Below are 40909 nucleotides of genomic sequence, written 5' to 3' on the forward strand. Positions count from 1 at the left end.
CCCGCACACCTGACGCGGCCGCCATGACGGGGTCGGCCGAAGCATAGAGCATCGGCCGCCACAGCACCGCCACCGCGACAACGACGAACACGGTCGTGGCGGCCAGGATCACGAGGTTCTGCCCCGACACGCCCACAATCTGCCCCGTCAGAAGCGACAACGCTCGGTTGGAGTTGCCGGGGTAAAGGTGGATGAACAGGACGGATAAGCCCATGCCGAAGCTCATCACCACGCCGACGGCGGAGTCCTGCTGGCCCTTAAACCCCAGCGCCGCCAGCACGATCGCGGCGACAACCGCGCCAGCGACCGCCCCGACGCCGACGTTCAGGCCGAACAGCAGCGCGGCTGAGGCGCCCATGAGCGCTAGTTCGGACGTCGCGTGGACGGAAAACGACATCTGGCGCAGCACGATCAGCGGCGCCATGACGCCGGAGAGCACGCCGAGCAGCGCGCAGGCGACGAGCGTGGCTTGAACGAAGTCGAGGGCGAGCAGGTCCCGGGTAGTCTCAAAGAATTCGGCCATCACAGCACCACCATTCGGCCGTTGGCTTCGACGACGTCGACATGCGTGCCGTAGAGCTCGCTGAGCACATCCGAGCGCATGACCTCGCCGACAGCGCCGACGACGTGGCCTTCCGGCCCCAAATACAGCACCCGGTCGACGACGCCCAGAAACGGGTTGATGGAGTGCGTCACGCACAGCACGGCGGCGTCGAGGCTGGCCAGGCGGTCGACGGTCTGCCGTTCGCGGGCGGGGTCGAGGGAGAGGAGGGGCTCGTCGGCAAGCACAAGCTCAGGTTGTTTCGCCAGCGCCTGTGCTTGACGGATGAGTTGCTGCTGGCCGCCGGAGAGCAGACCGACCCGTTTGTCGGCGAAGCTCGACGCGCCGACGGAGACGAGCAGCTCCTCGACAGCGTCGCGCGACGGCCGACGCGAGTGCGACAGCGCCAGCGACACCAAGTCGCGGCCCCGCACGGGCAGGTCCTGCGGAAACATCTGTTGCTGGGGGATGAAGCCGGTGCGGCCGCGGACGTCGATCGTGCCGGCGGTGAGGCGGCGCGTGCCCAAGATGGTGTGCAGCAGCGTCGATTTGCCCACGCCGTTGGGGCCGAGGACGGCGATGAATTCGCCGCGCTCGACAGTCAGGTCGAGTCCCGACCACAAGGGCGCGACGGCGGCGCCGGTGAACTGCGCAATCACGTGGGGCAGCTTAACCGACGAAGCGGTCGATTTCGGCCTCGGGGCGTGGCTCGGCCTTTTCCACAACGGCGGCGATCTCGTCGACGACCTGCTCGAAGTAGTCGAGGAAGTTCATGCCCGCCGGCGGGGTTTCGCGGATTTCCACGATGGGCACGTTGTTCTTCTTCGCGGCCTCCACTAGGCGCTGGGTGGCGCCGTTGGTGCTTTGCGGGTTGACCACGAGGAAGTCGATCAGGCCGCTTTCAATCTCCTCGAGGAAGTCCGCGACGGCTTGCACCGGCGGCTCTGTGTGGTTGAGCGACGCCAGCAGGTACGGCTCGGGGGTGATGTCGTGCAGCTCGGTGCCCCAGATCAGCGGCGCGGCGATCGTCTCGGTCATCCCGATGTGCACGTGCGGCATCGCGTTCAGGCGCTGCTCAATCTCACCCATTCGCTTTTCGACGCTCCCCGCATCCCCACCAACCCTTTCCTCCACCTGCTTAGCCACATTCTTGACCTTGGCCGGGGACATCCAGACGTGCTCGAGCTCGTCGATGCTGCCGGGCAGGGTCGTGAACGTGTGGCCGCCGTGGTCGTGCCCCTCGTGCGCGTGGTCGCCGTGATCATGGCCGTCGTGGTCGTGCTCGTGGTCGCCGTGGACGTGATCGTGGTCGCCGTGGAAGTGCAGCGGGACGGCGTGAATGATGCGGTCTTGTTCGGCGACGGTGTAGAGGGTGTCATCGTAATGCCCGCCGTTGGCGACGAGGGTGCCGGCTTCCTTCACGCGGGCGAGGTCGCGGGCGGTGGGTTCGAAGTAGTGGGGGTCGAGGGAGGCGTCGTTAATAATGGCGTCGACGTCGGTGCCGGTGACGGCGGAGGCGACGTCGGCCCACACGTTGGTCGTCGCAACAATATCGGCGGGGTCGGCGGCATTGGCGGAGTCGGAGCTAGCCGCGCCGCCGGCGGGGTCTGCAGAGTCGGTGGTGCTGGAGCAGCCGACGAGCGCGGCGCCGGCCAACGCGGCGGCGGAAAAGATAGAGAGGGTGGACTTGAGGGGCAGGGTAGATGTGGCGCGGGTGCGGCGGCGGGTGTGTTTCATGGTGAATATCCAACCAGTGTTGAAAACGGATTTCAATTCGTTCAGGAATATTCGGGCGGGTTTTCGGGCTGTGGAGTGTGTGGCGACGTCGGATATACTGGCCGAGTGTTTTCGCTGTCGTCAGGTGGCGTTTTGTTGTTTCTACTTCGCGGAGGATTCTCATGGCACGTGTCGTCGTCAATGTCATGCCCAAGGCTGAAATTTTGGACCCGCAGGGTCAGGCTGTGCACCGTGCGCTGGGGCGTATCGGTGTCGGCGGTGTCACGGATGTGCGCCAGGGCAAGCGTTTCGAGCTTGAGGTGGAGGATTCCGTGACGGACGAGGAGCTTCAGCGCGTGGCGGAAACGCTGCTAGCCAACACGGTTATCGAGGACTTTTTCATTGTGCGGGAGGAAGTCAAGTGACCGCCACGATCGGAGTGATCACGTTCCCGGGCACGCTTGACGACGTTGATGCGATCCGCGCCGTCCGCAACGGCGGCGCCGAGCCGAAGCCGTTGTGGCACGCCGACGAGGATTTAACCGGTGTGGATGCGGTGATCGTGCCCGGCGGCTTCTCCTACGGCGATTACCTGCGCTCGGGCGCGATTGCTGCAATGGCGCCGATGATGCGCGCTGTGGTGGACGCTGCGAATAAAGGCATGCCGGTGCTGGGCATCTGCAACGGTTTCCAGATCCTCACCGAAGCGGGCCTGCTGCCGGGCGCGCTGACGCGCAATGAGGGGCTGCACTTCCACTGCGTGGACACCTACCTCGAGGTGGCCAACACCGAGACTGCGTGGACGAATGAGTTCACCTCCGGCTCCAAGATTCTTGTTCCGGCGAAGCACGGCGAGGGTCGCTTCCAGGCCGACCAGGCCACCATTGACGAGCTCGAGGCAGAAGGTCGCGTCGTGTTCCGCTACACGGACAACTTCAACGGCTCGATCAATTCCATTGCGGGTGTCACCAGTAAGAATCGTCGTGTGGTGGGGGTTATGCCGCACCCGGAACATGCCGTCGATACGCTCACGGGCCCGTCGACCGATGGCCTGGGGCTGATCCGCTCGGCGCTCAACGAGATTTCCAAGATTGGAGCGTAACTGTGGCCGTACACAATGACACCGTCGAGGCCGCGAAGGCATCGCCTGAGCAGGAGCAACCGTACGCCGCGCTGGGCCTGAAAGATGACGAATACGCTCGCATCCGCGAGATTCTCGGCCGCCGCCCCACCGATGCGGAGCTGACCGTGTACTCCGTGATGTGGTCGGAACACTGCTCCTACAAGTCGTCGAAAGTGCACCTGCGCTACTTCGGCGAGACGATGACCGAAGAGATGGGCGCGAAGTTGCTCGCCGGCATCGGTGAGAACGCCGGTGTGGTCGACATTGGTGACGGCAACGCGGTGACCTTCCGCGTTGAGTCCCACAACCACCCCAGCTACGTGGAGCCCTACCAGGGTGCGGCGACCGGTGTTGGCGGCATTGTCCGCGACATCATGGCGATGGGGGCCCGCCCGATCGCGGTCATGGACCAACTGCGCTTCGGTCCGGCTGACGCGGAAGACACGAAGCGAGTTCTGCCGGGTGTGGTGTCCGGCATCGGCGGCTACGGCAACTCGCTGGGCCTGCCCAACATCGGTGGAGAGACCTGCTTCGACGAGACCTACGCCGGCAACCCGCTGGTCAACGCACTGTGCGTGGGCACCCTCAAGGTCGAGGACCTCAAGCTCGCCTTCGCGTCCGGCAAGGGCAACAAGGTCATGCTGTTCGGCTCGCGCACCGGCCTCGACGGCATCGGTGGCGTGTCCGTCCTCGCTTCTGAGAGCTTCGAAGATGGTGCGGAGCGCAAGCTGCCCGCCGTGCAGGTCGGCGACCCCTTCGCGGAGAAGGTGTTGATCGAGTGCTGCCTCGAGCTCTACGCCGCTGACGTGGTCGTGGGCATCCAGGACCTTGGCGGCGCGGGCCTAGCCTGCGCGACCTCCGAGCTGGCTGCTGCCGGCGACGGCGGTATGCGCGTCAACCTCGACGCTGTCCCGCTGCGCGCAGAGAACATGACTGCCGCAGAAATCCTCGCCTCCGAGTCGCAGGAGCGCATGTGCGCTGTCGTCGCGCCGGAGAACGTCGAGCGTTTCAAGGAGATCTGCGCCAAGTGGGACGTCAACTGCGCTGAGATTGGTGAGGTCACCGGCGAGGGCGACCGCCTAGTCATTGAGCACAACGGTGAGGCCGTCCTCGACGCTCCGCCGTCCACGATCGCCGACGAAGCTCCGGTGTATGACCGTCCCTGGGCTCGTCCGGAGTGGATGGATGAGGTGCAGGTGGCTGGTGACGTCGATAAGCAGGAAGACCTGGCGGACGCATGGCTGAAGATGGTCGCATCGCCGGCATTGTGCTCGCGCGATTGGATCACCGAGCAGTACGACCGCTACGTGCGCGGCAACACGGTGCAAGCGCGCCACGCGGACTCCGGCGTTTTGCGTATCGACGAATCCACCCGCCGCGGTGTCTCCGTCTCCGCCGATGCATCCGGACGCTACACCTACCTCGACCCCAACATGGGTGCGCGGCTGGCGCTGGCTGAGGCGTACCGCAATGTCGTCGTGACCGGCGCGCGGCCAGTCGCTGTGACCAACTGCCTCAACTTCGGCTCGCCGGAGAACCCCGACGTGATGTGGCAGTTCCGCGAGGCAGTCCACGGGCTTGCCGACGGCGCAGTCGAACTGAGCATCCCTGTCTCCGGCGGCAACGTGTCCTTCTACAACCAGACTGGAGACACCCCGATCCTGCCGACGCCGGTCGTCGGCGTGCTCGGTGTGATGGACGACGTGGCTGCATCCGTCAGCCCGCGCGTGGTCAACAACGGTGAATCCGAGATTCTCGTGCTGCTGGGCGAGACCCGCGACGAGTTCGGCGGCTCCGTGTGGCAGGAGATCTCTGGTGCGCCGCTGCGCGGCCTGCCGCCGCAGGTCGACCTGGCCAACGAGGCGCGCCTGGCTGACTTTTTCGCGCCCGAATCCCCGGCCGCCGAGGATTCGGATCGCCCAGACGGTTCACCCGCCCGCGGCCTCACCGCCGCCCACGATTTGTCCGAAGGCGGGCTGGCGCAGGCTGTCTTCGAGATGATCAAGGAGACCGAGAAGGGCGCGGAGCTGGATCTGTCCGGTGTGCACGAAGACGCATTCACCGCGTTGTTCTCCGAGTCCGCTTCCCGCGTGCTCGTCGCGTGCAGCCCGGACCGCGTCGACCGCGTTGTCGCCGACGCCACCGAGCTGGGCATTCCGGTGGCCATTGTCGGCTCGACGAACCTTTCCGGTGACATTACGTTCGCCGACGGCACCGCAGCCGCCCGTCAGAGCGTATCTGTCGCAGCGCTGCGTGACGCGTGGTCGGCGACACTGCCTGGCCTGTTCGCGCACGCCGACGCCCCGAACTCTGCGGTGTAAACGCAGGGCTTTAACCACAAACTCCCCGGCGCCCGCCTCACTCCGCAAGAGCGGTGGCCGGGGAGTTTCCTTTTCACGCAACGGGAAGTCCTGGCTGCATGTGACTAGGAGCGACAGGGCGGCTAGCCGCAGTGCGAATCGAACGCACGTTCGACGATAGGGCAAGTCGTGTCGGGCAGAGGTTTTAAAGTGCAAAAACCAATCCACTTGAACGTAGCTAAGGAGGGGCTTGAAGTGGATCTGAACAGTAAGCCGCCTTTCTCGAAGGGCGATATGAAGCGAGCCGGGAAAGCGCTCATGGCGGGCGAGGGCCTGGATGTTGAGAAGTACGAAGACATATTGGTGTGGCACGATTCGTTGATCGCTGAGACGTGGCGTTTGTGCGACGAAGCGATCGCAGACTACCGGGCTGCGGTGAGTAATTCCGGCCTGATTTACCAGTTGGATGGTGAAGTCGTAAGGGGTGGGCGAACTAAGAGCGAGGACACTTTGGTTGCCAAACTCGCTCGAATCAACATCGGTTTGGAATCGGTGCAGGACTTCGCGGGTGCGAGGTATGACATTCCTTGTGGTCTCACTGCGCAGCGTGAGATCGCTCGCCGCATGGTGGGTGTTCTTGAGGCAGCTGGCGGAAATGTTGAGGTGAAGGACTACCTAGTTGATCATCAGCACGGCTACCGGGCGATTCATTTATGGGTGCGCAGCAACGCAGGACGAATCGAAGTGCAGGTCAGAACTACCCTTCAGGCGAAGTGGGCGAACCTGAATGAATCCTTGGGCGACAAGGTTGGGCGAGGGATCAGATATGGTGAACCAACAATCGAGGAATACGGGGAGGCTTTTCCCATCATTCAGCGTGTCCGGTTTTTCTCGGATGCTATCCGGTCGCTTGAAGAGCGCAGGGAGGCGCTGCTCAGGGATCTATCTTCTGAAGCTGATGTTGCTACCGAGCTGCTTCAGCGCGGGTGGGCAAAATCTTCTCAGGAGGAACTCGAATTAGTAGAGTTAATGCGCAGAACGAGTAACGAGATCTTCTACCTGGAGGGGCGAGGGCAGTGATTCATTTCCTTATCGAATACCACCGTCCTACGGGGCGACTCGAGGTGACCCCGTACGAGGACGCCCGGGAAGCAGCCAAAGAGCGGATCAACCGACAGCTCAACCGTCCCGACACCGACACGGAGGTCGTGGTGATATTGTCCGACAGTCTCCGCAGCCTCAGGCAAACGCACTCGCGGTACTTCGCCAGCGAGGACGCAATCATCCACGATCTCGTCCCCGCGAACGCCTAACGGCCAAACCAATCAAACAGGCCGGGGCTGGAGCGCTGCGAACCAGCGTTCAGGCCCCGGTCTTCCTGCTGCCAGAAACGTACGGGCTGGCCGTCTAGTCGATGGTCTGGCGGGCCGGGTTCGGCTCGACCAGGGGCATCGGCGCGTACTCCTGGCGCAGGTCCTGCAGGATCTGTGTGTGCTCCCAGAGGGCCTTGTCCTCGTCGGTGACGGGGGTGAACTGGCGGGCGGGCAGGGGGGTACCGTCGATGTCGACGGCCATGTAGGTGAAGGTGGCATGGATGGCGGTGGCCAGATTGTCGCGGCCGCCGCGGGGGTCGCCGGCGCGCACGTGCGTGGTCACGTTCATGGATTTGTTGCCGGTGCGTGTCATGCGCGCGTCGACTTCGATGAGGTCACCGATGGAAATGGGCTTGTAGAAGCGGATGCCGCCGGCGTAAACGGCGAAGGTGCGTTCGCCGGACCATTCCATGGTGCAGGAGGTGCCCACGGAGTCGATCCATTCCATGGCGGTGCCGCCGTGGACTTTGCCGCCCCAGTTGATGTCGGTGGGTTTTGCCATGAAGCGGTGGATGATGCGCGGGGCGTCGGAGTCGCCGTCGTAGGACTGCTTGAGCATTTCGGTTTCGATCTCGTCGCGCAGCTGGATGCGGGATTTCGCGGCTTCCTGGACGCGGCGTTCCTCGTCGGTGGTGGGCACGAAGGCGGGCACGGGCATGGATTTGCCGGTCTCGGGGTTCTTGGCCACGAAGATGACTAGGCAGTCGCAAGCACGGGTGAACACGCCTTCGCGCGGGTCGGCGGAGAGCACTTCGTTGACGATGTGCATGGAGGAACGCCCAGTCATGGCGATGCGGGAGCGCACCTCGACGATGTGGCCGGACGGGATGGGGCGGGTGAAGTGGATGTGGCCGACGTAGGCGGTCACGCAGTAGGTCGCAGACCACTGGACGGCGCAGGCGTAGGCGGCTTTATCGATCCATTCGAGCACGCGGCCGCCGGAGACTCCTTGGGATCCGGCGAGCACAACGTCGGTGGGAGCGGCCATGAAGCGCAGGGTGATGGAGGGGTCTTTGGTCGGCGTTACCTTCTCGGTCATTGCTCTGACTTTAGTCCTTGCTGGGTAAGCAGGCTGAGTCGGCCTAGGATGGGCGCCATGGCTCCGAAGAATGATCCTGTTGCGACGCGTGCGGCTGTTGAGGCGGTGCGCGGGTGGATCGAGGATCCGTCGCAGCCGCGTCCTCCGCGCGCCCAGCTCGCAGATGCTTGTCGACGCACCGCCCGCGCCCTCGCCGACGAACTCCCCGGTCACACTGTGGAAGTTCGGGTCCCACCGTTCGTGGCGGTGCAGTGCGTGGAAGGGCCGAGGCACACCCGCGGGACGCCGCCGAATGTGGTGGAGATGGCTCCGGAGGTGTGGCTGCAGCTGGCGACGGGGCAGGCTGAGTTTGCGGAAGCGGTCGCTGACGGCCGGGTGAGCGCCTCCGGTTCGCGGGCCGGTGACGTGGCTGCGGGCCTGCCGGTGGTGAGGTTCTGATTGCCCGTCTCACGTCGTGATCCACTAAAGTTATGCAGGTGCAGAACCCGATGCTGAATCTGGAAGCAGACGAGCCCGAGCCACGCGAAGAATGCGGTGTGTTCGGGGTGTGGGCGCCCGGGGAGGACGTGTCGAAGCTGACGTACTTCGGCCTGTTCGCCCTCCAGCACCGCGGCCAGGAGGGTGCCGGCATCGCGGTGGGCGACCAGGGGCGCATCGTGGTGTTCAAGGACAGCGGACTGGTCTCCCAGGTTTTCGATGAGGCGATCCTCGACGCGTTGCAGGGCGACGTGGCGATCGGCCACACCCGCTATTCCACAGCTGGTGCGCAGAGCTGGGAGAACGTCCAGCCGATGTTCCGGACCTCGCCGAACAGCACCGATGTGTCGTTGGCGCACAACGGCAATCTGACGAACTACGCGACACTGCGCGATGAGGCAGTTGCGCGCAAGCTCGTCCCGCGCGACGGCGTCGATGGGCAGGGGTCTTCGTCCGACACGGCTGTTGTCAGCGCCTTGCTTGCCGACGGAGTGACCGGCGAGCGCACCCTGCTCGACTCCGCCCGCGAACTGCTGCCGCAGATCAAGGGCGCTTTCTGTCTGGTGTTCACCGACGGCCACACGTTGTACGCTGCCCGCGACCCGCACGGCGTGCGCCCGCTGTCGCTCGGCCGGCTGGAGAAGGGCTGGGTCATCGCCTCTGAAACGTCCGCGCTGGACATCACGGGCGCTTCTTTCGTGCGCGACATCGAGCCGGGCGAGCTCATTGCGATCGACGCCTCCGGCATCCACACCGAGCGCTACGCCGAGCCGACGCCGAAGACCTGCGTGTTCGAGTACGTCTACATTGCCCGCCCCGATTCGGTCATTGAGGGCAAGACAGTCAACGCGGCCCGCCTGGAGATTGGCCGTAGGTTGTCGCATGTGGCGCCGGTGGATGCGGACGTCGTCATGCCTGTGCCGGAGTCGGGCACTCCCGCCGCGATCGGTTATGCCGAAGAGTCTGGCATTCCGTTCGCGCAGGGCCTGATGAAGAACGCGTATGTAGGGCGCACGTTCATCCAGCCGTCGGACACGCTGCGCCAGCTGGGCCTGAGGTTAAAGCTCAACCCGGTGCGCGAGATCATCGAGGGCAAATCGCTTGTGGTCGTGGACGACTCCATCGTCCGCGGTAACACGCAGCGCAAACTGATCCGAATGCTGCGTGAAGCGGGCGCTGCCGAGGTGCATGTGCGCATTGCGTCGCCGCCGGTGAAGTGGCCGTGCTTCTACGGCATTGACTTCGCCAGCCCGGGCGAGCTGATTGCTAACAACGCCGGCGGGGATGATGCCGCTGTCGCCGAGAACATTTGCCGCGTCATCGGTGCGGATACACTGGCATTCGTCTCCATCGACGACATGATCGCCTCCACGGAGCGGCCCGCGGCAAGCCTGTGTGCGGCCTGCTTCGACGGCCACTACCCGCTGGGCCTGCCGGAGAACAACGTGAACGCGGATGCCGTGCGCCGCATTCAGGAAGGGATGTTTTAAGCCATGACCACCCCCGAGTCGGAAGTCTCCTACGCCGCTGCCGGCGTCAACATTGAGGAAGGCGACCGCGCTGTCGAGCTGATCAAGGACCACGCCAAGCGCGCCACCCGCCCCGAGGTTCGTGGTGGCCTGGGCGGCTTCGCCGGTCTCTTTGCGCTGGGTAACTACAAGCAGCCGCTGCTCGCGGCTGGTTCGGACGGCGTGGGCACGAAGCTCGCCGTCGCCCAGGCGATGGACAAGCACGACACCATCGGCATCGACCTGGTGGCCATGTGCGTCGACGATCTTGTGGTCTGCGGCGCGGAGCCGCTGTTCCTGCAGGACTACATCGCGGTGGGGAAGGTGGTGCCGGAGAAGATTGCCGATATCGTCGGCGGCATTGCCGAGGGCTGCGTCCAGGCCGGATGCGCTCTGCTCGGCGGGGAGACTGCGGAGCACCCCGGCGTGATGGGGGAGAACGAGTACGACGTGTCCGCCACCGCTGTCGGCGTGGTGGAAGCTGAGGAGGTGCTCGGCCCGGACCGCGTGCGCGAGGGGGATGTCATCATCGGCATGGCCTCCTCTGGTCTGCACTCCAACGGTTACTCGCTGGCCCGCCACGTCCTGCTGGAAAAGGCCGGCCTGCCGCTGGACGGCCACATCGAGGAGCTGGGTCGCACCCTCGGAGAGGAGCTGCTGGAGCCGACCCGCATCTACGCCCTGGATTGCTTGGCGTTGGCCAACGAGTGCGAGGTGCGCACGTTCTGCCACGTCACCGGCGGCGGCCTGGTGGGCAACATGGAGCGCGTCATCCCCGAAGGCAAGGTCGCGGAAATGCACCGCGCAACATGGAGCCCGCCGGAGATCTTCCGCACGATCCGCTCTGTGGGCAAGGTGCCGGACACCGAGATGGAGAAGACCTTCAACCAGGGTGTCGGCATGGTCGCCATTGTTGCGCCGGAGGACCGCGACCGCGCGCTGGCGATGCTCACCGCCCGCCACGTCGAATGCTGGGAGCTTGGCGAAGTCCGCGGCACCACCGACGCAGACGAGGGTGCACGCGCTGTGCTTGTGGGATCCCACTCTTTCTAAAATTTTCCTGCGCTGCTCGTGTGGCCGTGTTTGCGCAGGCGGCGGCTGTGTGCGCGTTAATTTGACTCGCACGCTATTATGGCTTGCAGGACAAATTTTTAAGATATGAAAAGGGCCGCCGAATTCCCGAGCCGCCCTTTAGGACACCTCAAGGGGGTCACGCCATGGGCCGCGGACGCGCCAAAGCAAAGCAGACCAAGGTTGCACGCCAGCTGAAGTACAACACGCCTGACATGGATCTGGATTCGCTCCAGCGTGAGCTTGCAGGCGAGCCCACCCGTTCCGAGTGGGACGAGGATGACTCCGACGACTACGAGGTAGACCCGCAGTACGCTGAGTACGCGGACTGGGATCCGGAGGACGACGCGCAGCGTCGATAAGCTCGCTTACGCGCACCCCGCTTTTATGTGGTGGGGTGCGTTTTCGCGTTGCCGCGCAGCTTATCGACGGCCACCCGCCCCGCCCGCTGGCCCTCATCCGCAGGGAGAGAGTCAGGGTCGACGGACGCGGAAATGACGATTGGATCGGCGGCGCTTTCTGTGCCGTCGGCGTCGTCTGCGCCGGTGCCCGCGAGGATTTCCAGCTGCGCACCGACAGCCGCGGCGGGGCCCGGTGTGGCTGGGGCGTTGAGAACAGACCGCTTCACCAGCGCTAGGCCGATCGGACCGTAGTCGCAGTCGTGCGCGACGGAGCCGAGGCGTCCGACGGTGCGCCCGCCCATGGTGATGGTGTCACCGGGCTGGGGGTCGACGGGGGCAGAACCGTCGATATGCAGCATGACCAGAAGGCGTGGGGAACGGCCGAGGTTCTCCACACGCGCGACGGTCTCCTGGCCGCGGTAGCAGCCCTTGTCCAGGTGCACGGCGCCCAGGTTGCCGCCCCGGGCGATGAGCGTGTGCACTTCGTGCGGGATGGATTTGGCGTCGAGGTCTGCACGCTGCTCTGGTTCGAGGGCCTTGATGCGCTCGGCTGTGAAGGTCATGATGCCGGCGGGCGTCAGTGCCGCGCCGTCGGCACCGGTAAGCGCGCGGAAAGCGTCTATCAACTCCTCGCGCGGGACGGCGATGTCGACACGCCGCGGGCCACGCCAGTCGACGGTGCGCACGAAAGCGGGCGGGGCGGCGAGCACGGCGGCCGGGTCGAAGGAAGACGGGGCGCCGAGCACGGTGAGGATGGCCAGGTCCGCCTCTTCGACGGTGACGTCGGACCAGAAAATCATCTTGGTCAAGAAGTCGAGGAAAGTCTCGAAGGCGTAGGCGGGGACATCGAGGTAGAAGGCATCCTCAGTGCGGGTGACATCGGCGTGGTGGAGGATCCGGCCTTGCATGTCCAGGTCGAGGGCGGCGGCGGTGAAGCCGGGGGAGACATCGTCAAGCTTCTGCGAGAGCAGGTTGTTCAGGAACACCGGCGCGTCAGGCCCAGCGACGCGGATGACGCGGCGGTGGCTGCGGTCGATGACCACCCCGCCGCGTTCGACTGCGCGTTGTTCGCGCAGGGGGTCGCTGTAGTGGGAGGGGACGCCGGCGGCGTCGATAAGCGACGCGTCGGGTAGTTCTGTGGCGCCGCGCACGGCGAGGATAGGCGAACGGTAACTCACCTGTCCGATCCTACGCGGGCATAATGGGCCGGTATGCGCGCCCAACAGCCAGTGATCTATCTCGTGGAGCCGTTCGGCGGTTCCCTGCGACGCCAAAATGCCAACCTTCCGCACGTGTACTGGGACGATGCTGCCGTCACGCGCGGCGACGGCTGCTTTGAGACCATCCTCATCCGCCACGGTGAACCGGTGAATCTGGCGGCACATGTGCAACGCTTTCAAAGTTCTGCGCAGCTGCTGGGCCTGCCCGCGCCGGAAGCGGCGACGTGGGAGAAGGCGACAGCCGAGGCAGTGGGGGACTTCGTGCGCGAATCCGGACTCGACGCGGCGGAGGTGGAGGCGAAGTGCCAGTGGACGTACACCCGTGGGCGTGAGTCGACGGGCGTGCCCAGCGCCTGGGTGACGGTCCGGCCGATTCCGCAGGAGCAGCTGGACCAGCGCGAAAATGGTGTGCGCGTGATGACGGCGCAGCGCGGCTACACCTTAGCCAGCGGCAGCGCCGCCGACGCCGCGCCGTGGCTGACTGTCGGCGCGAAGTCGCTCAACTACGCCGCGGCGATGGCTGCGCTGCGGTGGGCGAAGCAGAACGGATACGACGATGTCATCTACGTCGACGCGTCCGGCCGCGTCCTGGAAGGAGCGACATCGTCTGTGCTGGTGGTCAGCGGCGGCAAGCTGCGGACGCCGGTCACGGGCGGCGACGTGCTGCCCGGCACGACACAGGCGTCCGTGTTCACTCACGCCGAGCGTGACGGCTGGAAGTGCAAAGAGAAAGACCTCACCGTCGCTGACCTGCGAGGCGCCGACCAGGTATGGTTAGTCAGCTCCGTCCGCGGCGGGGTGCGCGTCACCACGATCGACGGGGAGGAGCTGCCTGCACCGTCCAAGAAGGACGAGAAAAAGCTGCGCCAGCTTATCGACGCAGCTTTGGCAACCCCAGCCACTTCTTAACGGCCGAGCACAGCGAGACCGTTAACCAGCCACGCGCTTGAGCTCGCCCGACATGTAGGGGATGAAGGTGATGTCGTCCTGGGTGGAGCCGGCGGCGACCCGCTCGTCGACCCAGCCCAAGTTGTTGTTCGGCATGAGACCGTACAGGCGCTTGCCGGGGCCGTGGGTGGCGGGGCCGGTCTCCGTGGCGATGGTCGAGGCCGACTGCAGCTGCCAGGCGCGCTCGTTGACGGGCTCGCCGTACATGATCTCCACCAGGCCGCGGGAGTTGGTCAGGGTGACCTCGATGGCGTCGTCGAGGGAGATGCGCCAGAAGCCGGTCTCGCGCTGGTCAGCGCCGACGGGGTTGCCGTCAGCATCGATGCGCCAGGTGCGGGAGTCGAAGCGCAGGTAGTTCTCACCGTCATGGGAGATGATCAGTTGCTGGCCGAAGGCGTATTCGGCGGAGTCGCCGTCAGCAGCGCTGTCGTCGACGGCTTGGCCGGTGCCCTGCCAGACGCCCACCAGTGGCAGCAGTGCCAGGAGGCCGTCGTGCAGGCTGGGGCCTTCGCGCAGGTTCGCGGTGTCGTCCGGAAGCGGGATTTCATCGAGCCCTAGCGCCGGGATGTTGCGGTGCGCTGTGTTCTTCGAATGCTCCGCGGCGAGGTTGACTGCCTCATTGCCGTCCAGGGCGTTGCGCTCGGGGGTAGTGCCGTTGTCGGTGTTGTCCATGTCTACCCACAGTAGTCACCGCGGGACCTAACGGGCAGTGGCGGCTACCGGCGAGAGCATGTCTTGGGTCAGCTCCACATCCCGGCGTTGTGCAGAAAAGCGGATGGAGCCGCCGGAGACGTCGACTTTGTCTGCCTGCGCACCGATCGGTAGGTCGCGGGTGTCTAGTTCGAGGGTGTAGGCGGAGGTGACGGTGTCGGTGAGTGCGTCGGGGACGTCGATAAGCTCCTTCGGCTCCATGCGGAAGGTTGTGCCGGTCAGACGCAGGGTGACCACCGCGGTGGTTTTCTCCTCTGTGCCGGGGACGGTGCCGGTGAGCTGGGCTTCGGCCTCGCTGCCGCCGGTCGGGGAGATGTTGTACGGGTTGGCGATGTCCAGGTCCGTCATGCCCAGTAACTGGCCGAACGCGACACCGTCGAGCGACAGCGTGTTCTCCACGCGTTTGGCGCGTGCACCAATGAAGTCAGCGGCGTAGGCCTTGTCTGCCGGGATCGTGATCTCGTAGATGTCGGTGCGGGAATTGGCGATGCCAATGCCGTCAACCTGCACATCGAGCGCCTGGAAACTCACGCGCGGCACCTCATCGGTGAAGCGGACCTGCGCGAACGGCAAACCGCCGACGTACGTCTCTGGGTCTGCCGCCAAATCATCTGTGGCGCGTGCGTTCGCCGCCAAGCGCTTCTCGATGCTCGCCGTGCCCGCCGCGTCCACCACGAACCCGATTCCGAGCACAACCGCTAGGACTCCAGCGACCACTGCACCGGCTTTGAGCCCCATGCGCGGCGTTGTCTGCCGCTGCGCCAATGTCGTGCCGCCCACCATGCCTTTTACCGTAGCCTGGGGGCATGACGGACGTTTCCATTACCACTGTTTCCTTCCGCGACCGCGACGCTGACACAGCCGGGGCGGCCCGCGACATCCTCGCCCGCGCTGCTGAGCACGATGGCGTGGAGGCATTCTCCGAGGCCTTCGTCCGCGGTCTCGACGGCGACGAGCACACGCACATCGCAGCGCTTATCGACGGCTCCCTTGCTGGCCTCGCCGCCCTCGCCCCCGACGGATCGGCCGAGCTGGCAGTCGACCCGCCGCGGCGCGGTGCTGGAGTAGGCGCAGCGTTGGCGCGTGAGGTGCTGCAGCGCCGTGGCGACGCCGGCTTGTGGGCGCACGGTAACCTGCCAGCAGCGCAGGCGCTCGGCGCGTCCCTTGACCTCGACGTGGTACGCGAGCTGCTTGTCATGGATGTCGCGGGGGAGAAGCTGGCGGCCGTCGCGCGGGGCACGGATGAACTGCTGAGCGAGATCGCATCGCGGGTGGGTGGCTCCCATATAGAGGACATCAGTTACGCGGAGGCGGTGGGCAAGTGGGGGCGCGAAGACGTCGATGAGCAATGGCTCGCTGTGAACAACGACGCGTTTTCGTGGCACCCCGAGCAAGGCGGCTGGGATCTGGACCGGCTGAAAGAGGGAATGGACACGGACTGGTTCGACCCGAACGGCGTGCGGCTGCTGTGGGATGTTTCCGGCGAGCCGGAGTTAGCGGGATTCCATTGGACGAAGCGGCATTCCCGCACTCTCGGTGAGGTCTACGTTGTCGGATTGGCGAGCAATTACCGTGGCACCGGGCTAGGCGAACCGCTGATGCGCGCCGGGCTGGAGCACTTGGTGAATGGCGGTGCGCAGCGCGTCATCCTGTACGTGGAGTCAGACAACGAGCCAGCGGTGAAAAGGTACGTAGACATGGGGTTTAGCGTCGCGGAACGCCATGTTGTCTACTCAAATCAGCGCACTTTGTGACATAGAACGCACCACTAATTCACAGGAGACCACAAAGTTAACGCATTGTTCACCGTTTAGAACCTGTTGGGTTAACGCGCAGCCCGTAGCTTTCCCATACGTGAGCACCCAGCCACGGTGACTGGCGCGCGAAAACGCGCATCCGTGACCACGGCGGCTTGGGACCGATGCTCAGAAGAAGATCTGAATTCGCACCGGAAAGGTATCCCGTGATCCGTAACATCAAGCGCACCGCCGCTCTCGCCGGCCTTGCAGCACTGACCTCCGTTTCCCTGGTCGCTTGCGGCGACTCCGCAGACAACGGCGACAACTCCAACGACTCCGCAAACGAGAGCACCGACACCGGTGAAATCGAGGGCCTGTCCGGCGAGTCCGGCCAGCTCGTTGCTGAGGGTGCTACCTCTCAGGCAAACGCCATGGACTACTTCGGTTCCCGCTACGCTGAGGCTGTCGACGGCGCTAACCTCGCGTACAACGCAACCGGTTCCGGTAGCGGCATCAAGAACTTCGTGGGCAACCAGGCTGCTTTCGCCGGCTCTGACTCCCCGCTGAAGGAGGACAAGGGCGAGGTTGAGCAGGCCAAGGAGCGTTGCGGTGGCAACGACGCATGGCACCTGCCGATGGTCATCGGCCCGGTCGCTGTCGCCTACAACCTTGAGGGCGTTGAGGACCTGAACCTGTCCATCGACAACATCGTTGAGATTTTCGACGGCACCATCACCAAGTGGAACGACCCGAAGATCGCTGAGAACAACGATGGCGCAGACCTGCCGGACCAGGAGATCTCCGTGATCTACCGCTCTGACGAGTCCGGTACCTCCGACAACTTCCAGAAGTTCCTGTCTGCTGCTTCCGACGGCAAGTGGGAAGGCGAAGGCAAGGCATTCCCGCAGAAGGTCGGCGCTGGTGCTAACGGCTCCACCGCTGTTGCTGAGCAGGTCAACGCCACCAACGGTGCCATCACCTACGTTGAGGCTGGCTACGCCCGCGACCTCGAGCTCGGCGTTGCTAACGTCGACTTCGGCAATGGCCCGGTCGAGCTGAACAACGACACCGTCAACGCTGCTCTGGATAAGGTCGAGTTCAAGTCCGAGGGCAACGACATGGTCGTCGACGCTGACGCTCTCTTCGCCCAGCAGGAGGCTGACTCCTACCCGCTCATCCTGACCACCTACGAGATCGTCTGCTCCAAGTACGACGACGAGAAGACCCGCAACCAGGTCAAGGACTTCCTGACCGTCGTTCTGGAGTCCCAGGACGAAGAGCTCGAGGACGCTGGCTTCATCCCGGTTTCCGGCGAGTTCGCTGACAAGCTGCGCGAGTCTGTCGAAGCCATCAGCTAAGCGCTTTTGATGGTCGCCTAGGACTGCGGTCCTAGCCGACCGGCATACCCCCTGCTACCGAAGTGAGCCGGGGGTATGTCTTTGTGGCAACGAGTTTCTGAGTTCTAACTGAGAAACCACATGTCTTCTTCTGCGGACCCGCATGAGCGGAGCACCGCATTCAGAACTTTCACACAAAGGATTCGTCACTATGGCTGACAACGAATTGCCGGCAACTGAGCACGACGACCGCGGCGCCGGACCTGCCACTCGCGAAGATGCGGTGGTCAGCTCCTCCCAGGCCACACCGCGCGAGAAGGGCCAGGACCCCGCAGTTTCTGACACCCCCGCAACTGGCCACACCTCCGGCGGAGGCGCTGGCGTCAAGCGCCCGGGCGACCGCATCTTCGAAGCTCTCTCCACCATTTCCGCGGCGCTGATCACTGTGATCATCGCGGCCGTCGGTCTGTTCCTCGTGCTGCAGGCGATCAAGCCGCTGCGCCTGAACAAGGAGAACTTCTTCACCTACACCGGTCCCTGGCAGACCTCGAACCTGGAGAACATGCAGTTCGGTATTCCGAACCTGTTCTTTGTGACCATGATGGTCTCGATCATCGCCCTGATCATCGCTATGCCGATCGCCCTGGGCATCGCCATCTTCCTGTCCAACTACGCGCCGAAGCAGCTGGTTCGCCCGCTGGCAACGCTGGTGGACATGCTCGCCGCCGTGCCGTCCATCGTTTACGGTCTGTGGGGTGCGCAGGTCCTCGGCCCAGCACTGTCCGGTTTCTACGAATGGATCCACGGCACCTTCCTCGGGAACACATTCCTGTTCACTGCGGACGGTAACTCGCCGGCCTTCGCCACCAGCCGTAACATCCTCACCGGTGGCATCGTCCTGGCGATCATGATCCTCCCGGTCATCGCCGCGACTGCGCGTGAGGTCTTCGTGCAGACCCCTCCCGGCCAGATCGAGTCCGCTCTGGCACTCGGTGCTACCCGCTGGGAAGTCATCCGCATGACCGTGCTGCCGTTCGGCCTGTCTGGCTACATCGCCGGCTCGATGCTGGGCCTGGGCCGCGCTCTCGGTGAGACCATGGCGCTCTACATGGTCGTGTCCCCGAGTGGTGCCTTTCGTGGGTCGCTGTTTGACGGCGGCACCACCTTCGCTACCGCGATTGCAAACGCGTCCGCAGAGTTCAACAACGAGGTCTCGGCAGGTGCCTACATCGCTGCCGGCCTGGTGCTGTTCTTGCTGACCTTCATCGTCAACTCGATCGCCCGCGCGATCGTCAACAAGTAGGAGAGTAGCCATGAGCACTGCATATTCCGGCAACTCTGGCCAGCCTGACAAGGCAGACAAGGCCGACAAGGTTGTGAAGGAAGACAAGGTTGTAAAGACCGACAAGGACTCCACCGGCGCCTCCGCTGGTTCGGCCGCGGCAACCGCAACCGCAACCGAAACCGCCACCGAAACCCGCGAGCCGGCTCGCACCAACTCTGACGGGGACAACCCGTTCACCGACATTTCTGGTGGCCGTAAATTCACCAACGGCTTCATGGGCGGCCTGATGTGGCTGGCCATGATCCTCGCACTGATCCCGCTCGGCTGGCTGCTGTTCACCCTTGTCAGCCGCGGCATTGGCCCGATCTTGGACGTCGATTGGTGGACTGAGGACATGGGTGGCGCGCGTACCCGTGCCCCAGGCGGCGGTGCAGCGCACGCCATCGTCGGTACCCTCGTCCAAACCCTCATCGCGTCCCTGTTCTCCATCCCGATCGGTGTCTTCACCGCGATTTACCTGGTGGAGTACTCCGGCGGCAACCGTCTGGGCAAACTGACCACCTTCATGGTGGACATCCTCTCCGGTGTCCCGTCGATCGTGTCCGCCCTGTTCATCTACGCCCTGTGGATCACCATCCTCGGCCAGGAGCGCTCCGGTTTCGCCGTCGCCCTGTCTCTGATCCTGCTGATGGTCCCCATCGTGGTGCGAAATACGGAGGAGATGCTCCGTGTCGTCCCAATGGACCTACGAGAAGCCACGTACGCACTGGGCGTGCCGAAATGGAAGACGATCGTCCGCATCGTTTTGCCGACGGCCCTGTCCGGCATCGTCACCGGCATCATGCTGGCTGTCGCCCGCGTCATGGGCGAGTCCGCTCCGGTGTTGATCCTCGTGGGTTCGACGAAGGTGATGAACGCGTTCAACATCTTCGAAGGACCGCAGTCGTCGCTGCCGCTGTTCATGCTCGACATGTGGAAGTCTGGTTCGGCTCAGGCCGTTACTGACCGCCTGTGGGGTGCTGCCCTCACCCTGGTCCTCATCGTCGTCGCCCTGAACCTGCTTGCTCGCCTCATCGCGTCCAAGTACTCGGTCAAGAAGTAAGCCGCTAACCCCCTTTCACTCTCCAGGAGAAAACACAATGTCTAAGCTCGAGCTCAACGATCTCGACATTTACTACGGCGACTTCCACGCCGTGCAGAGCGTCAACATGAAGATCCCCGGCCAGGCCGTGACCGCATTCATCGGTCCGTCTGGTTGCGGCAAGTCCACCGTGCTGCGCACCCTCAACCGCATGCACGAGGTCATCCCGAACGCCTCCGTCGACGGCGAGGTCCTCCTCGACGGCCACGACATCTACGCCGACAACGTTGACCCGGTTGCAGTGCGCAACACCGTCGGCATGGTGTTCCAGAAAGCGAACCCGTTCCCGACCATGTCCATCGAGGAGAACGTCGTCGCTGGCCTGACCCTCCAGGGTGAAAAGGACAAGAAGAAGCTCAAGGAGATCACCGAGCAGTCCCTGCGCGGTGCGAACCTCTGGGACGAGGTCAAGGACCGTCTGGACAAGCCGGGCGGCGGCCTTTCCGGTGGTCAGCAGCAGCGTCTGTGCATCGCTCGCGCGATCGCTGTCCGTCCTGAGGTCCTCCTCATGGACGAGCCCTGCTCCGCTCTGGACCCGATTTCCACCCTCGCTGTTGAGGACCTCATTCACGAGCTGAAGGACGAGTACACCATCGTCATCGTGACCCACAACATGCAGCAGGCAGCCCGCGTGTCCGACAAGACCGGCTTCTTCTCCCTCGAGGCCACCGGTAAGCCGGGCCACCTGGTGGAGTTCAACGACACCACCACCATCTTCGAGAACCCGGAGCGCAAGGAGACCGAAGACTACATCTCCGGTCGCTTCGGTTAAATCGCTCTTCTTCGGGATACCACGTAAAGCCCTTCGGTCTTCGGGCCGGAGGGCTTTCGCCCTGTTGACGGGGCGTGCGGAACAGTCGTCGGCCTAATCTTCAGCGAAGTAGCGCTCGAGCTCCTGGAAACGTTCGTCCATTTCCACGTCTTGGCCGTCGGAGTCTTTGCTTTCAATGTAGTTTTCCGGGGTCAAGCCAGTGACGAGGAAAACGATGCGTGCGGCGACGTTGACGCAGTGATCGGCGTAGCGTTCGTAAAAACGCGCGATGAGCGCTAGGTCGACGGCGAGGCGGTTGGGGCCTTCCCACTCCCGGCTGGTCAGTGTGGTTAGGAGTTGCTTGTGGGTGTCATCGACAGCGTCATCAAGTTCATTCATCTCCAGCGCGAGGTCCGCGTCGGGGCTGATGAGCTGGTCGTGGATCAGTTCCCCCATCGTGCCCGTGCGTCCGGCGAACTCCACGATGCTTTCGCGTAACGACGCCCCCGGCCCGTCAAGCGGCACCACCGGGTCCGGGTGGCGCAGCCGAGCCGTATTGGCGATGTGCTTGGCCAACGCGCCCATGCGGTTGAAGTCTTCGACAATGTAGATTGACGTGAAGATCTGCCGTAGCTCGGAGGCGACCGGGTTCTCCAGCGCGAGCAGCTGCATGGAGCGGCGTTCGCACCGGTCGCGGATCTCTTTGAGGGAGTCGGCCGCGGTCAGGGCCGCTTCAGCGTCGTCAAGCGATGCCTCGAGCACTGCGGTCGACGCATGCTTCATGATCGCGCGCACAGTGTCGCTCATCCTCTGCAGGTCGCGCGAGAAGGCGTCGAGGTGGTCGCGGTAGGCGGTTCGCATGCTTTATGACGTTACCCGCCCGAGTTCTCAATCTCCGCCCCAACAGGCACCGCGTCATCCTCGGGATCGTCCAGCCACCCTTCGGGCAGAACGACCTTCGCGCTGGAGCCTTTGCGGCCGCGGGCTTCGTCGGCGGCTTCGGCCATGGCGTCGGAGTCGAAAATAGCGGATAGGTGGGAGTGGAGCTCCTCGAGCGTGGACACACGGGCGAGCTCGCTGCGGAATTGGCCGCCGACGGGGAAGCCGCGCAGGTACCAGCCGACGTGCTTGCGTAGCTCGCGGCACCCACGCTCTTCGCCGTTGTGGGCGGCGAGCAGCTCACCGTGGCGGGCCATGATGCGGGCGACTTGACCAAGCGTCGGTTCTGCCGGAACCACTTCGCCGCGCAGTTGGGCGGAGAGCTGGGCGAAGAGCCACGGCCGGCCAAGGCAGCCGCGGCCGACGACGACACCGTCGCAGGCGGTGCGCTCCATCATCTCTTCTGCGTCGGTGGAGGCGAAGATGTCGCCGTTGCCCAGCACGGGGATCCCCGTGCCGTCCATATGCTCGACCAGCCGGGAGATTTCGTCCCAGTCTGCGGTGCCGGAATAACGCTGGGCGGCCGTGCGGGCGTGCAGTGTGACGGCCGATGCGCCTTCTTCAGCGGCGATGCGGCCGGCATCCAGGTGGGTCTTGTGCTCGTCGTCAATGCCCACGCGGAACTTCACGGTGACCGGAACGCGGCCGTCAGCTGCTTTGACCGCGGCGGAGACGATGTTGCGGTACAGCCCGCGCTTGTACGGAATCGCGGAACCGCCGCCGCGGCGGGTCACCTTGGGCACGGGGCAGCCGAAGTTCATATCCACGTGGTCCGCCATGTCGCCCTCGACGATCATTCGGACAGCCTTGTAGGTGTATTCCGGGTCGACGGTGTACAGCTGCATCGACCGCGGTGTCTCCTGCGGCGCGAATGTGGTCATGTGCAGGGTCTTCTCGTTGCCTTCCACAAGCGCGCGGGCCGTGATCATCTCGCACACGTACAGTCCCGATACCGTGCCCGTGAGATCTTCCTCGATCTCGCGGCACAGCACACGGAACGGCATGTCCGTCACGCCGGCCATCGGAGCGAGGATGACCGGCGAGGCGAGTTCGATGCCGCCGATGCGCAGTTGGGGGGCAGTGGTAATCACAACGCTCATTGTTCCCGCTCGGCCACGCCGGACACAAACCCGGACACGGTCGAGACGCAGGCCACGTTACTTACTAGGTAGTGGCGCAAAAATGCCAGGTGCGTCACAATGGTGTGAAAGAAGCACACGCGACATACAAGGAGTACAAGATGAGCGACCGCATTTCGCACGCGCAGCTGCGGGACAAGGTCATGTCCGCCGACGAGGCTGCCCAGTTCGTCGAGCACGGCGACAAGGTCGGCATGTCCGGCTTCACCGGCGCGGGCTACCCGAAGGCGCTGCCGACCGCCATCGCGGAGAAGGCGAAGGCCGCCCATGATAAGGGCCAGGACTTCAGCATCGATCTGTTCACTGGTGCTTCCACTGCTCCGGAGTGCGACGGCGTGCTGGCTGAGGCGAACGCGCTGCGTTACCGCATGCCGTACCAGTCCGACCCGACGATGCGTAACAAGATCAACTCGGGTGAGATGAAGTTCCAGGACATCCACCTGTCCCACTCCGGCATGATGGTTGAGCAGGGCTTCTTCGGCGACCTCGATGTCGCCATCGTTGAGGCTGTGCGGATCGATGAGAGCGGCAACATCATCCCGTCTTCCTCCGTGGGTAACTCCGTGGAGTTCCTTAACGCTGCCAAGAAGATCATCATTGAGGTCAACGAGTGGCAGTCTGAGGAGCTCGAGGGCATGCACGACATCTGGCTCGTGCCGCCGCTGCCGAACCGCATCCCGGTCCCGATCACCAAGGCCGGCGACCGCATCGGCACCACCTACATCGAGATCGACCCGGAGAAGGTCGTCGCTGTGGTGGAGACCAACGACCCGGACCGTAACGCACCCTTCAAGGCGCCGGACGAGACCTCCGAGCAGATCGCCGGCAACTTCCTGGACTTCCTGGAGAACGAGGTCAAGGCTGGCCGTCTCGCCTACGACGGCTACGTCATGCAGTCCGGCGTGGGCAATGTCCCGAACGCTGTGATGGCGGGCCTGATGGAGTCCAAGTTCGAGAACATCCAGGCCTACACCGAGGTGATCCAGGACGGCATGGTCGACCTGATCGACGCCGGCAAGATGACCGTGGCTTCCGCAACCTCCTTCTCCCTGTCCCCGGAGTACGCGGAGAAGATGAACAACGAGGCATCCCGCTACCGCGAGTCCATCATCCTGCGCCCGCAGTCCATCTCCAACCACCCGGAGGTCATCCGCCGCACAGGCTTGATTGCCACCAACGGCATGATCGAGGCGGACATTTACGGTAACGCCAACTCCACCCACATCAACGGCTCCCGCCTGATGAACGCCCTGGGCGGTTCCGGCGACTTCACCCGTAACGCATTCATATCCTCCTTCATCTCCCCGTCGGAGGCGAAGAGCGGCGCCATCTCCGCCATCGTGCCGTTCGTGTCGCATGTGGACCACACCGAGCACGACGCGATGGTCTTCATCACCGAGTACGGTGTCGCTGACCTGCGCGGCCTGGCTCCGCGCGACCGCGTGGCCAAGATGATTTCGATTGCCCACCCGACCTACCGCCCGCTGTTGGAGGAGTACGTCGCGCGCGCCGCGAAGTCCAAGTACCAGTCCACCCCGCACGACCTGCGTCACGCCTTCGACTTCCACCTCCGCATGGAAGAGACCGGCACGATGAAGCAGGACTAAGTTCCTGCCCGCACTCCGGTCGGCTGAACTTCAGGCCCGATTACTTGCGAGGGGTCCCAAGGGTTTACCATGGGACCCTGCGGGCCTTTAGCTCAGTTGGTAGAGCTACGGACTTTTAATCCGCAGGTCCCGGGTTCGAGCCCCGGAGGGCCCACGATCCGTTGAAGCCCCTGGTCATGATTGGCCAGGGGCTTCGTTGCGCGTGCACCAGGCCGCGCTTGTGTCCCTGGCTTAGACTTGCTGCGTGGCTAGTCCGACAATCGCCGTGGTGATCCCGTGTCTCAATGACGCGGAGTTGCTCGAGCGTTGTCTGCGCAGCATCAACCGGCAACGTCGCGCGGCGGATTTCACGGTCGTCGTCGACAACGGGTCGGACGATGATTCAGTGCAGGTTGCCACGGCGCACGGTGCGACTGTCATCACGGAAGCGCGTCGTGGAATCACATGGGCAGCGGCAGCGGGTTATAACGCGGCATGCGGGTTAGGTGCCGACTACATTGTTTGCACCGACGCGGACGCGTGGCTGCCGGAAACATATCTGGAAAGGGTGGAGCAGCAGTGGCGTCACGCTCCTGCCCACACCGTAGGGATCACCGGCCCCGCGCTTTTCGACGGCACACCCCACCTCATTTCCCGCCTCTACCTATCCATGTACCGTCTCTCGGTCGGTTCTGCCCTGGGCCACCCGCCGTTGTTCGGGACCAACAGCTCGTTTCGCACCGAGTGGTGGCAGGCCGTCGGCAGCACGCTGGATCTCGCTGACACTGAATCGCACGACGACATTCAGCTCTCTTTTGCGGTGCGGCCGGGGGAGACGATCCGCTTCGTGCCCGAGCTTGTGGTGGGAATGGACGACCGAGCCCTGCGTGGCCGGCGCCAGCTTCGCCGGCGGTTCCGCAGGGGGTGGCATTCGATGATGCGGGGATTTTCTTCCTCCCCTCCGTGGCAGCGCTTGCCGCAGCGCCTGGCTCAGGCCCGAACGGGAGCCGGTCCCGCGCTGTAGGCTCGGTGAGGTACCTACTGCTCTGCTGCAAAGGCCCGTTGTGACAGATTCCTATCTTGCCCGCTACGACCGCATGGCGGACAGAGCCGCGGCGCAGGTGATCGGGCAGTACTCCACCAGTTTCTCCCTAGCCACGCAGGTGCTCGATGCGGACACGAAGCGCGACATCCGCAACGTGTACGCGGTGGTCCGAATCGCTGACGAGATCGTCGATGGCACCGCCGCTGAGGCCAACGAGTGCCCGGAAACCCTGTTGGAGCTCTACGAAGAGCAGGTCTTGCACGCGCCGATGCACCGTTTTCACACCGACCCGGTGCTCCACGCCTGGGCGAACACGCACCGCCGCTGCGGCATCAAAGATGACCACGTGCGGGCGTTCTTTGCCTCTATGCGCAGGGACATCACGCAATCGGATTACTCCGAGGAGGACTTGGGGGACTACATTTACGGCTCCGCCGAGGTGATCGGCTTGATGTGCCTGGATGTTTTCCTGCACGGTCACAATCCCACGCCCGAGAACCGTCGCACGATGGAGGAGGGGGCCCGGGCGCTCGGGTCGGCGTTTCAGAAGGTCAACTTCCTCCGCGACCTCGGTGAAGACCGTGACGGCCTGGGGCGCGCGTACCTGGGCACGGAGCTTGACGACGCCGCAAAGCACACCCTCACCAGCGACATCAACCGCGAACTCGACCGCGCCCGCACAGCCATCCCGCTCCTGCCTCCTGCAGCGGCACGGGGAGTGGCAGCGGCCGAAGCGCTCTTCCGCGACCTGAACGAGCGCATCGCGGCCACACCGGCGCATGAGGTGGCCGCGACGAGAATCAGCGTGCCTAACCACCGCAAGCTGCTGCTCACGGCGCGGGCAATCAGGAAAGTGATAACCCAGTGACCCACCCCGAAACAGCGATCGTGATCGGTGCCGGCGTGGCCGGCATGGCCACAGCCGCACTGCTGGCCAAAGAGGGCATCAAGACCACGGTCGTGGATAAGTTGCCCACCCATGGCGGCCGGGCCGGCACCGAGACTGTGGAGGGTTTCCGCTTTGACACCGGCCCCAGCTGGTACCTCATGCCGGACGCGTTCGACCACTTCTTCGCGTTGTTCGGCAAGCGCACCGCCGACGTGCTGGATCTGGCACCGCTCACCCCCGCGTACCGGCTGTTTCCCGAGGGCGATGCGCCCATAGACGTCACCTCTGGCCGCGACAACGCCGCCGACCTTTTCGAGTCCATCGAGCCCGGTGCCGGAGCAAAGCTGCGCGCCTACCTCGACACTGCTGAAGAGACCTACGAGCTCGCGCTGGAGAACTTCCTGTACACGACGTTCCGTTCCGTCGCGCCGTTCACGCAGATCTCCGGCCATTACAGTAAGTTGGCGCGCTATCTCACCGAGCCGATCGACCGCTTCGTGGCTAGCCGTTTCGCCGACGTCCGCCTGCGCCAGATGCTCACGTACCCGGCAGTGTTCCTCTCCTCGCACCCGGCGCGCACGCCGTCGATGTACCACTTGATGAGCCACACCGACCTCACCCAGGGCGTGCAATACCCCCTAGGTGGATTCGCCGCAGTGATGGACGCGATCTACGACATCGCCGCAGAGCAGGGCGTGCGCTTTTCCTTCAATACCGAAGTCGCAGCGATCACCTATTCCGGGCGCACGGCCACAGGCATCACGCTTATCGACGGCCGCACCCTCCCCGCCGACATCATCATCTCCTGCGCGGACCTGCACCACACGGAGACCCGTCTGCTGCCGAAGAAGAAGCGCACCTACGACGAGAGTTACTTCGCCCCGCGCGATCCAGGTCTGGGCACGGTGCTGGTCATGCTGGGCGTGGAGGGGGAGATTCCCCAGCTTGCGCACCACAATTTGCTGTTTTCCCGCGAGTGGGACGACGATTTCGCGGCGGTCTTCGATGGCCCCGTTCCGCAGCGGCCGATTGGCGCCTCCCGTTCCATCTACGTCTCCAAACCGAGTGCGACCGATCCTGGCGTGGCCCCTGCGGGGCATGAGAACCTCTTCGTGCTCGTCCCCGTCGCAGCGGAGGAGGCCATCGGCCACGGGAATATGTACCGGGAGCAGGCGAGCGAGCAGGTCGAAAGGATTGCGAGCGCCGCCACCCAGCAGATTGCTGATTGGTGCGGGGTTGAGGGGTTGGAGGGAAGAATCGTCGTCAAGCAAACGCTGGGACCGGCGGACTTCGCTGAGCGGTACCACGCGTGGTCGGGTGGATCCATCGGGCCCGCGCACACGTTGCGGCAGTCGGCGTTTTTGCGTGGGTCCAACAAGAGCCGCAAGCTGGACAACCTGTACTACGCCGGCGGAACGACAACCCCTGGTGTGGGTGTGCCCATGTGCCTGATCTCCGCCGAAAACGTGATCAAGCGGCTGCGCGGCGACACGAGCGCAGGCCCGCTGCCGGAGGCGCTCTAATGCAGTTCGCGTACCTGGGGGTGCTGCTGTTCTCGCTGGCAGGCATGGTGATCATCGACCACCGCTGGAAAACTGCGTTCTTCCGTGACTCGCGCCGGGCCTGGCTGCTCTCTCTGGGGTGCGTGGCGGCGCTGCTGTGCTGGGACGGACTCGGCATTGCCACTGGCACGTTCGTGCGCGGCGATTCGCCCTACATGGTGGGCATCGATCTTGCGCCGCAGCTGCCGCTGGAAGAACCGATTTTCCTGTTCTTTCTCACGTACCTGACGATGAACCTGACAGGACTGCTGCGCCCGTGACCTACCTTCTGATTTCTGCCCCGTTCTTGATCGCGGCCGCGGCATTGTGGGCTAGGCAGCGGCCCTGGAAGTTGACCGCCGCGGTGGCCGGCATCCTGTTCGTGCTCACCATCGTCTTTGACAACCTCATGGTGGCAGCAGGCCTGTACGAATTCGGTCACGCAACGACTCTCGGGCTGAACATTGGGCGGATTCCGGTGGAGGATCTGTTCTACCCACTGTTCACAGCCCTGGTGGTCACCGCGTTCTGGGGGCGTGACTGATGCGGGTGCTACGGGGCATTCTCGCGGCGTCGCGGCCGCTGAGCTGGGTGAACACAGCCGTTCCGTTCGCGCTGACTTACCTGCTGGCGCAGGGAGAGTTTTCCGCGCTGCTGGTAGTGGGCTTCATCTTCTTCCTCATCCCGTACAACGTCGCGATGTACGGGATGAATGATGTCTTCGACTACGAATCTGACATCGTCAACCCTCGCAACGGCGGTGTGGAAGGCGCTGTGCTGCCGAAGACCATGCACCGGCTCCGTGGCCACAGAGCTCGGCGCCCGGACGACCACGCGGTTCGCGGGCGTGCTGTACGGTCTGGCGGCTGGGCTGTGCTTCGTGCTACCGGCCCCGGGGTGGGTTGTGGGACTGCTCGGCCTGGGATATGTGGCCAACACGTTGAGGTTTTGGAACGTCACTGACGCCACGTCGGCGGCAGTGAATCGTGCGTGGAGGGTCTTCCTCTGGCTGAATTACGTGACTGGCGCAGTCGTGACCATCTCGGTGCTTTCGAACGTTCTGGGATTCTCAACCTAAGGGTCGGCGCCCCAGCATGAGGCCGTCGAAGGGGCGTAGGGTGGCGCCTATGGTCGCAGATCGCGCAAACAGAGAAGACAGCAGGAACAACACGAGCACCGGCAGCACCAGAATCAGCCTCAGTAAGGCCGAGGGCAGTCGCCGCAGCGCCGCCGAGAAGCCGTGGCTGCGCTTCTACCCGGAGTGGACCGACCACACGTTGGACTACGGCGACGACACGCTGGCGGACCTCTACGACAAGAATCTCGCGGTGAACGGGCGGAAGCCGGCGACGCGGTTCTTCGGCAGGTCCATGACCTATGCTCAGCTCGACGAGCAGGTCCGCCGTGCTGCCGACGGGTTGCGCAAGGTCGGGGTGGCCCAGGGCGACCGCGTGGCCATCATGCTGCCGAACTGCCCACAGCACGTCGTGGCATTTTTCGCCGTACAGAAGCTCGGCGCGGTCGTGGTGGAGCACAACCCGCTCTACACGGTGAATGAGCTGCGCCCCCAGTTCAACGATCACGGTGCCAAGGTCGCTGTGGTCTGGGATAAGGCCGCCGACACGGCGAAAAAACTCGCGAAAGACACCCCGCTGGAGACGATCGTCAGCGTGGACATGACAAAAGCGATGCCCCTGGTGCAGCGGGTGGCGTTGCGGGTGCCCGTCGGAAAGCTCAAGGAAGCGCGCGCGTCGCTGACAGCGCAGGCGAAGGACACGCTGCCGTGGGAGAGGTTCCTCGGCGAACCCCGCGCGATCGACACGCCGCGCATGCTTAGCGACGACCCCGCCCTCATCCTCTACACCTCCGGCACCACCGGAAGCCCCAAGGGTGCGCCGCTGACGCACCGCAACTTGCTGGCCAACCCGATCCAGGGGCGCGCGTGGGTCAAGGAGCTGCAGGAACCCGGCCAGCGCATGCTGGCCACGCTGCCGTTCTTCCATGCTTACGGTCTGACGTTCTCGTTGACGCTGACGTTCCTCATCGGCAGCGAACTGATCTTGCTGCCCGCCCCGACGATGGACCTGATCATGGGCGCAATGAAGAAAAAGAACCCGCCGACGTTCGTGCCGGGTGTGCCTACCGTATTTGAGCGCATTGTCTCGACGGCTGAGGAAGAAGGCGCGGACATGTCGGCGGTGCAGACGGGCTTCTCTGGCGCGTCGTCGCTGCCGGCGGAGGTCATCGAGGGCTGGGAGAAGGCGACCGGCGGCCGGCTCGTGGAGGGCTACGGGCTGACGGAGACGTCGCCGATCCTCATTGGTAACCCGCCGACGGACGATCGCCGGCCCGGGTACATCGGCATCCCGTTCCCGGACACGGAGATCCGCATTGCCAACCCCGATAACCTCGACGAGGAAATGCCCTACGGTGAGGCCGGCGAGATCCTGGCCAAGGGGCCGCAAGTCTTCGGCGGGTACCTGAACAACGATGAGGCGTCAGCCACAGTCTTCCACGACGGCTGGTTCCGCACCGGCGACATGGGCGTGATGGATGAAGACGGCTTCATCAGACTGGTCAGCCGCATCAAGGAGCTGATCATCACCGGTGGGTTCAACGTCTACCCGGCGGAAGTCGAAGAGACGTTGCGCACGCACCCAGACATCGAGGAGGTCACCGTGGTAGGCCGCCCGCGCACGGACGGTTCCGAGGACGTCGTCGCGTGCGTGGTGCTGGCGGAGGGCACGAAGCTCGACCCGGACGGCCTGAAAGAATTCGCGCGTGAGAACCTCACCCGGTACAAGGTGCCACGCACCTTCTACCACTTTGAGGATCTGCCGAAAGATCAGCTAGGTAAGATCCGCCGCCGCGAGGTGCGTGACGCGCTACTCGCCCGCATCGACGGCGAATAGTCGCGCTAGTCCCAGATGCCGAGGTTCATGAGGATCGCGCCGTCGTCACGCACGAGCGCGAGGTCGCCTTCCTCGGCTTGAGGGATCTCACGGATGAGGCGCTGGATCCGCAGCTGGTAGCGCTTTTCCTCGCCGTCGACGGTGAGAGTGCCCACGGAGTTGAGCATGTCGTGGTTCTCAACGACCACGTTATCGACTGTGACATCCTCACTGCCCGTGCCGCGGACGGCGAAGATCGGCGAGGTCTCAGAGAAGTCTGCACCGTTGTCGCCGGTCAGGATCACCTGCGCGAATTCGCGCACTGCGACAGGGTCTGCTGTCAGGTGGGCCACGGAGCGGCGGCCGAGGACGGAGTGGGTAAGGGGCGTCAGCTCGTCGTCAAGCGCCATGTCTTCCTCGCGGTAGCTGAAGCCGCACTGCGTGAGGTTGCCCTCGTTGTCGGGGCCGACGAGCACCTCGATGCCGACTTTGTCGTCGCGGTCGTACGCGCGGTAGGAGCCGTCGACCTGGGTGATCCTCGAGAATTGGTTGGCGAATTCGTCTTTGGTGGGGTGGAGTTCTGCGTCGCTGTAGATGTTCGCGGTAGCCATAATCCCTACTGTAGGCTTTTCGCATGGCAGAGCTCACCGTTGCTTTCGGATTCAGCTTGTTCGCAGGCTTATCGACGGGCCTCGGCGGCCTCATCGTCGCCCTCAAGAACACTCCCAGCCAGCGCTTCTTGGCGGGAGCTCTCGGTTTGTCCGCCGGGGTTATGGTGTTCGTCTCCCTGGTGGAACTGCTCCCGGAAGGGGTGGACGGGCTCAGCGAGGCGGGACGCAGCCGCCCCGACGTGTGGGCCGCAGTCGCTTTCTTCGCCGGTATTGCGCTCATCGCTGTCATTGACCGGTTCGTACCGGAAGAGATCAACCCGCATGAGGGGCCGGACGTGCGTGCCGCCGGCCGGATGCGCCGGGTGGGCGTGATGACGGCGCTGGCAATCGCCATTCACAACTTCCCCGAAGGCTTCGCCACCTTCTTTGTCGCGCTGCAGGATCCGGCGTTCGCGCTGCCCATCGCGGTGGCCATTGCGATCCACAACATTCCCGAAGGCATCGCGGTGGCGGTGCCCATGCGTGAAGCGACGGGTTCTAAGTGGCGCGCGGCGTGGTGGGCAACACTGTCGGGTCTGGCGGAGCCACTCGGCGCGGTGGTGGGCTACCTGCTTCTGCGGCCGTTCATTGGTCCCGAGGCGCTCGGTGTCGTGTTCGCGGCAATCGCGGGAGTAATGGTGTTTGTGAGCATCGACAAGCTGCTACCCACCGCCATTGAGACCGGCCGTCACCACACCGCCATATACGGTTTTGTCGCCGGCATGGCTGTGATGGCAGTGAGCTTGCTTTTGCTCGCCTAATTTCAAAGCCGCAGCAGGTCATGCTCAACCTCGAATCCGTAAAGCACGACCTGTAACTCGCTTTTGCTCGCTAAAGTGACGGGTATGGCTCTCCTTCGACTGATCCTCAACATCATTTGGCTGATCACCGCCGGTATCTGGTTGTTCCTTGGTTACGTTCTCGCCGGCGTGTTGGCCTGTCTGCTCATCGTGACCATCCCGTTCGGTCTGGCGTCCTTCCGCATCGCCGGGTACGTGCTCTGGCCGTTTGGCCGCGAAGTAGTTGACACCGGCCAAGGCGGGGGCTTCAGTCTGATCGGCAACGTCATCTGGTTCATCGTTGCTGGCCTGTGGTTGGCACTCGGACACATCGCCACTGCTCTGGCCCAGGCGATCACAATCATCGGGTTGCCGTTGGCGTGGGCGAACCTGAAGCTCATCCCGGTCACCTGCTTCCCCTTCGGCAAGACCGTCGTGAACTCCCACGACAACCGATCCACCATGGTGCCAGTCACCCGCTAGATGGGTGAGAAAGATTTCCGTGGCGCCTCGGAGGTCACCCGGTACGCGGTGAGCACCGTCCTCGCATTCGGCGCGATCATCATGCTGCGGTTGCTGCTCCCGCGGGAAATGCTCGCGCAGCATTCGGAGATGGTGATCATCAGCACCTACCTGATTTACTGGGTCGTCTACGTCACGATCTTCGGCTGGTGGACGGTGCGCCTGCTCTCGCGCCTCAACCCGGCTGAGCTGCGGGCATATGCGCGATCCGAGCGTGCCTCCGCCGAGAGTAAGTGGGTTAAGGGGTGGGGAATCAAGGGGGCCGCGAACCTTTCCGGCCTCGGCGCGATCGTGGCGATGGCCGCGGCGATCGCGATGAGTCGCTTCGATGTTTTCCGGGAGGATTGGCGCTGGTTGGCAGTCGGCGGTATCGCGGTGGTGTGGTCGTGGGTGTTCATGATCGTCACCTACGCGGCGGAGTACCTCGAGCTCGACTATCGGTACCGGGCGGAAGGGGAGCAGCCTATGTTCGACTTCTCCTACTTGGATGAGGAGCCGCTCTTCGGCGACTACCTGAACCAGGCAGTGATGGTGTCCACGATGGGTGCAAGTGTTCCCGCCACCCCGACAAACAGGCACGCCTGGAAAGAGATCCGCTACAACACTTTGATTGCCTTCACGTTCAACACCATGGTCATCGCCATGGTGGTCTCCGTCTTGAGTGCTACTCTCGCCGCATAAATAGCTGACCACCTGTGCATTTGGAGGGGGTTGACGGGCCGGTTTATGATAGGCAAGCTGTCCAGCGGACGGCGAACAAGTCAATACGGCTTTGCCCCCATCGTCTAGTGGCCTAGGACTCCGCCCTTTCACGGCGGCAACACGGGTTCGAATCCCGTTGGGGGTACGAAGGCCCTGTGGCGCAGTTGGTTAGCGCGCCGCCCTGTCACGGCGGAGGTCGCGGGTTCAAGTCCCGTCAGGGTCGCCATGTGCCCCGAGGGTTTCCTCGGGGCTTTTTGCTTATCGACGATTAACCTGCAACCTCCGTGAATCGCCGTACGGCTGCAGTACCTCGCCTGAGGGCACGGGGTGACCGGGCCCATGTAGAAGGAGACCAGCGTCTTCTTCTACGACGTGATAAGTCGTTGTGCCCCCGCTTTGGCACGGTCAAGCGATCCGAAGTCGCCGAATATGGCCGCGCAAACCAACGCGCCTTCGTATAACTCATGAACGAGTTCACCAGTTTGTGTGTCGCCAGTTAACGCGACGAAAAGAGTGCGCATCCACCGCTTCTCGCTCTGAATCACTGCTTTCAGTTCTGCGCCGCAGTCGTTGCCAAGCTCGGCCCATGCGTTCACGAACCCGCACCCCCGAGGGTTGTTGGCGATCCATTCTTGGGTGAGATTGAACACTGATTCGACAGTGTCCGATCCTGCTTTCTCTGCCTCATTGACGCTGTGCAGCACTAGTTGTTGCCACTGATTCGCTCGAGCAGTGAGATACGCGCAAACCAGCCCGTCCTTGGACCCGAAGCGCTGATAAAGCGTTCGCTTTGTCACGCCAGCGTTCTCCACGACGAGGTCCAAACCGGTTGCGGCAATACCTTGTGAATAAAACAAATCCGTAGCTGCCAGCAGAATTCGTTCACCAGCCGGGGTGGTGCTGGGTTTTGGGAATGGACTGAGGTGCGTTAGATCAACCAATTCTCGCTCCTTCGGGGAGGGTACATTGACAGTATACCGACCGGTATATTTACCTATCTTTCATGAAGCCAATTCTCATTTCAATCGCATTCATCATCTGCTGGAGCTCTGGGTTCGTGGGTTCCCTTCTGGTAGGTGAAAATGCCTCGCCTATCGGGTTGTTAGCGTGGCGATACATCGCCACGGCTGTGCTGCTCGCCGGGGTCATTTTGCTGCTCCGAAGCGCTAAGCACCCGGCAAAAGCTCGCTTGTTGCCAGCCCTGACGAGATCCGCTTGGAAGCATCAAATCTTAATGGGGGTTCTCTCTCACGCGACCTTTCTTGGCGCCGTTTTTTGGGCTTCAGACCTAGCTATTGATCCCGGGATTACCTCTCTTGTGTGCGCCTTGCAGCCGATTCTCGTCGCGGCTGTGGGGGCGCGTCTGTGGGGCGATCCGTTCAACTTCCGGATGGCGGCTGGCCTGGTGCTAGGCCTAGTCGCAGTCGGATTGGCTGCCGGTTCAATCGATTTTTCTTCCACGTCGGTGTTTGGGTTGTTGTTACCGTTCGTCGCTTTGTTGGGATTGTCCGCGAGCGCGGTCCTTGAGCGGGCATCGGATGCTCAAGGAAGCATCGTGCAGGCCCTCGCCATACAGACGGCTACCGCAGCTGTGATCTTCACGGGAGTCGCGTTGGCGATGGGGGACATGGGTGTCCATGTCAACGCTGACTTCGTCTGGGCGATGGTTTGGCTCGTGTTTCTTTCTGGCATCGGTGGCTACGCAGCTTATACAGCATGTTTGCGGACCATGGGGTCGACCATGACTAGCTTGTTACTGTTCGTGACCCCGCCGGTTACTTCTTTCTGGACATGGTTGATGTTTCAGCAGCCGGTCAACGCTGGTCAGATCGCGGGCATGGTTCTCGGGATTGTAGCGGTAGCGCTCACCGTGAACGGAGAACGCCGTGAGCGGAGCAACACTTGAGAAAATCGTAGTTGTTCTGGCGATTTGTTAGCTTAGTCAGCGTCTGTGTAAGCTATTAACTCGTGCAAGACGCGGAAATCACATAGCCGCGGAAGTGCGAAAACAAAAGAATAAGGCCCTGTGGCGCAGTTGGTTAGCGCGCCGCCCTGTCACGGCGGAGGTCGCGGGTTCAAGTCCCGTCAGGGTCGCTGAACTGCTTAGTTTTAGCGGTTCTGGCCAGATAGCTCAGTTGGTAGAGCACACGCCTGAAAAGCGTGGGGTCGCCAGTTCGATCCTGGCTCTGGCCACAGAATGAATCCCTCCGCGAAAGCGCAGGGATTTTTTCGTCTGTAGGGTCGTGCTATGAGCGATAACCAGAACAACGACTACAAGGTCGAGCACAACGAAGCTGGGCACCGTTACGTCATCGAGGTCGACGGGCAGCAAGCAGGCTTCGCCAACTACCACGAGACCGGCGACGTGCGGGACTTCAACCACACCGTCATCGACCCGGCGTTCCGCGGTCGAGGACTATCCGGCAAGCTGATCAAGGCGGCGCTCGACGACACCCGTAGCGCTGGCAAGCAGATCGTGCCGTCGTGCTCTGCCGTGGAAAACTTCATTGCGAAGAATCCGGAGTACAACGACCTCGTGTCGTAGTTGCCCTTGCCAACATAACGCCGTGGACACGAGCAGCTAGAAACAACTAGCTAGAACGTTTCTTTCTTGGCGAGAAATGTAGCCTTCTAGTCGATTGGCTCTAGCTAACCGGAGATTTCGGCAAAAGGGCGGCGCCTGTACCACCGCACTCGTGTCCTAGATCACGTAGTTCGAGTCGTTCGCCACGTAGGCGTCCGGGTCCACCAAGTGCTTACGCTCGTCTTGCATGCGCGGGCGGAACTTGGCGGGGATGCCGATGGCGATGCAGTTCGCTGGGACGTCTTTTGTCACCACAGCGTTGGCGCCGACAGCGGAACCCTCGCCGATCGTGATCGGGCCCAGTACCTTCGCGCCCGCACCGATGGTGACGTTGTCGCCGATGGTGGGGTGGCGCTTGGTCTGCGTGAGCACCTGACCGCCTAAGGTGACACCGTGGTAGAGCATGACACCGTCGCCGATCTCGGCGGTTTCGCCGATCACGATGCCCATGCCGTGGTCGATGAAGAAGCGCCGGCCGATCGTGGCGCCGGGGTGGATCTCCACACCGGTGAGAAAGCGGGTGAACTGCGCCAGCACACGCGCAGGCCCCTTGTGACCGTTCACCCACAGTTTGTGGCTGATTCGGTGCGACCAGATGGCGTGAAGGCCGGAGTAGACAATGGCGTTCTCCACGTCGCCCCGGGCGGCGGGGTCATGCTGCCGGGCGTTTTCCAGGTCCTCACGGATTGCGCTGATCACCTTGAACATGTCGCCAGAGTTTAGCAGCGCGAAAAGGAACGCCCCCGCGGCCCTGCGGGTTTAGATTCACAGGAGGCGGGGGCGGTGACGGGGTGGTGAGCCGTCGATAAGCAATGCTTAGTCGCGGATGTCCTCGTACAGAATGGTGGAGATGTAGCGCTCGCCGAAGTCGCAGACGATGGTGGCGATGGTCTTGCCGGCGTTCTCCGGGCGGGACGCGACCTCAAGTGCAGCCTTGATGTTGGCGCCGGTGGAGATGCCGCCCAGGATGCCGTCCTTGGCTGCGAGCTCGCGGGAGGTCGCCACGGCGTCCTCGTTGGAGATGGTGATCACTTCGTCAACGATCTCGCGGTCGAGGGTGCCCGGGACGAAGTTCGCACCCAGGCCCTGGATCTTGTGCGGGCCAGCGGTGCCCTCGGACAGGAGCGGGGACGCGGACGGCTCGACAGCGACGAGCTTGATGTCCGGGTTCTTCTCCTTGAGGTACTTGCCGGCACCGGAGATGGTGCCGCCGGTGCCCACACCTGCGACCAAGATGTCGATCTCGCCGTCGGTGTCGTTCCACAGCTCTGGGCCGGTGGTCTCGTAGTGGACCTTCGGGTTGGCCTGGTTCTCGAACTGGCGGGCAAGGATGGCGTTGTCGGTCTGCGCGACAATCTCGTCTGCCTTTTCGACAGCACCCTTCATGCCTGCGGAGCCCGGGGTGAGCTCGATCTGCGCACCGTATGCGCGCAGGACAACGCGACGCTCGACGGACATGGTTTCCGGCATAGTCAGGATGACCTTGTAGCCGCGAGCTGCACCGACAAGCGCGAGGGCGATACCGGTGTTGCCGGAGGTTGCCTCGACGATGGTGCCGCCCGGCTTCAGCTCACCGGAAGCCTCAGCAGCGTCGATGATTGCGCGGCCGATGCGGTCCTTGACGGAGTTGGCCGGGTTGAAGAACTCCAGCTTGCCCAGCACGCGTGCGTTAGCGGCGTCGGTGTCCTTGGTAATGCCGTTGAGCTGGACCAGCGGGGTGCCGCCGATGGTGTCCAGGATGTTGTTGTAAATGTTCGCCATGAGGTAGCGCTCCTTGCGTTGGTCGCATGTGTCTTTTTCGGGCGGTAGCGCGGGTGCTCCGCTCACGAACACCGATCGTACATCAATTCGCGCAGAAATCTAGACCGCTCGGTATAACTAAGTTGAACCGACCTGTTTTGCGGCGGTGACGTGCGCGGGGGCACCCACTCGGGGGAGAGGAATGGTAGCTTCGTCCGGTGATTCGGGCATTCCGACATGTCAGTGCACATGTCAACGACGTGCCTTAGGGGAGGGGTCGCAATTTGGTTACCCCCATAACCGGGTTATTATGGACCTCATCCGCACACCGAACCAGATGTTTCCCTGAGTCGGGGAATCACTTGCAGTGGGCGCTCTGATGAAGGAGAACGAATGGATCCGCACCGGGTCAAGGACGATGAGGACGCAATCCGCGCCTCACTGACGTCCCTTAAGACCGCGACCGGAATCCCGGTGGCCATGTACGGCACACTGCTTGCAGACAACCGGCTGCAGATCACCCAGTGGGTGGGGCTGCGCACGACGTCGCTGCACAACTTGGTTCTGGATCCGAACCAAGGCGTCGGCGGGCGTGTTGTGGCTACCCGTCGCGCGGTGGGCGTGTCCGATTACACCCGCGCGAGCGTCATCTCCCACGAGCACGACGCATCGATCCAGGATGAAGGCTTGCATTCTGTGGTAGCTGTGCCTGTCATCGTGCAGCGCGAAATCCGCGGCGTCCTGTACGTAGGTGTGCATTCACCCGTGCGGCTGGGGGAGAAGGTCATCGAGGAAGTCACGATGACAGCGCGCACGCTTGAGCAAGACCTCGCGGTCAACTCCGCTTTACGACGAGCCGAGGGCGGCAAAACTGCCACCGCTAAGACCGGCCGCGTGATGAACGGGGCCGAGTGGGAACAGGTGCGTGCCACCCACTCCAAGCTGCGCATGCTGGCGAACCGTGTGGAGGAAGGTCCGGTCCGCAAGGAGCTGGAGCAGCTGTGCGACCAGATGGTCTCCCCGGTGCGTGTCAAACAAGCGACGAAGCTGTCTGCTCGTGAGCTGGACGTTCTGTCGTGCGTAGCCCTGGGGCATACGAACGTGGAGGCCGCCGAAGAAATGGGCATCGGCGCGGAGACGGTGAAGTCCTACCTCCGCAGCGTGATGCGCAAGCTCGGAGCCCACACGCGCTACGAGGCTGTGAACGCCGCACGCCGCATTGGCGCACTGCCTTAAAACTTTCATTACCCTGGGTGCCGTGAAACAGCGATTTCTGGTCCAAGGTGGCACCCGTCTGCAGGGCTCGGTGCGAGTCGAAGGCGCGAAGAACAGTGTGCTCAAGCTCATGGCAGCGGCCCTTCTCGCGGAGGGAACAACGACCCTGAACAACTGCCCCGAGATTCTCGACGTCCCGTTGATGAAGAAGGTTCTCGAGGGCTTGGGCTGCCAAGTGGAGATTGAGGGCACAGTCGTGCGCATCCACTCGCCAGCGTTCATCTCCTCTCGTGCTGACTTCGACGCGGTGCGGCAGTTCCGTGCGTCGGTAGCGGTGCTCGGGCCGCTCACCGCGCGCTGTGGTGAGGCCGTCGTTGCGCTGCCCGGTGGAGATGCGATCGGTTCACGTCCCCTGGATATGCACCAATCGGGTTTGGAGAAGCTCGGTGCGACGACGCACATCGAGCACGGCGCTGTGGTTGCCCGCGCGGACAAACTGCGCGGTGCGAAGATCAGCCTCGACTTCCCGTCCGTGGGCGCAACAGAGAACATTCTCACGGCCTCGGTTCTTGCGGAAGGTCAGACGATTCTGGACAACGCCGCCCGCGAGCCTGAGATTGTGGATCTGTGCGAGATGCTCAATGAGATGGGAGCGCGGATCCAGGGTGCGGGCACGTCGACCATCACTATCGACGGCGTGGAGTCGCTTCGCCCGACGGAGCACACCGTCGTCGGTGACCGCATTGTCGCAGGCACCTGGGCCTACGCGGCCGCGATGACTCAGGGTGACGTGACAGTCGGCGGCATCGCCCCGCGTCACCTCCACCTCGCTTTGTCAAAGCTGCGGACTGCAGGCGCTGACGTGGAGACCTACGACCAGGGCTTCCGCATCCGGATGAATCGCCGCCCCCAGGCGGTGGACTACCAGACGTTGCCGTTCCCCGGCTTTCCTACTGACCTTCAACCCATGGCTATCGGCTTGAGCGCTATCGCCGACGGCACATCGGTGATCACGGAGAACGTCTTCGAATCGCGTTTCCGCTTTGTCGACGAAATGCTCCGCCTGGGTGCTGACGCCACCGTTGACGGCCACCACGTTGTCCTGCGCGGCGTGAACAAACTCTCCTCCACCGACGTGTGGTCCTCCGATATCCGTGCAGGCGCCGGCCTCGTTCTCGCTGGTCTTGTCGCCGATGGGCAGACCGTCGTCCACGATGTCGAGCACATCGACCGCGGTTACCCCTACTTTGTCGAGAGCCTCAATGCGCTCGGCGCCAACGTGCAACGAATCAGCGTTTAAAACGCTTATCGACGGCACCTAAAAACCGTGTTTGTGCTGGGGGTTTGTGTTGTTGGTGGTTGGTGTGTAGCTTTATGTGAGTCAGCGTGACCGACAACGCCCCGCCGGACAGTGTGGTTTGGTGAGATGGCGGTAGGAAAACAATCGTTGGCAGGGATCTGAAACATTTTCACTGTGTACTGAGTGATTTGCTTGGTGTGGTGGTGGGTGTGTAGGGTCGTCCAAGCTACTTCGAGCATGGCCCTGGTTGTGGGTTGTGTTTGGGTGTGCGTGTGTTGTGTGAGAACTCGATAGTGTGCCAATGTTTTTTGGTTGGTTGTGTGCGACCTTTTTGATGCCTGCACGTGTTTGTGTGTGGTGTGTGCTGGTCGGTGGTGCTTGAACCTATTGATGGGGTGTCACTGTGCTGGTTGGTCGTGTGTGACTGATTGGAAATATATTTTTTGTTGCTTCTTCTTTTTCCCCGTCAGGGATGAGGGGCAACATGTGGATGAACCTTTTGGTTTGTCCGGTAATTTTAGGATTGCCAGTTCACGCACTGGCGCCATGGCTTTGTGTGCTGTTGTGCTGTGTGTGTGGGTGGTTTTGTTTTGGTTGGGTTTTGGGCTTTTCACGGCCTGTTTCACTGTGTTTTGTTGAAACTGTTTTTGTGGAGAGTTTGATCCTGGCTCAGGATGAACGCTGGCGGCGTGCTTAACACATGCAA

Annotated in this window: 42 protein-coding genes, 5 tRNA genes, 1 rRNA gene and 1 pseudogene (1 of these 49 cut by a window edge); 36 read left to right on the forward strand and 13 right to left on the reverse strand. The window is 63.2% G+C overall.

Annotated elements, in window-relative coordinates:
• The 3 genes in view from KBX17_RS06495 to KBX17_RS06505 are tightly spaced (at most 10 nt apart) and all read right to left on the reverse strand, a layout consistent with a single transcriptional unit that may run on beyond the window.
• Positions 1-523: the 5' portion of a metal ABC transporter permease gene (locus KBX17_RS06495; protein ID WP_256004556.1), read on the reverse strand. Its footprint begins 311 nt before the window's first position; the window shows 523 of its 834 coding nt (coding positions 1-523); it begins with the start codon at positions 521-523; its stop codon lies beyond the left edge, outside the window.
• On the reverse strand, positions 523-1200 hold the full coding sequence (locus tag KBX17_RS06500) for a metal ABC transporter ATP-binding protein (protein WP_256004558.1): 678 nt from the start codon (positions 1198-1200) through the stop codon (positions 523-525). The genes KBX17_RS06495 and KBX17_RS06500 overlap by 1 nt, the downstream gene beginning before the upstream one ends.
• Before the next feature lie 10 nt (positions 1201-1210).
• A complete protein-coding gene (locus tag KBX17_RS06505; RefSeq protein WP_256019005.1) occupies positions 1211-2278 on the reverse strand; it encodes a metal ABC transporter solute-binding protein, Zn/Mn family in 1068 nt (355 codons plus the stop codon).
• Between the two features lie 161 nt (positions 2279-2439).
• Here KBX17_RS06505 and purS point away from each other — a divergent pair, with 161 nt between their 5' ends.
• From purS to KBX17_RS06530, 5 genes are all read left to right on the forward strand, one after another.
• On the forward strand, positions 2440-2682 hold the full coding sequence (purS, locus tag KBX17_RS06510; RefSeq protein WP_256019006.1) for a phosphoribosylformylglycinamidine synthase subunit PurS: 243 nt from the start codon (positions 2440-2442) through the stop codon (positions 2680-2682).
• Positions 2679-3359, forward strand: coding sequence for a phosphoribosylformylglycinamidine synthase subunit PurQ (gene purQ / locus KBX17_RS06515; protein ID WP_255995495.1), 681 nt, complete (start codon positions 2679-2681; stop codon positions 3357-3359). Before purS ends, purQ begins: the two co-directional genes overlap by 4 nt.
• Before the next feature lie 2 nt (positions 3360-3361).
• Entirely contained in the window at positions 3362-5701 is a 2340-nt protein-coding gene (gene purL / locus KBX17_RS06520) for a phosphoribosylformylglycinamidine synthase subunit PurL (protein WP_256019008.1), read from the forward strand.
• A gap of 189 nt (positions 5702-5890) precedes the next feature.
• Complete coding sequence (locus KBX17_RS06525; protein ID WP_255998904.1) at positions 5891-6760, forward strand: hypothetical protein; 870 nt, start codon at positions 5891-5893, stop codon at positions 6758-6760.
• Positions 6757-6993: a hypothetical protein gene (locus tag KBX17_RS06530; protein ID WP_255998903.1), complete on the forward strand. Its 237-nt coding sequence runs from the start codon at positions 6757-6759 to the stop codon at positions 6991-6993. Before KBX17_RS06525 ends, KBX17_RS06530 begins: the two co-directional genes overlap by 4 nt.
• 94 nt (positions 6994-7087) lie before the next feature.
• Here KBX17_RS06530 and KBX17_RS06535 read toward each other — a convergent pair whose 3' ends face one another.
• A complete protein-coding gene (locus tag KBX17_RS06535) occupies positions 7088-8092 on the reverse strand; it encodes an acyl-CoA thioesterase (RefSeq protein WP_256019009.1) in 1005 nt (334 codons plus the stop codon).
• Positions 8093-8149: 57 nt separating this feature from the next.
• On the opposite strand from KBX17_RS06535, the gene KBX17_RS06540 reads away from it, so the two are divergent.
• From KBX17_RS06540 to KBX17_RS06555, 4 genes are all read left to right on the forward strand, one after another.
• Entirely contained in the window at positions 8150-8530 is a 381-nt protein-coding gene (locus KBX17_RS06540; RefSeq protein ID WP_256019011.1) for a sterol carrier family protein, read from the forward strand.
• A gap of 32 nt (positions 8531-8562) precedes the next feature.
• Positions 8563-10059 (forward strand): amidophosphoribosyltransferase, encoded by a 1497-nt coding sequence (purF, locus tag KBX17_RS06545; RefSeq protein WP_256019013.1) that lies wholly within the window; start codon positions 8563-8565, stop codon positions 10057-10059.
• A gap of 3 nt (positions 10060-10062) precedes the next feature.
• The gene (gene purM / locus KBX17_RS06550; RefSeq protein ID WP_256019014.1) at positions 10063-11130 is read left to right on the forward strand and encodes a phosphoribosylformylglycinamidine cyclo-ligase; all 1068 of its coding nucleotides are present in this window, start codon (positions 10063-10065) and stop codon (positions 11128-11130) included.
• Between the two features lie 164 nt (positions 11131-11294).
• Positions 11295-11510: a DUF3073 domain-containing protein gene (locus KBX17_RS06555; RefSeq protein WP_005288680.1), complete on the forward strand. Its 216-nt coding sequence runs from the start codon at positions 11295-11297 to the stop codon at positions 11508-11510.
• Positions 11511-11533: 23 nt separating this feature from the next.
• Here KBX17_RS06555 and KBX17_RS06560 read toward each other — a convergent pair whose 3' ends face one another.
• Positions 11534-12727 carry a folate-binding protein gene (locus tag KBX17_RS06560; RefSeq protein WP_256019016.1) on the reverse strand — a complete coding sequence of 398 codons (1194 nt, stop codon included), beginning with the start codon at positions 12725-12727 and terminating at the stop codon, positions 11534-11536.
• A 33-nt stretch (positions 12728-12760) separates the two neighbouring features.
• Here KBX17_RS06560 and KBX17_RS06565 point away from each other — a divergent pair, with 33 nt between their 5' ends.
• Positions 12761-13678 (forward strand): aminodeoxychorismate lyase, encoded by a 918-nt coding sequence (locus KBX17_RS06565; RefSeq protein WP_256019017.1) that lies wholly within the window; start codon positions 12761-12763, stop codon positions 13676-13678.
• Between the two features lie 21 nt (positions 13679-13699).
• Here the strand turns inward: KBX17_RS06565 and KBX17_RS06570 are convergent, their stop codons facing one another.
• Both KBX17_RS06570 and KBX17_RS06575 read right to left on the reverse strand, forming a co-directional pair.
• Entirely contained in the window at positions 13700-14389 is a 690-nt protein-coding gene (locus KBX17_RS06570) for an FABP family protein (RefSeq protein WP_256019019.1), read from the reverse strand.
• A 27-nt stretch (positions 14390-14416) separates the two neighbouring features.
• Positions 14417-15211: a DUF2993 domain-containing protein gene (locus tag KBX17_RS06575; RefSeq protein WP_256019020.1), complete on the reverse strand. Its 795-nt coding sequence runs from the start codon at positions 15209-15211 to the stop codon at positions 14417-14419.
• Positions 15212-15234: 23 nt separating this feature from the next.
• Here KBX17_RS06575 and mshD point away from each other — a divergent pair, with 23 nt between their 5' ends.
• From mshD to pstB, 5 genes are all read left to right on the forward strand, one after another.
• Entirely contained in the window at positions 15235-16182 is a 948-nt protein-coding gene (gene mshD, locus KBX17_RS06580) for a mycothiol synthase (protein ID WP_256019022.1), read from the forward strand.
• Positions 16183-16349: 167 nt separating this feature from the next.
• A complete protein-coding gene (gene pstS, locus KBX17_RS06585; RefSeq protein WP_005288696.1) occupies positions 16350-17525 on the forward strand; it encodes a phosphate ABC transporter substrate-binding protein PstS in 1176 nt (391 codons plus the stop codon).
• A gap of 190 nt (positions 17526-17715) precedes the next feature.
• A complete protein-coding gene (gene pstC, locus KBX17_RS06590; protein ID WP_255995508.1) occupies positions 17716-18807 on the forward strand; it encodes a phosphate ABC transporter permease subunit PstC in 1092 nt (363 codons plus the stop codon).
• A gap of 10 nt (positions 18808-18817) precedes the next feature.
• Positions 18818-19891 carry a phosphate ABC transporter permease PstA gene (gene pstA / locus KBX17_RS06595; RefSeq protein WP_005288702.1) on the forward strand — a complete coding sequence of 358 codons (1074 nt, stop codon included), beginning with the start codon at positions 18818-18820 and terminating at the stop codon, positions 19889-19891.
• Between the two features lie 37 nt (positions 19892-19928).
• Positions 19929-20702 (forward strand): phosphate ABC transporter ATP-binding protein PstB, encoded by a 774-nt coding sequence (pstB, locus tag KBX17_RS06600; protein ID WP_005288704.1) that lies wholly within the window; start codon positions 19929-19931, stop codon positions 20700-20702.
• Between the two features lie 93 nt (positions 20703-20795).
• On the opposite strand, the gene KBX17_RS06605 is transcribed toward pstB, so the two are convergent.
• Together KBX17_RS06605 and dusB are read right to left on the reverse strand one after the other, a co-directional pair.
• Complete coding sequence (locus tag KBX17_RS06605; protein WP_005288706.1) at positions 20796-21542, reverse strand: phosphate uptake regulator PhoU; 747 nt, start codon at positions 21540-21542, stop codon at positions 20796-20798.
• An 11-nt stretch (positions 21543-21553) separates the two neighbouring features.
• Positions 21554-22720 (reverse strand): tRNA dihydrouridine synthase DusB, encoded by a 1167-nt coding sequence (gene dusB, locus KBX17_RS06610; protein ID WP_005288709.1) that lies wholly within the window; start codon positions 22718-22720, stop codon positions 21554-21556.
• A 140-nt stretch (positions 22721-22860) separates the two neighbouring features.
• Here dusB and KBX17_RS06615 point away from each other — a divergent pair, with 140 nt between their 5' ends.
• The 9 genes and pseudogenes from KBX17_RS06615 to KBX17_RS06655 all read left to right on the forward strand — a co-directional run bounded on the left by KBX17_RS06615 (position 22861) and on the right by KBX17_RS06655 (position 30732).
• Entirely contained in the window at positions 22861-24366 is a 1506-nt protein-coding gene (locus KBX17_RS06615; RefSeq protein ID WP_040423503.1) for an acetyl-CoA hydrolase/transferase family protein, read from the forward strand.
• Positions 24367-24447: 81 nt separating this feature from the next.
• A tRNA-Lys gene (locus KBX17_RS06620) sits at positions 24448-24520 on the forward strand.
• A gap of 90 nt (positions 24521-24610) precedes the next feature.
• Entirely contained in the window at positions 24611-25369 is a 759-nt protein-coding gene (locus KBX17_RS06625) for a glycosyltransferase family 2 protein (RefSeq protein ID WP_256004578.1), read from the forward strand.
• Positions 25370-25409: 40 nt separating this feature from the next.
• Complete coding sequence (locus KBX17_RS06630) at positions 25410-26258, forward strand: phytoene/squalene synthase family protein (RefSeq protein ID WP_256004580.1); 849 nt, start codon at positions 25410-25412, stop codon at positions 26256-26258.
• Entirely contained in the window at positions 26255-27802 is a 1548-nt protein-coding gene (crtI, locus tag KBX17_RS06635; RefSeq protein WP_256004581.1) for a phytoene desaturase family protein, read from the forward strand. Before KBX17_RS06630 ends, crtI begins: the two co-directional genes overlap by 4 nt.
• Positions 27802-28101 carry a lycopene cyclase domain-containing protein gene (locus tag KBX17_RS06640; protein ID WP_255995514.1) on the forward strand — a complete coding sequence of 100 codons (300 nt, stop codon included), beginning with the start codon at positions 27802-27804 and terminating at the stop codon, positions 28099-28101. Before crtI ends, KBX17_RS06640 begins: the two co-directional genes overlap by 1 nt.
• Positions 28098-28364, forward strand: a complete 267-nt coding sequence (locus KBX17_RS06645) for a lycopene cyclase domain-containing protein (RefSeq protein ID WP_256004583.1) — start codon at positions 28098-28100, stop codon at positions 28362-28364. Before KBX17_RS06640 ends, KBX17_RS06645 begins: the two co-directional genes overlap by 4 nt.
• Positions 28364-28898: pseudogene (locus tag KBX17_RS06650) on the forward strand (UbiA family prenyltransferase). Before KBX17_RS06645 ends, KBX17_RS06650 begins: the two are co-directional and overlap by 1 nt.
• Positions 28899-28947: 49 nt before the next feature.
• Positions 28948-30732, forward strand: a complete 1785-nt coding sequence (locus tag KBX17_RS06655) for a long-chain-fatty-acid--CoA ligase (RefSeq protein WP_256019023.1) — start codon at positions 28948-28950, stop codon at positions 30730-30732.
• A gap of 5 nt (positions 30733-30737) precedes the next feature.
• On the opposite strand, the gene KBX17_RS06660 is transcribed toward KBX17_RS06655, so the two are convergent.
• A complete protein-coding gene (locus KBX17_RS06660) occupies positions 30738-31322 on the reverse strand; it encodes a hypothetical protein (protein WP_005288738.1) in 585 nt (194 codons plus the stop codon).
• Positions 31323-31345: 23 nt separating this feature from the next.
• Here KBX17_RS06660 and zupT point away from each other — a divergent pair, with 23 nt between their 5' ends.
• The 5 genes from zupT to KBX17_RS06685 all read left to right on the forward strand — a co-directional run bounded on the left by zupT (position 31346) and on the right by KBX17_RS06685 (position 33590).
• A complete protein-coding gene (gene zupT, locus KBX17_RS06665; RefSeq protein ID WP_256019030.1) occupies positions 31346-32122 on the forward strand; it encodes a zinc transporter ZupT in 777 nt (258 codons plus the stop codon).
• Between the two features lie 84 nt (positions 32123-32206).
• Positions 32207-32623 (forward strand): YccF domain-containing protein, encoded by a 417-nt coding sequence (locus tag KBX17_RS06670; protein WP_256019031.1) that lies wholly within the window; start codon positions 32207-32209, stop codon positions 32621-32623.
• On the forward strand, positions 32624-33343 hold the full coding sequence (locus tag KBX17_RS06675) for a DUF1345 domain-containing protein (protein ID WP_256019032.1): 720 nt from the start codon (positions 32624-32626) through the stop codon (positions 33341-33343). It begins immediately after the preceding gene.
• Between the two features lie 93 nt (positions 33344-33436).
• Positions 33437-33509, forward strand: a tRNA-Glu gene (locus KBX17_RS06680).
• Positions 33510-33513: 4 nt separating this feature from the next.
• Positions 33514-33590 (forward strand) — tRNA-Asp (locus KBX17_RS06685).
• A gap of 139 nt (positions 33591-33729) precedes the next feature.
• Here the strand turns inward: KBX17_RS06685 and KBX17_RS06690 are convergent.
• Positions 33730-34305 carry a TetR/AcrR family transcriptional regulator gene (locus KBX17_RS06690; RefSeq protein WP_256019033.1) on the reverse strand — a complete coding sequence of 192 codons (576 nt, stop codon included), beginning with the start codon at positions 34303-34305 and terminating at the stop codon, positions 33730-33732.
• 62 nt (positions 34306-34367) lie between these two features.
• Between KBX17_RS06690 and KBX17_RS06695 the strand changes: the two genes are divergently transcribed.
• From KBX17_RS06695 to KBX17_RS06710, 4 genes are all read left to right on the forward strand, one after another.
• The gene (locus KBX17_RS06695; RefSeq protein WP_256019034.1) at positions 34368-35270 is read left to right on the forward strand and encodes a DMT family transporter; all 903 of its coding nucleotides are present in this window, start codon (positions 34368-34370) and stop codon (positions 35268-35270) included.
• 114 nt (positions 35271-35384) lie between these two features.
• Positions 35385-35458, forward strand: a tRNA-Asp gene (locus tag KBX17_RS06700).
• 26 nt (positions 35459-35484) lie between these two features.
• Positions 35485-35557, forward strand: a tRNA-Phe gene (locus tag KBX17_RS06705).
• Positions 35558-35612: 55 nt separating this feature from the next.
• Positions 35613-35909: a GNAT family N-acetyltransferase gene (locus tag KBX17_RS06710; protein ID WP_256019036.1), complete on the forward strand. Its 297-nt coding sequence runs from the start codon at positions 35613-35615 to the stop codon at positions 35907-35909.
• 156 nt (positions 35910-36065) lie between these two features.
• Here KBX17_RS06710 and epsC read toward each other — a convergent pair whose 3' ends face one another.
• Together epsC and cysK are read right to left on the reverse strand one after the other, a co-directional pair.
• Positions 36066-36656 carry a serine O-acetyltransferase EpsC gene (gene epsC / locus KBX17_RS06715; RefSeq protein ID WP_256019037.1) on the reverse strand — a complete coding sequence of 197 codons (591 nt, stop codon included), beginning with the start codon at positions 36654-36656 and terminating at the stop codon, positions 36066-36068.
• A 108-nt stretch (positions 36657-36764) separates the two neighbouring features.
• The gene (gene cysK / locus KBX17_RS06720; RefSeq protein WP_256019042.1) at positions 36765-37709 is read right to left on the reverse strand and encodes a cysteine synthase A; all 945 of its coding nucleotides are present in this window, start codon (positions 37707-37709) and stop codon (positions 36765-36767) included.
• 372 nt (positions 37710-38081) lie between these two features.
• Here cysK and ramA point away from each other — a divergent pair, with 372 nt between their 5' ends.
• From ramA to KBX17_RS06735, 3 genes are all read left to right on the forward strand, one after another.
• A complete protein-coding gene (gene ramA, locus KBX17_RS06725; protein ID WP_255995520.1) occupies positions 38082-38924 on the forward strand; it encodes an acetate metabolism transcriptional regulator RamA in 843 nt (280 codons plus the stop codon).
• Between the two features lie 22 nt (positions 38925-38946).
• Positions 38947-40203: a UDP-N-acetylglucosamine 1-carboxyvinyltransferase gene (gene murA / locus KBX17_RS06730; protein WP_255995521.1), complete on the forward strand. Its 1257-nt coding sequence runs from the start codon at positions 38947-38949 to the stop codon at positions 40201-40203.
• Between the two features lie 646 nt (positions 40204-40849).
• Positions 40850-40909 (forward strand): 16S ribosomal RNA (locus KBX17_RS06735); the annotation flags it as partial.

Origin of the sequence: Corynebacterium sp. CCUG 65737 (assembly GCF_024454115.1) — a bacterium.
GTDB classification, from domain to species: Bacteria; Actinomycetota; Actinomycetes; order Mycobacteriales; family Mycobacteriaceae; genus Corynebacterium; species Corynebacterium genitalium.

Coding starts and splice junctions, on each gene's coding strand:
- KBX17_RS06660 (WP_005288738.1), bottom strand. CDS start 31,322: ATGGCTACCGCGAACATCTACAGCGACGCAGAACTCCACCCCACCAAA.
- KBX17_RS06670 (WP_256019031.1), top strand. CDS start 32,207: ATGGCTCTCCTTCGACTGATCCTCAACATCATTTGGCTGATCACCGCC.
- KBX17_RS06505 (WP_256019005.1), bottom strand. CDS start 2,278: ATGAAACACACCCGCCGCCGCACCCGCGCCACATCTACCCTGCCCCTC.
- pstB (WP_005288704.1), top strand. CDS start 19,929: ATGTCTAAGCTCGAGCTCAACGATCTCGACATTTACTACGGCGACTTC.
- KBX17_RS06710 (WP_256019036.1), top strand. CDS start 35,613: ATGAGCGATAACCAGAACAACGACTACAAGGTCGAGCACAACGAAGCT.
- KBX17_RS06535 (WP_256019009.1), bottom strand. CDS start 8,092: ATGACCGAGAAGGTAACGCCGACCAAAGACCCCTCCATCACCCTGCGC.
- KBX17_RS06655 (WP_256019023.1), top strand. CDS start 28,948: ATGGTCGCAGATCGCGCAAACAGAGAAGACAGCAGGAACAACACGAGC.
- KBX17_RS06575 (WP_256019020.1), bottom strand. CDS start 15,211: ATGGTGGGCGGCACGACATTGGCGCAGCGGCAGACAACGCCGCGCATG.
- ramA (WP_255995520.1), top strand. CDS start 38,082: ATGGATCCGCACCGGGTCAAGGACGATGAGGACGCAATCCGCGCCTCA.
- KBX17_RS06695 (WP_256019034.1), top strand. CDS start 34,368: ATGAAGCCAATTCTCATTTCAATCGCATTCATCATCTGCTGGAGCTCT.
- epsC (WP_256019037.1), bottom strand. CDS start 36,656: ATGTTCAAGGTGATCAGCGCAATCCGTGAGGACCTGGAAAACGCCCGG.
- KBX17_RS06605 (WP_005288706.1), bottom strand. CDS start 21,542: ATGCGAACCGCCTACCGCGACCACCTCGACGCCTTCTCGCGCGACCTG.
- KBX17_RS06675 (WP_256019032.1), top strand. CDS start 32,624: ATGGGTGAGAAAGATTTCCGTGGCGCCTCGGAGGTCACCCGGTACGCG.
- dusB (WP_005288709.1), bottom strand. CDS start 22,720: ATGAGCGTTGTGATTACCACTGCCCCCCAACTGCGCATCGGCGGCATC.
- zupT (WP_256019030.1), top strand. CDS start 31,346: ATGGCAGAGCTCACCGTTGCTTTCGGATTCAGCTTGTTCGCAGGCTTA.
- purF (WP_256019013.1), top strand. CDS start 8,563: ATGCAGGTGCAGAACCCGATGCTGAATCTGGAAGCAGACGAGCCCGAG.
- pstC (WP_255995508.1), top strand. CDS start 17,716: ATGGCTGACAACGAATTGCCGGCAACTGAGCACGACGACCGCGGCGCC.
- mshD (WP_256019022.1), top strand. CDS start 15,235: ATGACGGACGTTTCCATTACCACTGTTTCCTTCCGCGACCGCGACGCT.
- KBX17_RS06540 (WP_256019011.1), top strand. CDS start 8,150: ATGGCTCCGAAGAATGATCCTGTTGCGACGCGTGCGGCTGTTGAGGCG.
- cysK (WP_256019042.1), bottom strand. CDS start 37,709: ATGGCGAACATTTACAACAACATCCTGGACACCATCGGCGGCACCCCG.
- KBX17_RS06640 (WP_255995514.1), top strand. CDS start 27,802: ATGCAGTTCGCGTACCTGGGGGTGCTGCTGTTCTCGCTGGCAGGCATG.
- pstS (WP_005288696.1), top strand. CDS start 16,350: ATGCTCAGAAGAAGATCTGAATTCGCACCGGAAAGGTATCCCGTGATC.
- KBX17_RS06565 (WP_256019017.1), top strand. CDS start 12,761: ATGCGCGCCCAACAGCCAGTGATCTATCTCGTGGAGCCGTTCGGCGGT.
- purS (WP_256019006.1), top strand. CDS start 2,440: ATGGCACGTGTCGTCGTCAATGTCATGCCCAAGGCTGAAATTTTGGAC.
- KBX17_RS06615 (WP_040423503.1), top strand. CDS start 22,861: ATGAGCGACCGCATTTCGCACGCGCAGCTGCGGGACAAGGTCATGTCC.
- purM (WP_256019014.1), top strand. CDS start 10,063: ATGACCACCCCCGAGTCGGAAGTCTCCTACGCCGCTGCCGGCGTCAAC.
- KBX17_RS06555 (WP_005288680.1), top strand. CDS start 11,295: ATGGGCCGCGGACGCGCCAAAGCAAAGCAGACCAAGGTTGCACGCCAG.
- pstA (WP_005288702.1), top strand. CDS start 18,818: ATGAGCACTGCATATTCCGGCAACTCTGGCCAGCCTGACAAGGCAGAC.
- KBX17_RS06570 (WP_256019019.1), bottom strand. CDS start 14,389: ATGGACAACACCGACAACGGCACTACCCCCGAGCGCAACGCCCTGGAC.